The sequence below is a fragment of the Streptomyces sp. NPDC052101 genome, from assembly GCF_040680235.1.
GTDB lineage: Bacteria > Actinomycetota > Actinomycetes > Streptomycetales > Streptomycetaceae > Streptomyces.
Map to the genome: position 1 here is coordinate 77,771 of NZ_JBFAWH010000023.1, position 41,008 is coordinate 118,778.

Here is a 41,008-nt window from a genome sequence, read left to right on the forward strand (position 1 = left end):
GTGACCGCGGCGACCGCCGCCCGTTCGACCGTGACCGCAACGACCGCGGTGGCCGTTCCTTCGAGCGCCGTGACGACCGTGGCGGCTTCCGCCGGGACGAGCGCGGCGGGCACCGCGGCAGCGACCGCCCGTTCAACCGCGACCGCCGCGACGACCGTCCCGGCTTCCGCTCCGGCGGCCACGAGCGCCCCTTCGGCCGCCGTGACGACCACCGCGGCAACGGCAACGGCTCCTTCGGCCGCCGCGACGACAAGCCGCGCTGGAAGCGCAACGGCTGACGCCGAGTGACCCACTGAGAAGGGCCCGTACGACGATCGATGTCGTACGGGCCCTTTTTGGCCACTGGGTGACGCATGTCACGCCCCCCTACAGGGAATTGCTGGGGGCATGACAGATGACGCGAGAACGGGCGAGGCGCACGGACTGTCCGACGAGGAACGGCTCGCCCAGCTCGGCTACACCCAGGTCCTCGCCCGCCGGATGTCGGCGTTCTCGAACTACGCCGTCTCCTTCACGATCATCTCGGTACTGTCCGGCTGTCTCACGCTGTACCTCTTCGGCATGACCACCGGCGGGCCCGCGGTGATCACCTGGGGCTGGGTGGCGGTGGGCCTGCTGACGCTGTTCGTCGGCCTGTCGATGGCCGAGATCTGCTCGGCGTACCCGACCTCGGCCGGCCTGTACTTCTGGGCCCACCGCCTCGCCCCGCCCCGCTCGGCGGCGGCCTGGGCCTGGTTCACCGGCTGGTTCAACGTGCTGGGCCAGGTCGCGGTGACCGCCGGCATCGACTTCGGCGCGGCCTCCTTCCTGGGCGCCTGGCTGAACCTCCAGTTCGACTTCGAGGTGACTCCGGGCCGCACGGTGCTGCTGTTCGCCGCGATCCTGCTGCTCCACGGCCTCCTCAACACCTTCGGCGTGCGTATCGTCGCCTTCCTGAACAGTGTGAGCGTGTGGTGGCACGTGCTGGGCGTGGCGGTGATCGTCGGCGCGCTCGCCTTCGTCCCCGACCACCACCAGTCGACGTCCTTCGTGTTCACGAAGTTCGTGAACACGACGGGCTGGGGCAGCGGCCCGTACGTCGTCCTCCTCGGCCTTCTGATGGCCCAGTACACCTTCACCGGCTACGACGCCTCCGCCCATATGACCGAGGAGACCCACGACGCGTCCACGGCGGGCCCGAAGGGCATCGTCCGCTCGATCTGGACGTCCTGGATCGCGGGCTTCGTCCTGCTGCTGGGCTTCACGTTCGCCATCCAGTCGTACGACAAGGAACTCGCGTCCCCGACGGGCGCGCCCCCGGCCCAGATCCTCCTGGACGCGCTCGGCGCGACGAGCGGCAAGCTCCTCCTCCTGGTGGTGATCGGCGCACAGCTCTTCTGCGGTATGGCCTCGGTGACCGCCAACAGCCGTATGATCTACGCCTTTTCGCGTGACGGCGCGCTGCCCTTGTCCCGCGTCTGGCACACGGTCAGCCCGCGCACCCGTACGCCCGTGGCGGCGGTCTGGCTGGCCACGCTGGCCGCCCTGGCCCTCGGCCTCCCCTACCTGATCAACTCGACGGCGTACGCGGCGGTGACCTCGATCGCCGTCATCGGCCTCTACATCGCGTATGTCATCCCGACCTTCCTGCGGGTCCGCAAGGGCACCGCTTTCGAACGCGGGCCGTGGCACCTGGGCCGCTGGTCGGTCCCGGTCGGGGTGGTCTCGGTGGCCTGGGTCGTGCTGATCACGATCCTCTTCATGCTCCCGCAGGTCTCTCCGGTCACCTGGAAGACCTTCAACTACGCCCCGGTCGCCGTCCTCGCCGTCCTCGGCTTCGCGACGGCCTGGTGGCTGGCCTCGGCCCGCCACTGGTTCCTCGGCGGGGAGCGGACCTCGGTCCCGGAACCGGTCCAAAACTGAACATCCCGCCCGCACCTCCCCTCCCGAACTCCCCATGACGCGGCCGGGTCACCGATACCCGATCGGAGACACGGCCGCGTCCGGCTATGCTCGGACAGGCAACATCGCCTGGGCCCTTAGCTCAATTGGCAGAGCAGTGGACTTTTAATCCATTGGTTGTGGGTTCGAGTCCCACAGGGCCTACGGGTTGCAGGCGGGGGTTAACCCCTCTGGCCTGCTACGCAGCGCTCGGGTCGGCTTCGGTCGGCTCGGGCGCTGCTTCGTTTTCGGGTAGGCCGAGCCCGGTGTCCGGCCAGGGTAGGTGTTTGCCTACCCCCGAAGTAGGTCTCGGCCCATGGCGCTTGCCGGACCCCTCGCAGCAGCATGATCTCCAGGCCGCAGCGCGTGGCCGGGAAGACGAGACGGGGGGCGGATATGTGGCCGTTTCCGGTGGGCGTGACGCCCTGGCCGCAGGGTGTGATCGCGGCGTTGACCGCGGTCTGCGCCGTGCTGGCCTTCAGGGCGGAGCAGGCGCGGGACCTGCCGGCGCGTACCGCGCGACCGGTCGGGCGGATCGGCTGGCCGGTCGTGGCGGGGCTGATGGGTACGGCGGCGTACGGCAGTGTGTGGGCCCTGCTGCGCGCCCTGCACAACCCCGCCCAGACGACCGGCTACGCGGTCACCCTGCCGGATCTGGAACCCGTCGGCCTGCTCCCGGCGGCGCTGCTGATGGCGGGCCTGCTGGCCACCGCGCTGCTCACGTCGGCGCGCGTGCCCGGGCGGTGGGTACTGCCCTTGGTGGCGGCGGTGACGGGCGAACTGCTGGAATGGACGTACTGGCTCACGCATTCCGCTGCCTACGCCGGCCGGACACCGCTGAACGTTCTGGTGGGCAGTGTGAGCGTCCCGGTGCTCGCCGCCTTCGCCGGGGTGGGTCTGGTCCGGACGGCGAAGGGCAGGCCCGAGCGTCTGGCCGGTGCCGACGCGTCGAGGTCCGCACACTGGGCCCTGCTGCTGCCCTCCGTCGTGGTGATGACCGGTGACCTGCTGGGACTCGATCTGTGGCAGGTGGCGTCGCCGGGCGCCGGGATCGGACCGGCGGTGGCGGGTTACCTGGTGGGGCTGGCGCTGCTGGCGGCTGTCGTGGTCGGGCCGGCGCGGTGGCCGAGGGCGGCGGGGGACCTGGCGGTCCTGGGACTGGCGGGGATCGGGGCGTACGACGTTCTCCAGAGCGGATTCGGGCAATACCTGGTGGTGGTGCAGAAGTTCGGCTCTCCGCGCGGGCCGGCGCCGTCCCTGCGTCCCGAAGGGCTCGCTCACCACGCGTCGGTCCTCGGCGGCATCCAGGGGGCGGTGCTGCTGGCCCTCGGGCTCTGGCTGCTGCCGCGTACCGTGCTGCCGGATGCCAGGCGGCTGCTCGGGCGGGAGCCGGATCCGGCGCTGACCCGGCGGGTGCGGGAGCTGACCGAGACACGGGCCGAGGCGGTCAGCTCCGCGGCCGCGGAGCTGCGCAGGATCGAGCGGGACCTGCACGACGGCGCGCAGGGACGGCTGGTCGCCATCGGGATGAACCTCAGGACCGCCGAGGGGATGATCCACAGCAGTCCGCACGAGGCCGCCGCGCTGGTCGTGGAGGCCCGTGTCGCCTCGGCGGCGGCGCTGGACGAACTGCGCGGCCTGGTCCGGGGGATGTACCCGCCGATGCTGGCCGACCGGGGTCTGGGGGAGGCGGTGCGGGCGCTGGCACTGGACCTGCCCCTGCCCTGTGAGACCGAGATCGATCTGCCCGGGCGGCTCGACGCTCCGCTGGAGTTGGCCTGCTACTTCGCCGTCGCCGAGGTGGTCACCAACGCCGTCCGGCACGCCTCGGCGCGTGGCCTCCAGATCCGGATGGCCCGGACGGGCGGGCTGCTGCGCGTCGAGGTGGTCGACGACGGGGTGGGCGGCGCGGATCCCGCCCGGGGCACCGGGCTGGCCGGGGTGGAACGACGGCTCGCGGCCTTCGACGGCGTCCTGGCGGTCAGCAGCCCGCCCGGGGGGCCGACGATCGTGGCCATGGAGGTGCCGTGCGCGTAGTCGTCGCGGAGGATCTCTTCCTGCTCCGGGAGGGGCTGGTCCGGCTCCTCAAGGCGCGCGGGTTCGAGATCGTGGCGGCCACCGACAGCGCGCCGGGCCTGCTCGGCGCACTGCTGGAGTTCCGGCCGGACCTCGCGATCGTGGACATCAGGCTGCCGCCCACGCACACCGATGACGGGCTCCGTGCGGCACTCGCCGCCCGGGAGCGGATCCCCGGGCTGCCGATCCTGCTGCTCTCGCAGTACGTCGAGCAGATCTACGCGCAGGAGCTGCTCGCCGACCAGGCCGGAGGGGTCGGCTATCTGCTCAAGGAGCGGGTGTTCAGCGACGACCAGTTCGTCGACGTGATCCGTACGGTCGCCGCGGGCGGCACGGTCATGGACCCCGAAGTGGTCACCAAGCTGCTCGGCCGCCGCAGCCGTGGCGCCCGCGAACCCCTCTTGAGGCTCACGGAGCGGGAACGCCAGGTGCTTGAGCTGATGGCCGAGGGACGCTCCAACAGCGCGATCGCGCACCGGCTCTTCATCAGTGAGAAGGCCGTGTCCAAGCACAGCACCAGCATCTTCACCAAGCTGGAGCTGGCCCCCTCCGACGACGACAACCGCCGCGTGCTGGCTGTGCTCGCCTACCTCATGTCCGTACAGAACCCCGGGGAGAGTCCGTGACAACCACGCCGTTCACCAGCCGCAAGGCAATGACGCGCCGTCGCATGCTGGGGGCCGCGCTGGCGGCCGGGGCCGCCGTGCCGCTCGCAGCCCCGCGCCCCGCGTGGGCGTCGGCTGCCCCGGCCCCGGGCCCGGCGCGGCTCGCCCTGCCGCTGCCCACCGGACCGCATCCGGTGGGCACGGTGTCGCTGCACCTCGTCGACGGTTCACGTCCGGATCCCGTGGCGGGCCCCGGGCATCACCGCGAGCTGATGGCCGCCGTCTGGTACCCCGCCCGGGACGTCGAGTGGTATCCGCGGGCGCCCTGGATGCCCTCCGCCGCTCTGCGGGCACTCCTCACGTCCGCCGGGTTCCCGGCCGACGCCGCGGCGGCGCCGCTCACGGCCGGCCACGAAGGCGCCCCGGTGCGGCGAACGGGCCGGCGGCTGCCCGTCGTCGTGTACTCGCACGGCGCGCACAGCCACCGCGGCGACCACACCATCGTGGTTCAGGAACTCGCCAGCCACGGATACGTGGTGCTCACGGTGGACCACACGTACGACGCTTTCACCGAGTTCCCCGACGGCCGGGTCCTCGCCCCGCTCATGGACCCGGAGCACCCGATGGGGCCGGCGGCCTTCGCCGCGGACATCCGGTTCGTCCTCGACCTTGTCGAGGAACTCGCCGCCGGGCGCAACCCCGACGCCGACCGCCGGCCGCTGCCGACCGGCCTGCTCGGCTCCCTCGACCTGGACCGCATCGGCATGTTCGGCTGGTCGAAAGGAGGAACGGCGACCGCCCGCCTCATGCCGGCGGACCAGCGCGTGCGGGCCGGGCTGAGCCTCGACGGCCCGATGCAGCCGACGATCACCACCGACCTGGACCGGCCGTTCATGATGATGACCGCCCAGTTCACCCGCGCCCAGGATCCCGATGCCGCCGAGTTCTGGTCGCACCTGCGGGGATGGCGGCTCGACATCCAGGCCGACGGCGCGGTCCACCAGTCGTACGGTGACAACCAGACGCTGATCCCGCAGCTGGCGAAGGCGGTCGGGATGAGCGACGAGGAGCTGCGGGGCTGGATCGGCACCCTCGACCCCGCCCGTGCGGTACGGATCCAGCAGGCGTACCCGCTCGCCTTCTTCGACCTGCATCTACGGCAGCGGGGGCAGCTGCTCGACGGCCCGTGCCCGGCCTTCCCGGAGGTGAGGTTCATTCCATGAACGGCCGGTGCCACGGGATCGCGGGTGCCCGGGGCGGTCACGGGGTCGGATAGAACTGGCGGACCCAGTGCCGGTAGAGGCCGATGGCCTCGTCGCCGACGGTGAGGCGGGGGCGCGGCTCGTGACGCTTGGCGTTCCAGATCGGGATGTCGTCCCGGACCTTGCCGACCGCGAGTCGCAGCATCGTCCGCGCGAGGGCGCGGTGCAGGGGGCGGCGCAGCGAGGATCGTGCCGCGGTGCGCGCGGGGCGCATGTCCGCGCAGGCGGCGGCGAGGTGCAGACGGGTCCGCGCGGGCGCGGTGGGGGTGTGCAGAGCCCACAGATAGACGACGACACCGAGGAGCGGCAGGGGCTGCTCGATGCGCAGACAGCCCAGCCCCGCCATGAGGAACGAGTGGTCGACCTGGAACCTCGTCAGCGGGCCGGGCCCGGCGGGCCCGAGTCTGAGCCGGGTGCGCAGGTAGGGGCCCTCGGCCTGGGGCGGGTCGAGTTCCTTGAGCGTCACCTGGTGCACCACCGGAAGGTGCCGGTAGTCGAGGGAGTTCTCGGCGAGTTCCTGCGCGGGTGCGTGGATCTCAGTGCCCCAGGAGGCTGTCGCGCGGACCTCCGGGGGAGCGGTCTCGGGGGCGTCCCATGCGGGCGGCTTGCCGTCGGGCGCGTACCAGCCGAAGACGAAGCCGTTGCGTTCACGGATCGTGTGGTGCTCCACGTGCGCTCGCGGGGGCCGGCCGTCGGGCGTGCTGACGCAGGTGCCGTCGGGGGCGAAGGCGAAGTGGTGGAAGGGGCACACCAGGTTCTGGCCCTCGACGGTGCCTCCGGCGCCGAAGTGGGCGCCGAGGTGCGGGCAGTAGGGACGTACCGCGTAGGGGCGGCCGTCGGCGGTGCGGTAGAGGACCACGTCCTCGTCCGCCAGCCGTCGGGTCAGCACCCGGCCGGGAGTCAGCTCACGGGCGAGCGCCAGGAAGAACCAGCCGCTCGGATACGGCGGTTGCCGCTCCGGATCGCCGCCCGGGCGGTGCCGGTCGCGCGCCTGAGGCAGATCGTTCCCCACAGCCATGGGTGGAGCCAACCATGGGGAAAAGGGCTGATGCACCCTTTGTTGGGAAAGATCACTCATCCGAGTTGTGATCCCGTTGTCGCTCTTGCTGCGGTATAGCTGAATCGCCACCCTCGGTGAGGCAGCCGAGGAGGGCGATGCAAGTGACCAACGATGCCGTCGGCCGTGGGCACGACACGACGACGGACGTCCTCGTCATCGGGGCCGGCCTGTCCGGTGTGGCCGCCGTGATCGCCCTGCGCCGCGCGGGCATCGACGACGTCGTCGTACTGGAGAAGTCGGCGGACACGGGCGGCACGTGGCGCGACAACACCTACCCCGGCTGCGGCTGCGACGTCCCCGCCATGCTCTACGAGTACTCGTTCGCCCCCCACACCTGGGGCCGGTGCTTCGCCTCCGGGGCGGAGATCCTGGACTATCTGCGCACCACGGCCTCGGCCCACGGGGTCGACAAGCTGGTCGACCACGGTGTGGAGGTGCTGGGCGCGCGGTGGGACCCGGATGCGCACCGCTGGACCCTGCGGACCAGCTCGGGCATCCGCACCGCCCGGGTCGTCGTCATGGCCACCGGTGCCTGGCACCGCCCCCGCTACCCGGACCTCCCCGGCCTGGACGCCTTCCCTGGTCCCGTCTTCCACTCCGCCCGCTGGGACCACGACGCCGAACTGACCGGCCGCCGCGTCGCCGTGGTGGGCGCCGGTGCCTCCACCGTGCAGTTCCTGCCCGAAATCCAGCGCAGGGCCGCCCGCATCGATGTCTTCCAGGGCACCGCGCAGTGGGTCATGCCCAAGCCCGACTACGCCCTGCCCCCGGCCCTCCACCGCTTCCTGGGCCGTCACCCGGCGGCGCGCCGCGCTCTGCGCGGCCAGCACCACTGGACCCAGGAGGCCATCGGCCTCGTCCTGCGCCACCCCCGGCTGCTGCCGGCCCTGGAGGCCGTGGCCCGGCTCCACCTGCGCACGTCCGTTCCCGATCCCGAGCTGCGGCGGGCCCTGACGCCCCGCTACCGCTTCGGGGGCCGGCGGATCATCACCTCCAGCACCTACTACCCGGCCCTCACCCGGCCCAACGTCCAGCTGCACCCCACCCGCGCCGCCGCGGTGGAGGGCCGGCACATCGTCGGCGCCGACGGCACCCGCGTGCAGGCCGACGTCGTCGTCCTCGCCACGGGATTCCATGTCGGCGATCCGCCGTTCGCCCACCACCTGCACGGCGTCGACGGTACGGCCCTGGCCCGGACCTGGGCGCACGACCGTCCCGCCTACCTCGGCACCAGCGTCAGCGGCTACCCCAACCTCTTCCTGCTCACCGGGCCGAACCTGTTCTCCGGCACCACCGCGGTCCCCACCGTCGTGGAAGCCCAACTCCAGTACATCACCAGCGCTTTGACGCACCTCCGCGCCTCCGGCCACACGGCGTTCGACGTCCGGCCCGAGGCCCAGGAGGCCCACCACACCGCCGTACAGGCGGCGTTGCGCGACACGGCCTACAACGCCGCGGGCCCCTCCGGCTACTACTTCGGGCTCCCCGGCGTGAACACCTTCTGCTGGCCCTGGTCCACCGACCGGCTCGTCAAGCGCCTCCACGCCTTCACGCCCGAGTCCTACACATGGTCGACGGTGCCCCGGGTCCCGGGGCAGCGCAGCGTGGACGCAAGGCCGTCGTCCCTGCCGAACTGAAGGTCTTCAGCACCCATGGGTCTGTGAACAGATCGACGAGGACAGCGGGTTGGCCGCTGTCCTCGTCGAGGTGGACGGCACCGGGGCCCGTCCGTGTGACGGACGGGGACAGGCCGCGGCCTCCACGACCGACGGCCTGTCCTCGTTCAAGAAGATGTCACCAGCAGAGCGTGCTAATCGTGTGGGTATCGCACACGTAGCCGGGGCCCTCCCCGGCGGAAGCGGCGGGGGCCGCAAACGCTGTGAGCATCGCGGCGATGAAGAGAGCGGAGATGTATCGCATGGTGAACGGTCCTTTCTGGGGGGCCTCCAGCAAGACGCGCGTCTTGCTGGAATGCGTCCAGGCTTGCGTAGACGTTCACGGTCCGCATGTCGAGCAACGCGGTCGGTAGTCGAGACATGGCCGCCGAGGCCCTTCCGCACCCCGTCTGAGCTGGTGACATGGGCGTTCGGGGTAGTTCGATCTCCAGGGCCGGACATGCTCCGACAAGGTGGTTCCGGGCGCCGGAGCGGGGCCCGGAACCATGCCGTACGTCCCGACGGCGAACGCAGGCCCTACGTCTTGGAGTTCCGCCGCGTGTGCGCGGCATGCCGGGGCTTTGCCACCTTGGACGAGACCTGGCCGACGATCTCCCAGAAACACACCAGGGCGGTGATCGGCGGAATTCCGAAGATGATCAGTGAAAGCAGTGAATGTGATGAATGGCTGACGCACAGGGCGACCGCCATGGCGGAGGCGCCCAGCACCACACCCCAGGAGCGTCGTGCGCTGCGATTCTGGACGGTGGCCCGAAGAATGGACAGGGCCGCCACAAGCCACGGCCCGTACACCGTCAGCGGCCACCACTGGGCCAGTCTCGCCGGCAGCACGGAGGACGCGGTGGCGCGGAGCTGGGCATAGGAGTAAGAGAAGGACCAGCCCAACATGCAGACCGCGCACACCGAGATGGTCGCGATCAGGATCGTGACGTGAGTGCCCCGGCTGTTGTCGTGCGAGCGGGATTCCGCACGGAGTCGCTGTCGGGTTCTCCGGTGGCTGGACCGCTCGTGTGCCGGCGGACTCGGCTCGGGTTCCGCGGCGGATGCCGCGGACAGCATCTGGGCCAGCTCTTCGACCGGATCCCACTGCATCTCGATCGTGCTGAACTCAGTGTCACTGAAGATGTCTTCGTTGTGAGTCCTGTCCATCGGGTAAGTCCTATAGCCCCACCATCGCCTGCAGGTACTCGCTTTCCAGCTGGGTCATTCTTCTCAGGAAGTCGTCGAGAAGATCTGAACATCCGTCAATGAACACCTCACCCTCATCGCATTCTGCCTTAAATGTGATGGTCGAGCGAAGCTTCCCGGTGGTGAGTACCTCAGTCCGTGTCACGACCGCCTAACGAGTCCCTCCGGGGGATCGGATGTCGGGCATTCGGGTGTTTTCGTTGCCCGAAAGCAGTATCCGGAGGGGCCGATCGCAGCAATCGGCGAAAATGCGAATAGGCATGAAATTGCATTCCGTGAATATAGAGGAAATGCAGAGGTCAGTCGGCCCTCGCGGGGCCGGGCGGCAGATGGACCGTCATGATCAGATGACAGGTCCCGGTGCCCGCGCCGCGGTAGGCGTGCGGGGCATCGCCGTCGAACGTGGCGGTCTGGCCGGCCTCCAGCGGGTGCTCGGCGCCGTCGACGACCAGGGTCATCCGGCCGGCGGTGACACTGACGGTCTCCACCACCCCGGCCTGGTGGGGGTGGCTCGGGTATTCCTCGTCCGGCTCCAGGCGCCAGCGCCAGACCTCGACCGGCGCCGGGCCCGAGGTCGTCAGCATGAGCCGGGCCTCGCTGCCCCGCTCTCCGGTCCACAGGGGTGCCACGGTGTCGGCGGCCACCACGCGGACGCGGCCTTCGGACGGGCCCTGCATCAGGGCGGACACCGAGATGCCGAGGGTGTCGGCCAACCGGACGAGCGTGGCCAGGTTGGGATTGCCCTGGGCCTTCTCCAGCCCCACCAGGGCACCCTTGCTGACCTGGGCGCGCCGGCTGAGTTCGTCCAGCGACAGGCCCGCGCGGATCCGGGCCGCCCGGACGTTGTGCGCGACCGTCCGCAGGGTGGCGGCTGTCTCGGCCACCTGATCACCATCCTCGCGTCTTGATCAATGGAATGTACTGCCCGGTCGTTTGGTTGACACGTGACGGTCGTTCCGTTGTACGGTGTGGTCGTTCTGCTAATCGTAAGGGAAATGCCGTGATCGCTCTGCTGCTGGCCCTGGGCAGCTCGCTCGCGTACGGGTGCGCCGACTTCCTCGGCGGTCTCGGCGCCCGCAAGGCCCATGTGCTGCGGACCGTGCTGGTCGCGGCCCCGGCCAGTCTCGCGGTCGAGCTGCTGCTGTGGCCGCTGCTCGGTGCCTCGTTCGACGCCGGCGCGCTCGCCTGGGGCGCCGCCTCCGGAGTCGCCTCGGCCGCCGCGTTCGCCCTGCTCTACCGCACCCTGGCGATCGGCCCGATGAACGTGCTGTCGCCCGTGACCGCGCTGGTCTCCGCCGCGCTGCCGGTCGCGGTCGGGCTGCTGCAGGGCGAGCACCTGACCGCCGCCGGGCTGGCCGGGCTGCCGCTCGCGCTGGCGGCGGTGGTGCTGGTCAGCGCCGGACACGGCGCGGGCTCGGCCCGCCCGTCCCGTACGGCGCTGCTGCTGGCCTTCGGCGCGGGCGGCGCCATCGCCCTTCAGCTGGTCTTCCTGCACCAGGCGCCGGCCGGCAGCGGAGTTGCCCCGCTGATCGTCGGCCGGGCCGTCTCCTCGGCCGTGACCCTGGCCGCGGCCGGGCTGATGCGCCGCGGGCTGGGCTCCGAACGGCCCGCGTACGCGATGTCGGCGGCCGCCGGCGTCCTGGACTCCGTGGCGAACCTGCTGTTCCTGCTCGCGGCCCGCGGTGGGGACCTCACCGTCGTCGCCGTGATCACCGCGCTCTATCCGGCCGGCACGGTGCTGCTCGCCCGCGGCGTGCTCGCCGAGCGCATCCACCGCAGCCAGCTCGTCGGCCTGGGCACCGCCGCCGTAGCCGTCAGCCTGCTGGCCCTGACCTGAGGAAACGGATACCCGCCCCATGCTCGCCTTCCGGCTCGCCCCCGCCGTCGCCGACGCCTTCCCCGACACCCTCATCGCCCTGGTCACCGCCGACGGCCTGCGCGGTCGGGAATCCTGGCCGGACACGGCCACCGCCCTGGAGGAACTGGAGCGGCGGCTCGCGGACGGCACCTGGCGGCCCGCCGACGAGACCGACCCCCGCATCGAGGCCTGGCACACCGCCTACCGCTCCTTCGGCACCAACCCCCGCCGCGTCCGCCCGAGCGTCGACGCGCTCGGCCGCCGCCTCGCCAAGAAGGGCACCCTGCCGCGCATCAACCCGGCCGTCGACTCCTACAACGCCGTCTCCGTCCGGCACGGCCTGCCCGCCGGCGCCTTCGACCTGGACCGGGTCGACGGCGACGTCGACATCCGGTACGCGGACGGCACCGAGTCCTTCACCCCGCTCGGCGCACCCGACACCGTCGAGACCCCCGGGCCCGGCGAGATCATCTACGCCGATGCCACCGGCGTCCTGACCCGCCACTGGAACCACCGCGACGCCCACCGCACCCGCGTCACCGAGGGCTCCACCCGCGTCGCTTCGTCCTCGAAACCCTCCACGCCACCCGGGACGGCGATCTCCTCAAGGCCGCGGCCGAGGAGCTGCGGGGCCTCCTCGCCCCGCACGCCGAACGCACCGCCGTGCACCGCCTCGGCCCGGAACAGCCCCGGGCGGCGGTCTGATCCGACCACCGCGCCGCGCGCACCGTCTCCCGGTCACGCCCCCTTCACGCCCCTTCACGCCCTTTCACTCCTCTTCGTTGAACAAAACGTACGATCGGTCGTATATCGTCCGGCCGGTATGGCACGATGGCCGGGATGGAAAGCGAACGACGTGGTCCGGAGCGCGGCGCGGGGCGAGGGGTCCTGGGTGCGGAGGGGCCCGAGGTGACCGATCTGCGGCTGGTGCGCGGTGCACGCGCCCGGCAGCGGGTCGCCCGGCACGCCGTGGACATCGCCTCGCTGGAAGGGCTCGACGGGCTCAGCATCGGCCGGCTGGCAGCTGACCTCGGGCTGAGCAAGAGCGGTGTCCAGACGCTGTTCGGGACCAAGGAGAATCTGCAGCTGGCCGCCGCCGAGTGCGCGCACCGGGAGTTCGAGCAGGCCGTCGTGCGGCCCGCGCGGTCCCTGCCCGCGGGCTCCGCCCGGCTGCGGGCGCTGACCGAGCACTGGATCTCGTACGCGCAGACGCCCCTGTTCGCCGGCGGCTGCTTCTGGGCCGCCAACCTTCCCGCCTACGACAGCCGTCCCGGCGCGGTCCGCGACGCCCTGCTTGCCCATCGCGAGGCATGGCTGGAACTGATCGCCGAACAGCTGCGGCGGGCCGTCGGCGCCGATGATCTCGCCGCGCTGGACGTGGAGTTGGCCGCGTTCCAGCTGGACGCCGTCTGCACCGCGGCCAACATCGCCATGCGGCTCGGTGAGGACGGCGCCGCCAGGAAGGTGCGCCGGGTGGTGGAGGGGTTCCTGCGGGGAGCGCGGTGATCCGTGCCGCGCGCGGGGCCACCGGGTTCCGCGAAGCGCGGGGCGTGCCGCTGCCGCAGACCGAACTCGCGTCCTTCCGCCGGGCCCGCCACACGGCGGCGCGTGGCCGGGTCCGGGGTCCGGGCGCTGGCCACCGGCCCGCACGCCACCTTCGACGCCGTCGGCATGGCTGGTACGGCCGTCCTGGCCCACCGCCGTCTGCCGGTCGTCGCCTTCGGCGGCGCCGCACCCCGACCTGGCGCTCCCGTAAGGGAGTTCGTCCCCCGCTACTGGCGACCGCGGACCCTGGGCGAGCTGATGTTCAACTGGTGGGACTGACGCGGCCGGTGGCACCGGGGTCCGCACGGCCGTAGGCCCGCAGGAACGCCGCGACGCCGCCCCTGATCAGCCGGTCCGTCTCCGCCGGTGGGAGGGGATGGACGCCGTAGTTGGTGAACTGGACGATCGTGTGGCTGGTCAGGGCCATGAAATGGGCGGCGGCCATCGCCGCGTCACCGTGCACGTCGAGCAGACCGGCGTCCGCGAGGCCGGTCATGGCCTCGGCGACGGCCCGGCCGACAGGTCCCGGACCGGCCTCGTACCAGGCCTTGAGCACCTCCGGCGGCACATGGTCGGCCTCGGCGTGGATGTGCCGGACGAGGGCGAAGTGGTTCGGGTAGTCGGCCATGAGGCCGACGAACGCGCGGGCCAGGGCGACCAGATCGCGTTCCAGGTCCTCGGGGCGCGGCGGCCGCTCCGGGTCCAGCACGGCGCGCAGCCGGGCCAGTTGGGCATCACGGACCTCGGTGGACGTCCAGTTCACCACCGTCTGGAAGAGCTGTGCCTTGCCGCCGGGGAAGTGGTTGTAGAGCGTGCGCGTGGAGACGCCTGCCTCGGCGGCCAGGGCGTCGACCGAGGCGCGCGCATAGCCCTCGCGGCCGAAGAGCGTGCAGGACGCGCTCGCGATCGCCATCTGCTTCGCCAGCTTGCGCGGTGAGACCTCGCGTTGCGCCTGTGCCCGCCGGGACTCGTTCGTTTCGCCCACACCTGCCTCCTCGTGGCCAGTCACTCTACCCGACCTACAACGGGCGTTGTATTTTTTACAACGACCGTTGTACCTTGCTGTGCGGAAGGCCGCGACGGGCGGCCGACCGCCATGAGAAGGGGGACACCCGTGTCTGTCACCAGCAACGAAGCCGTGCCCGCGGCCGGAGACGAAGCGCCGCTGCGCGTCGCCGTCCTCGTCGGCAGCGTCCGGGAGGGCCGCCAGGGCCGGGCCGTCACCGACTGGTTCTTCGGCGCGGCCGCCGGCGAGACCGGCCTCGCTCTCGACGTCATCGACCTCGCCGAGATCGACCTCCCGCTGGTGCTGCCCGGCTTCGGCGGTACGGCGAGCCCCGCGGCTGTCGCCGCGCTGCGGGACGTCTCGCCGCGGCTCGCCGCCGCCGACGCGTTCGTCGTCGTCACGCCCGAGTACAACCACAGCTTCCCGGCGCCCCTGAAGAACTTCATCGACTGGCACCACGCCCAGTGGCAGGCCAAGCCGGTCGGCTTCGTCTCCTACGGCGGCCTCGGCGGCGGCCTGCGCGCGGTGGAGCAGCTCCGGCTGGTCTTCGCCGAACTGCACGCCACGACCGTGCGCGACTCGGTCAGCCTGCACGGCCCCTGGTCCGGCCTCGGCGAGGACGGCACCCCGCGGGACGCGGCCGTGTGCGCCGGCGCCGTCAAGGGCATGCTCGGTCAACTCACCTGGTGGGGAAGGGCGTTGCGATCCGCCCGGGCCGAGCGCCCGTACGCGGGCTGAGGGCGGGTGGGGGGAGATGCGTACGCCCGCGTCCGCCGCGGCACCGGCCCGGCCGGGACCGAACCCGGCGAAGCAGTCCACGGCCCTGCACCGCACCTTGGCCGTGACCGTCATCGGCTCCGTGATGGCGGTGCTCGACATGACGATCGTCAACGTCGCGATGCGCCGGCTCTCGCAGTCCTTCGGCGCCTCGCTGGAGACCATCCAGTGGACCGCCACCGCGTACACGCTCGCGCTGGCCGCCGTCATCCCGACCGCCGCCTGGGCCATGGCCCGGCTCGGCGCCAAGCGCACCTATCTGACCGCGCTCGTCCTGTTCACCCTCGGCTCGCTGCTCGCCGCGTGCGCCTGGGACGCGGGCAGCCTCATCGCCTTCCGGGCGGTGCAGGGGCTCGGCGGCGGGCTGCTGCAGCCGGTCGGCATGACGATGGTGATGGGCGCCGCCGACCGCAGCCGGCTCGGCCGCGCGATGGCCGTGGGCGGGCTGCCCATCCTGATCGGGCCGGTGGCCGGGCCGGTGCTCGGCGGCTGGCTGGTCGACGCCGCGTCCTGGCACTGGATCTTCCTGGTCAACGTGCCCGTCGGCGCCCTGGCCCTGACGCTCGGACTGCGGCTGCTGCCGCCGGACGCGCAGAAGGCCGGGACCGGGCGGAGTGCCGCCCGCCTGGACCTGCCCGGCCTGCTGATGCTCTCGCCCGGCCTCGCCCTGCTCCTGTACGGCCTGGCCCGCGGCGGCGAGCGCGGGGACTTCACCGCACCCGGCGCCCTCCTGCCGACGCTCGCCGGCGCGGCCCTCGCGGCGGCCTTCGTACGCCGGGCGCTCACCGCGTCCGCGCCCCTGCTGGACCTGCGGCTGCTGCGCGACCGCACCTTTGCCGCCGGCGCCGGCACGCTCGCCCTGTTCACCTGCGGCTATTTCGGCGCGATGCTGCTCGGCCCGCTGTACTGGCAGCAGGAGCGCGGACTGAGCGCCACGGCGACCGGGCTGCTGGGTGCGCCGACCGGTCTGGTCGCCGGTACGGCCATGCAGATCGCGGCGCGCCGGATCGACAAGGTGGCACCGCGCCGGCTGATCCCGGCCGGGATCGTGCTGGCCGCCCTCGGGATGGCGCTGCTGGCCTGGCAGACCGGGGTGCCCGGGGTCGCGCCCTGGCGGATGGTCGCGTCGGCGATGGTGATGGGCATCGGCACCGCCATGGTGCTGATGCCGACGATGACCACCGCGAGCCGGGGACTGCCCGCCGACCGGCTGGCCGCGGCGAGCACCGCGCTGAGCATCAACTCCCAGCTGGGCGCGTCCGTCGGCACGGCCGTGCTGTCGGTGGTGCTGGGTTCGGCGGGCATGGCCCCGGCCGGTTTCCGGACCGCGTACACCGTCGCGGCGGCCCTGCTGGCCCTGGCGGCACTGCCGGCCCTGCGGCTGCCGGGCCGCCGGGACCCCGGCTGACCGCCAGCCGCCGTCCCGCCGTCCCGCGGTCCGCTCCGTCAGCCCGCGTTCAGTTCCGTGAGTTCGGCCAGCGGCAGGGTGTGGCGGGTCTGCAGGACCTTCGCGCGCAGGTAGCGGACGTTGTGGGCCGTGGTGAAGACACCGGTCGGCACCCGGTCCCGTACGACGGCACCCAGCGTGCGCAACTGCTCGGCCTTGTCGGGGTTGTTGGAGAGCAGGTCCAGCTCCTCGATGCCGAGGGCGGCGAGCATCTGCGCGGCGGCCGTGTAGTCGCGGGCGTCCTCCGGCAGGCCGAGCGCGGCGTTCGCCTCGTAGGTGTCGAGGCCCTGGTCCTGGAGGGCGTACGCGTCGAGCTTGTTGTAGAGGCCGATGCCGCGGCCCTCCTGGCGGAGGTAGAGCAGAACGCCCCCGCGGTCGGCGATGCGCTCGACCGCCTCGCGCAGCTGGGGACCGCAGTCGCAGCGGGCCGAGCCGAAGACATCGCCGGTCAGGCACTCGGAGTGCAGGCGCACCAGGGGGACCGGGCCGGGGTCGCCGAGGACGACGGCGATGTGCTCCTGGCCGTCGGTCAGACCGTGGAAGGTGACGAGGTCGGCGTCGACGCTGTAGCCGTCGTGGAAGCGCAGCGGTACCCGGACGCGGGCACGCGGCGTGGCGGCGGGGGTGTCGGGCATGCGGATCCCTCCGGGAGCGGGCAGCTGTTTCAGATTTGAATCAGCGGTTCGAAGGGGACCCTACCCCATGCTTCAAACTTAAAGCAATTGTTTTCCGGGTGCGGGATGTGACCCAGGAGCGGAGAGCGTGGCTCAGGAGCAGGACGACCGGCGCCGCCAGGGCACGTCGTCCGCCGCCCCGGCCTCGGCGTCATCGCCCTGCAGCCCGCGCGCGACCCCCGTGAAGATCTCCTCCAGCTGCCGCACCTGCTCCGGGGTGAGCCGGTCGAACAACGTGGCGCGCACGGTCTCGACATGCCCGGGCGCCGTACGCTCCAGTACGGCCATCCCCTCGTCCGTCAGTACGGCGATACTGCTGCGCTTGTCCCAGCGGCAGTCCTCCCGGCGCACCAGCCCGTCGCGCTCCAGGCGGGTCACCGCATAGGTCAGCCGACTGCGCGTGATCTTCAGCGTCTCGGCGAGATCGGTCATGCGCAGCCGTCGGTCGGGCGCGTCGGAGAGGTTGGCCAGCACGGAGTAGAACAGGTGCGGCATGCCGGCGTCCTGCTGGAGCTGTCGGTCGATCGCGTCCTCCAGGAGGTGCGTCGCGGCGAGGTACGCGCGCCAGGCGCGCTGCTCCTCGGGGGTGAGCCAGCGGGTCGTCATGCTGCCAGTGTAGGTTTGTTTAAAACTTGAACCAAGAGTGACTTCTGAAACTCGCAGGGAGAGCGCGCCCATGTCGTATCCGTACGTGCTGCTGTCCGCCGCCGTCTCCCTCGACGGCCACCTGGACGACACCGGCCCCGACCGGCTGCTGCTGTCCAGCCCGGCCGACTTCGACCGGGTCGACGCGGTACGGGCCTCCGTCGACGCCATCCTGATCGGCGCCGGCACGATCCGCGCCGACAACCCGCGGCTGCTGGTCAACTCCGCCGAGCGCCGCGCGGCCCGGGTGCGGGAGGGCCGGCCGGAGTACCCGCTGAAGGTGACCGTCACCGCCACCGGCGACCTCGACCCCGGCGCCCGCTTCTGGCACACCGGCGGCGCCAAGCTCGTCTACACGACCGACCGGGGCGCCGAGCTGGCCGCCCGCCGCCTCGGCGGCGCCGCCGACATCGTCCCGCTCGGCCCCGGCCTCGACTGGCGGGCCCTGCTGTCCCACCTGCACGACGTGCGCGGCGTACGGCGGCTGATGGTCGAGGGCGGCGGCACGGTCCACACCCAGCTGCTGCAGCAGGGCCTCGCCGACGAGCTGCAGCTGGTCCTTGCCCCGCTGTTCGTCGGCGACCCGGCCGCGCCCCGCCTGTTCGGCCCGGGCACCTACCAGGCCGGCCGGCTGCGGCTGACCGAGACCCGCCGTATCGAGGACGTGGTCCTCATGCGCTACGAGCCCACGGCCCCCGGCACCGGCCCGCTCCCCACCGCCGCCGACCGGCACTGGCTGCGCACCGCCTGCGAACTCGCCGCGCTGTGCCCGCCCTCGCGGACGGCGTTCAGCGTCGGCGCGGTCGTGGTCGCCGCGGACGGCAGCGAGCTGGCGCGCGGCCACTCCCGGGAGGGCGAGGACCCCGTGGTCCACGCGGAGGAGGCGGCGCTCGCGAAGATCGACCCGGCGGATCCGCGGCTGGCCGCCGCCACCGTGTACAGCAGCCTGGAGCCGTGCGCCCGGCGGGCCTCCCGGCCGGCGCCGTGCTCCGAGCTGATCCTTGGGGCGGGGGTGCGGCGCGTGGTCACGGCGTGGCGGGAGCCGGACACGTTCGTGGACGCGGCCGACGGGACCGGGGTGCTGGCGAAGGGCGGTGTCGAGGTGGTCGTACTGCCGGAGTACGAGGAGCAGGCCAAGGCGCCGAACCGGCACCTGGTGGGTTGAGTCCACCCGGAACACGCTCAGGTCAAACACTCAGGGCCCGGAAACCATTGGTTTCCGGGCCCTGAGTCTTCAGTAGCGGGGACAGGATTTGAACCTGCGACCTCTGGGTTATGAGCCCAGCGAGCTACCGAGCTGCTCCACCCCGCGTCGTTGTGTCACCAGTGTACGTCATCCGTGGGGTGCGATGCACATCGGTTCAGAGTGGGCGGGAGTATCAAGATCATCGTTACCGGCCGTGACCGGACGAGCGCCCTCCGCATGACATCGAGTCACCATCAAAAGCGTCGACGCTCCTTAGTGGCAGTCAACTCGCCCGGTTTGCGCCACTCCTGGCCGGTAAGTCCGCGGCGGAAAACGTTAATGATCAAGACGAACGGCTTGGAAAGTGACTCTGAGGTCTATTAACGTTCGATAACGCAGCGCGGTCGTCCCAGCCGTCACAAGAGGCGGCTCCGTGCGCACGCGCCGAATCCCGCGAGGGAACCGGGGAACCACCACCTTGGGGTGAATCACGCGAATGCCGGTGTGAACTCGCAGAGTCCACGCCCGGTATACGCGCGTAGGAGACCTTCCTGCTCCGAACCCGTCAGCTAACCCGGTAGGCGGAGGAAGGAAAGGAGTGCGCCCGAGTGGCGTCCAACCATCCTGCCCCAGAAGCCCCGTTCATGCCCGCGGAGGCGGAGCCCGACACCTTCGGCTACGGCGGCTACCGCGCCGAGGAGGGCCCCTGGGAGGAGTGGAACCCCACCGAGGACTCCCTCGCCCCGGTCCGTGGCCGGCACCGCGTCGCCAAGCAGCGCGGCGGATTCGCGCGCAGCTCCACCGTCCTCGGCGTCGGTGTGATGGCCGCCGTCGGCGCGGGCGGCATGGCCAGCGCCAACACCGGCAAGCCGCCGGTCTCCATATCCCTGCCAGACTCGGTCGAGCATCTCTTCGGTACAGACTCCGCCGCCAAGCCGGAGGCCGCCACCGCGCTCAGCAGGGCCGGCATGGCCTCCGACAGCGCGGACAGCGGCAACGCCGGCGAGGCCCTGCGCAACCGGATCATGGCCCAGGCCGAGCAGCAGCAGAGCAAGGCCGAGAGCAAGGCCACCACCGCCGCGCTCGCCGCCACCGAGAAGGAGACCGCCGACGCGGCCGCCAAGGCGGAGCAGGCCGCCGCCGCCAAGGCCGCCGACGCCAAACAGCAGGCGGAGGCCGACGCCAAGAAGGCGGCCGAGGCCAAGCGACTGGCCGAGCTGGCCAAGCAGTACACACTGCCGGTCGTCTCGTACACGATCACCGGCACCTTCGGCCAGCCCGGCGCGATGTGGTCCTCCGGCTACCACACCGGCCTCGACTTCGCCGCCCCCACCGGCACCCTCATCAAGGCCGTCCACAGCGGCACGGTCACCGAGGCGGGCTGGGCCGGCGCCTACGGCTACCGCACCGTCCTGACCCTGGACGACGGCACCGAGCTGTGGTTCTGCCACCAGTCCTCGATCAACGTCTCGGTCGGCCAGAAGGTCTCCACCGGCGATGTCATCGGCCGGATCGGCGCCACCGGCAACGTCACCGGCCCGCACCTCCACCTGGAGGTCCACCCGAACGGCCAGGCCAGTGCCATCGACCCGGCGCCTTGGCTGCGGGACAAGGGCCTCACCCCCTGACCGTGACATCCGTGTGAACCCGGCGCCGGTGGCGGAACGAGATCATCCACCGCCGGCGCCGATCGTCTACGACCGATACGGGTTGTACGCGGAATACGGTGCCGTCGGATACCCGTACGCCGGCCCGGACGCCGAGGGCATCTGCGCCGCCGGATATCCGTACCCCGGCCATGCCATCGCCGCCGGCGCCGCGTACACCGGCCAAGCCGGCGCAGCCGCCCGCGCCGCGTACTCCAGGGCCGGCCGAGCCAGTTCCCTCCGCTTCCACAGCTCGTCCAGCAGCTCCCGCTCCCGTACGACGAAGTCGGCCCCGGCCTTCCCCTGGCGCCCCCGGTGCCGCAGAAACGCGAGCGAGGTGGCGTACGCCTCGTACTGCGCCACCGTCCGCGCCGCCGGCCGGCCATGGTGGTGCCGGGCGTAGTCACGGGCCGTCCGCCGCGCCCCCATCGACGCCAGCGCGAACGGCTCGGCCGGCCCCAGCCACCCGGCCAGCACATACGCCGGCAGTTCCTCCCGTACGGTCCGCAGCTCCCGCTGCCGCGTCCAGATCGCGAGCCAGGTCAGCAGGCCGAACGCGGGCACCATGAAGGCGCCGTAGACGGCGAAGAAACCGAACTCGCCGAAGGTGGAGGAGCCGTTCCAGAAGGCGTGCATGCTCATCGCGAGCAGCAGGCCGCAGACCGGCAGCAGCACCCGCCGGCCGCGCTGCCGCTCGGCGGAGAGCGCGGCGATGCCGAAGCCGAGACCGGTGAGGGTGGTGAACAGGGGGTGCGCGAACGGGGACATCACGATGCGCACGAAGAAGGTGGCGGCGGTGACGGAGGCGATGCCCCGGTCGCCGGTGAGCTGGTCGGTCCCGAAGGCCGTACCCAGATAGAGGATGTTCTCGGTGAACGCGAACCCGGTGGCGGTGATGCCCGCTATCACCACCCCGTCCACGATCCCGGTGAAGTCACGCCTGCGGAAGAGAAAGACGAGCAGGACGGAGGCGGCCTTGGCGGATTCCTCCACGACGGGCGCTATCACGGTGGCGCCGAGGGTGTTCGCGCCGGCCGGGTCGGCGGTGGCGGTGGCTATCCACTTGGTCGCGAAGCTGTTGGCGATGATGGCTATCAGCGCCGCCGCGCACGCGCCCCAGGCGAAGGCGAAGATCAGGTTCCGCCAGGGGCCCGGCTCCACCCGGTCCAGCCACCGGAAGGCGGCTATGAGCCACGGCACGGGCAGCATGGCCAGCAGGAGCCCGACGACGAACCCCTCGGTGCCGGTCTGCCGGCGCACCAGCGCAAGGATGACCAGACCGGACAGCGCCAGCAGCGTGATCAGTGCCCCGTACCGCACCCACCTGCGCTGCCACCAGTGCGGATGACGGAGAACAAGGCCGTCGGGGCCCGGGGGATACGTCGGAAACGGAGGACTGGTGGCCACGGCATCGACCCTAACGGTGACGGGACGAGGGGCTGGAGCGGTTTATCGGCCCTGGTGAGATTCGGGTGATCGGTCCTGGTGCGGTACGCGGCGGAACAGCAGATCGTTCACCACATGTCCCTTGTCCAGTCCCTGTCCCTCGAAACGGGTCAGCGGACGGAACTCGGGGCGCGGGGCGAAACAGCCGTCTTCCTGCGTGTTCTCGAAGTCGGGATGCGCGCCGAGCACCTCCAGCATCTGCTCGGCGTACGGCTCCCAGTCGGTCGCGCAGTGCACCAGCGCACCGGGCCTGAGCCGGGTCGCGGCGAGCGACAGGAACTCGGGCTGGATCAGCCGACGCTTGTGATGGCGCTTCTTGGGCCAGGGGTCCGGGAAGTACACGCGCAGCCCGTCGAGCGAGTCGGGGGTGAGCATCTCCCTGAGCAGGATGATCGCGTCGCCGTTCGCGACCCGGACGTTGGCCAGCCCGTTCTGGTCGGCAAGACCCAGCAGATTGCCCTGGCCCGGGGTGTGCACATCGACGGCGAGGACGTTGGTGTCCGGGTCGGCGGCCGCCATCTGCGCGGTGGCCTCGCCCATCCCGAACCCGATCTCCAGCACGACGGGCTTGTCGTTCCCGAACAGCTCGCCGAGGTCGATGACCCGCTGCCCGTCGATGTCGAGGCCCCACTTGGGCCACAGCCGCTGCAGGGCGTCCGCCTGCCCGGCGGTCACCCGGCTGCGCCGGGGCTGAAAACTCCGGATCCGCCGCTCGAAGTGCGACCCGGCGGGATCCGCCTTGGGCCCGTCCGGGAACCGCGGCTCCCCCTTGGCCCGGGTATGCCGGACGGACACGCCGGGGGTGTGGGGAACCGGCGAGGGGGCTTCTGGGGCGTTCAGCGAGTCAGACACAGTGCTTCCGATTTTACGGCGCCCTACGAGGACGCCCTCTCCAGCATGTCCAGCACCCGACGCCCGACCTCCCGCCCGATCGGCAGCGAAGCAGTGGCCGCCGGAGACGGTGCGTTCAGCACATGCACCGCCCGGCTCCCCTCCCGTATGAGGAAGTCGTCCACCAGCGTCCCGTCCCGCAACACCGCCTGCGCCCGCACCCCGGCGGGGGCCCGCACCAGGTCGTCCGGCTCCACCCCGGGCAGCAGCCTCCGCACGGCCTCCAGAAACGCCCCCTTCGACAGCGAGCGGTGCAGCTCCCCCACCCCGTATCTCCAGTGCCGCCGGGCGATCTCCCACGACCCCGGCCATGCCACGGTCCCGGCCAGCTCCCGGGGGCGTACGACCCCCCAGCCGTACCCCTCCCGGGCCAGCGCCGGCACCGCGTTGGGTCCGATGTGCACGCCCCCGTCGATGCCCCGGGTCAGATGGACCCCGAGGAACGGGAAGGCCGGGTCCGGCACCGGATAGACCAGACCCCGCACCAGCTCGGGCCGCGCCAGCTCGTAGTACTCGCCGCGGAACGGCACGATCCGCACCTCGGGCTCGTCCCCGGTCAGCCGCGCCACCTCGTCGCAGTACAGCCCGGCGCAGTTGACCAGCACCCGCCCCCGCACCACGTCCCCGGCCGAGGTGAGCACGGCCACACCGCGATCGGGGCGCCGGTCGATCCGTACGACCCGGGCGCCGTACCGGATCTCGGCTCCCGACGCCGCCGCGAGCTGCCGGGCGACCCCCACGAAGTCGCACACGCCGGTCGTACCGACGTGTATGGCGGCGAGGCCGCGGACCTCCGGCTCGTACTCGCCGATCTGGGTGGGGCCCAGCTCCCGCACCGGAATGCCGTTCTCCCGGCCGCGCTGCACGAGCGCGTGCAGGCGCGGCAGCTCGTCCCGCTCGGTGGCGACGATCAGCTTGCCGGTGACGGCGTGCGCGATGCCGTACTCGGCGCAGAACTTCACCATCTCGGCGGCGCCCCGCACCCCGTACCGCGCCTTGAGCGAGCCCGGCCGGTAGTAGATGCCGCTGTGGATGACCCCGCTGTTGCGCCCCGTCTGGTGCCGGGCCGGACCCGGCTCCTTCTCCAGGACGGTGACCCGCGTACCCGGCTTGGCCCGCGTGATCGCATACGCCGTGGACAGCCCGACGATCCCCCCGCCCACGACGAGCACATCACAGTCGTACGCCCCGACCGGCACCTGCACCACCTCCCACCTCGATAGTGCACTGCGCCACTGACAATGCCTTTGTGCACTGCACCACTGACAATGCCTTCAAACGCAGGTGGCGAGGGTTCTCAGGCCGGAGCCATCAGCAGCGGCCGGGCCCGCTCCCGCAGCTCCACCACCCGCGGCTCGTCGCCGTACGGCTCCAGTCGGTGCAGCAGATCCTTCACGTACTCGGTGGTCCGGGCCGAGGAGATCCGCCCGGCCACCTCCACGGCCCGTACGCCCTGCTCGCACGCGGCGTCCAGGTTGCCGGACTCCAGCTCGGCGACGGCCGACACCACCAGCCGCAGCCCGTGCGAGCGCACGAACTCCTCCGTCGGCTTCGACAGCGCCTGCTCGGTGAAGCGCCGCACCTGCCGGGGTGCCTTCAGGTCCCGGTAGCATTCGGCAGCATCGGCGGCAAACCGGTCATACCCATAAAAACCAAGCCAAGAAGGATCGTTGTCCCCCTCCCGGGATCGTTCGAGCCACCCCTCCGCGGCCTTCAGCGCCGCACCCGCCGCCTGCGCGTCCCCGGCACGCGCGTGCGCCCGCGCCTCCACCAGCCGGAAGAAACTCATCGTGCGGGCGGTCGCCAGCCCCCGGTTCCGCTCCAGCGCGGCCTGCGCCAGGTCGACCCCTTCGTCGCCGAAGCCGCGATAGGTCGCCTGGAGCGACATGGAGGCGAGCACATAGCCGCCGAGCGGCACGTCCGCCGCCGCGCGCGCGAGCCGCAGCGCCTGGATGTAGTACCGCTGCGCCGCCTCCTGCTGGCCGGTGTCGAAGGCCATCCATCCGGCGAGCCGGGTGAGTTCGGCGGACGCCCCGAACAGCGCGCGGCCCACCTCGTCGGAGTAGGAGCCGAGCAGCAGCGGCGCCGCCTCCACCCGCAGGCACTCCGGCACCATCGACGAACGCCAGTCCCCGCCGCCGTACTTGGAGTCCCAGCGCCGCGCGTCCTCGGCGGCCTCCCGCAGCTTGCGTACATCGCTGTGGCCGACTTTGATCGGTGCGCCGGAACCCTCGGTGGAGCCCGTCTCCCGCGCGACCGAGCTGTCGGCGGGGGTTATCAGCCACCGTGAGGCAGGCGTTGCGTATGCGCTCACTGCGAACGATCCGGCGAGGGACTGCCAGATGCCGCCGGAGCCGGCCCGGCGCCCGGCGAGGTCGAGACGGTACAGCTCCGTCGCCGACCGCACCGCCTGCCCGACGTCTCTGGGGAAGGCGAGGCCCACTTCGGGCGCGGGATCCGCGTCCGCCAGGCCGATCTCGTGGAGCGGCACCGGGCGGCCGAGCTTCTGGGCGATGGCGGCGGCGATGAGGTGCGGCGCCGCACCCTGCGGCACCATCCCCTTCGACACCCATCGCGCCACGGAGGTCTTGTCGTAGCGAAGAGTCAACCCGCGTTGTGCGCCAAGGTCGTTGACGCGTCGCGCGAGTCCTGCGTTGCTGATTCCCGCGAGGGCGAGAACGGCGCCGAGCTTTTCGTTCGGCCCGCGTTGCTCCCTGGACATGCGCCACCCCTCGACACAGACGGCTGCCGCGCTGGCATAACCACTCGGCATTCGTAAACCCAGCGTAGTTCGCCGCATCCCAAGCGTTAAGGGGCATTGTTCCGGATGGCGGGATTGTGGTCCGTACGGAAGTGCGGTCATGTACGCACCGTGCACGGCCTGTCGCCGCGTGCCCCCGCATGTGTGGCCGTGCGCCTGTCCGTGCGCTCTTCTCCGGCCACCGGGGGAGCGGTTCCATGGCTCTTGCGTGGGTCGGCCCGCTGTACTGGATCCAGTGGGCTGGGGGACACCGCCACCTTCATCCCCGCGGGTGGCGGACCGGTCCGGGAGGCGATGCCCGCCTCCCGGACTGTGCGCGTGTCCGCGCCGCCGCGCTCTCCGAAGGCCTGTACGGAGCGTGCTCAAATTCTGTGCCGCTTCCTATGTTTGGCCGAAAATCGACCCCGCTCGACAGGGTTGAATTTCCGCTGCGACCATGCAACTTCAGGGCGCTAAGGGCGTCTTGAGGGAGCGCACAGGGGGCGCATTCGCGTCGTACTTCTCGTGAACAGCCGACGTCCGGCAGGGCCCGCGTCCGTCGACTCCTCCTGGTCTCCCCGCACGTTCGGCTCGGGCTTGCCTCGATCGAAGCCGGTGCCGCCGCCCCTCCACAGCGCGTCTTTCATGGCAGCATGAGGATCCAGTTCTCAGGGAGCACTGTTGTCCACAGCCTGTGGAGGCGTCGATGCGGTGGTTGGTGGGTTGGAGCAGCACCGCCGCGGGCGTCGCCGGGATCGGCAGCGCGGGCGCCACCGGTTACGACGGTGAGACCCTGCACCCGGTCGGCTCCCAACTCCTGTGGGGCGACCCGGATCCGCTGTGGGCCGTCGGCGACTGGCGCCCGGACGAGGTCCGCGTGGTGAGGGCCGACGCGGACAACCGCATCGCCGTCCTCGGCATCTGCGGCGCCTCCGACGAGGAGCTGCGGCGCGGCCTGTTCACCGCGCGCGGGGGCGCGCTGCGCCATCTGACCACCTGGCCGGGCAGCTACACGGCCGTCGTCCAGGTCGGCCGCCGCATCACCGTCTGCGGCGATCTCGCCGGCGCCCGCCCGGTGTTCCACACCCCCTGGGCCGGCGGCACGGCCTACGCCACCGCAGCGCTGCCCCTCGCCGACCTCGTCGAGGCCAACCTCGACTTCGGCCACCTGGCCGCCCTGCTCGCCGCCCCCGACGTACCGGCCGCGCTGCGAGACACCACCCCGTACGAGGGCGTACGGCGCGTTCCGCCGGGGCATGCGCTCGTGCTGCGCGCCGGGGCGCGCGAGATCGCCGGGTACGAGCCGGTCGCCTCCCTCGCCGTGGCCGCGCCCCAGGCCGACAGCGACCGCGCCGTGGACGCCGTACGCGACGCCCTGGTCGAGGCAGTCCGCACCCGGCTGTCCGCCCCGCGCCACGTGCCCGACCTCGACCCCGGTCCGGTGCCCGGCATGGGCCCGGCCGAGCGGCGGGCCCGGCGCGGCATGCCCGTGCCCGGCATCGGCGCCGACCTCTCCGGCGGCCCCGCCTCCGGCACCCTCGCGCTGCTCGCCGCGGGGCTGCCCGGCAGACCCGGCACGCTGCTGGGCCACGGCACGGGCGCGGGCGAGCGGCTCCTCGCCGTCACCTTCAACGACCTGGCCGTCGGCGGCCGCGAGGCCGAGGTCGAACGCGCCGGAGCCCTCGCCGCGAACCCGCGCCTGCACCACGTCGTCGTCACCGGCGCCGAGGAGACCCTGCCGTACGCCGACCTCGACGGCCCCCTCACCGACGAACCCGGACCCTCGCTGGTCACGGCCGCCCGGCACCGCGCCCGGCTCGCCGCCGGCAGCGCCGACCACTTCACCGGCCACGGCGCCCGCCAGGTCCTGGACGCCCACCCCGCCCGCCTCGCCGACCTCCTCATGGACCGCAAACGGCGCCATCTGGTCCGCCCGGTCGCGGCCCTCGCCAAGGCCGACGGCTCGGTGATGGTCCCCGCGCGCGTGTACGGCGCCGCCCGCCGGCTCGCCCGCACGCCCTACCGGGGCGGCCTGGAGGCGCTGGCCGAGCGGCTGATGCGGCGCCGCTTCGACGAGCCCAAGGGGGCCGTCGGCGCCTCCCTCGCCGCACTGACCTGGGCCGGACCGGGGCCGGCGGCCCGCTGGCTGACCGGGGAGGCGCTGGCCGAAGTATCGGTTCTGCTCCAGTCGGAGGCGGTCCGCTCGGCAACCGGCGTGCAGCGCCCCGGCGACTACCGCGCGCGTGCCGCCCTCGCCCGCCACGCCGCCGACCTGCGCGTCCTGGAACAGGCCGCCGAGATCCGCTCCCAGCGCCTGCACGCGCCGTTCCTCGACAACCAGGTCGTCCGCGCCTGTCGTGCCCTCCCGGAGGCCCTGCGCGTCCAGCCAGGCGCTCGTTCCTCGATTCTCCGTACGGTCCTGGAGGGCGCCGGCGTCACCGACCTCCCGCCCGGCTGGGGCGCCCCCTCCCACGCCTCCTCGGCGGCAGCCGCACGTGCGGGCCTGCGCGTATCGGCGGACCCCTTGCTGGACCTCTTCTCCACCCCCCTGCTGGCCGACGCCGGCCTGGTGGAGGCCCGTGTCATCCGCGAGGCCCTGAGCGCGGCCGCCGCCGGCGACCCCGTCCCCCTGGACGGCCTCGCCGACCTCATCTCCCTCGAACTGTGGCTCCACCGCCTCCTCTCCCGCCGGGGAACCTGCTGGACGGGGACACCGGCCCGCGCCCGCGCGGTGCCCTCCGGCATCCAGCCGAGGCGGGGAGCCTTGGCCTCCGGCGCCTGAGCGGCCAGGGAACTGCCGCGCCGCCGACTGCCGGGCGCGGCCGTAGCCGCGGGACAGCGCGGGCGAGCGAAGCGGTGAAACCCCGTCGCACCACCCCGCACCCCCCGCGACAATGACCAGGTGCGGTACAGGATCCTGGGCGTGACCCAGGCGGCGGACGACCAGGGCATCCCCATACCCATCGGCGGCCCCCGCCTGCGCACACTGCTCACCGCCCTCGCCCTGCGCCCCTCCCGCACCACCACCCCCGAAACCCTGATCGACGAGATCTGGGCGGACGACCCACCCCACGACGCCCCCGCCGCTCTCCAGGCCCTCGTCGGCCGCCTCCGCCGCACCCTCGGCCGTCACACCATCGCCTTCACCGCGGGCGGCTACCGCCTGGAGGCGACCGAGGACGACGTGGACCTGTACGCCTTCGAACGTCTCGTCCGCACCGGCACCGAGGCCCTCGCCACAGCCGACCCGGCCACCGCCCACCGCACCCTCACCGAGGCCCTCGCCCTCTGGCACGGCCCCGCCCTCGCCGATCTCCCCGACCGCACCGCCGCCACCCGCCCGGAGGCCCTGCGCCTGGCGGCGACCCGCGCCCGGGCCGCCGCCGCCCTCGACCTCGGCCGCGCTCCCGACGTCGTACCGGAGCTGACGGAGCTGACGGCGGCCCACCCGTTGGACGAGCCGCTGCACGCCCTGCTCATCCGCGCCCTGCGCGACACGGGCCGCACCGCCGACGCCCTCGCCGCCTACGAGTCCGCCCGCCGCACCCTCGCCGACACCCTCGGCACCGACCCGGGCCGGGAACTCAAGGCCCTGCACAGGTCGTTGCTCACACAGCGGGAACCACACCCGCGGCCGACTCCACAGCCGAACCCGCACCCACAGCCGGATCCGGAGCCGCCGAAGCCGTCGGCGTCCGCTCAACCCCCCGAGCGCACCGGCAACATCCGCCCCCGCCTGACATCGTTCGTCGGGCGGGAACCAGAACTCGAAGCCATTCGTTCCGACTTGCACAGGGCCCGCCTCGTCACGCTCACCGGACCGGGCGGCTCCGGAAAGACCCGCCTCGCCGAGGAGGCCGCCGCAGCGCTCCCCGCGGCATGGCTGGTCGAGCTGGCCCCGCTCGACCATCCGGAGGCGGTGCCCGGCGCGGTGGTCAGCGCCCTCGGTCTGCGCGAGACCGCACTGCTGACCAACGAGCTGGCGCCCCAGCAGGACGACCCCGTCGCCCAGCTGATCGAGTACTGCGCCCCGCGCAGCCAACTCCTGGTCCTTGACAACTGCGAACATGTCATCGGCGCGGCAGCCGCCCTCGCCGAGACCCTCCTCACCCACTGCCCCGGGCTCACGATCCTCGCGACCAGCCGTGAACCCCTGGGTGTCCCCGGTGAGTCGGTGCGCCCGGTCGAGCCCCTCGTCCCGGAGCAGGCGCACCGGCTGTTCGCCGAGCGCGCGAAGGCCGTCCGTCCCGACGCCGCCGCGGTGCTCGCCGACACCGGGGCCGTGGCGGAGATCTGCCGCCGGCTGGACGGGCTGCCGCTGGCCATCGAGCTGGCCGCCGCCCGGCTCAGGCTGCTGACCCCGCGGCAGATCGCCGACCGGCTCGACGACCGCTTCCGCCTGCTCACCTCCGGAAGCCGCACGGTGCTGCCCCGCCAGCAGACCCTGCGCGCGGTCGTCGACTGGTCCTGGGACCTGCTGGACGAGCGCGAGCGCACGGTGCTGCGCGAGGTGTCGGTGTTCGCCGGCGGCTGGGACCTCGCGGCCGCCGAGGCCGTGTGCACCGGCCCGGCGGCCGACCTGATCGGCGCCCTGGTCGACAAGTCCCTGGTCATCGCCGCTCCGGACGCCTCCGGCGGCGGCATGCGCTACCGCATGCTGGAGACCATCCACGAGTACGCCACCGAGCGCGCGGCCGAGGTCCCCGGGCTGCGCGCCGCCACCGAGCGACGGCACCGCGCGTGGGTGCGGGCGCTGGTCGAGGAGGCCGAGCCGCGTCTGAGGTCGGCGGACCAGCTCCCCTGGATCTCCCGTCTGGAGAGCGAGCTGGACAACATCCGGGCGGCCCTGGACCGGGCCGTGCGCGCCGGCGACGAGCCGGAGGCGGGGGCGATCGTCCTGGCCATCGGCTGGTTCTGGTGGCTGCGCAACCACCGTCAGGAGGCGGTGTCCCGGGTCCGGCTCGTCCTGCGCCTGAGCGCGGCCCTCGACACCCTGGCGACCTCGGACGCACCGCAGGACCCCGCAGCCGGCGGGAGGGCGACGGGGCTGATGGAGCTGGTGGAGTCGGCCGACCCGGTGGGCGCCCTCCTCGCCGCGCCCGACGGCGAGGCCGGGCATCCGCTGCGGGATCTGCGGATGGATCTGCGGATGCTCCACCTGTTCCTGACCTCCGAGACCGGCACCGGGCATCTCGCGGCCGACCCGCGCGCCCCGGAGTACATCGCGCGCGTCCGGGCCGCCTTCGAGCACGGCGGTCCCCGGTCCGCCCGGCTCCCGGGCATCGTCTGGCCGTTGACCTCCTACTACCTGAGCGGCTCCATCGACGTCGGCCCCGACATGGCCGCGGCCGTCGCCAACTGCCGTGCGTACGGCGGCGACTGGGAGATCGGCGTCTCCCTGATGTACCGCACCCACATGACCGTCGACTCCCCGGGCAACCTGCGGGGCGTGGACGAGGATCTCGCCGAGCTGCGGACGCTCAGCCGGCGCGTCGGGGACCGCTGGATGCGCGCCCAGGTGTGCAGCGCGGCCGGCGAGGCAGCCATGGCACGCGGCAGGTTCGGCGAGGCCCGCGGTGAGTACGAGGAGGCGCTCCGCCTCGCCTACGAGGTGGGTGCCTACGCCGAGTCGCCGTTCCTGATGGCCCGGCTCGCCGAGATCGCCTACCGCTCCGGCGACCCGAAGACCGCGCTGGCAGCCCTGGACGAGGCGGCAGCGGCCGCCGACCGGTACGCCGTGCCGGAATCGCGTGACTTCGTGCTGCTGATGCGCGCCCACATCGCCCTGCACGACGGGGACACCGCAGCCGCCCGCGAGCTGTACGAGGCGTCGCGCGTGGTGACGCACCGCGGCACCCCGCCACCGCAGTTCATGGCGGCCCTGCGCACCGTCGAGGCGCTGCTGGCCGCCGCCGAGTCGGGCCCCGCGCACGGTCTGCCGATCGTCGCCGAGGCGCTCCGCGAGGCCGTGGCCCAGCGCTGCGCGGAGTCGATCACGGCGGGACTGGTGGACATCGCGGCCGGTCTGCGCGCCCGGGGCGGCGACCTGGCCGGTGCGGTACGGCTGTTCGCCGCCGCGGACCACTGGCGTGACGGCAATCTCCGTCCCGAGCCGGAGCACAGCGAGGCCACCCAGGCGCAGGCCGAGGCCCGCGCTGCCCTGCCGGCCGAGCGGTACGCGGCCGAGCGCGCCCGGGGCGCGACCCTCGACGCGGCCGATGTACTGCGGGACCTGGGCGCCACGGAGACGACCACCGAGCCCGGCTAGCCACGGCGGCCCCGACCAGCCACGGCGTCCGTGGCTTCACCAGTCTCCCGGCTGCGCCAGCCTCCCGGCTCTACCGGCAGGTGAACCGGGACTCCGCCCAGTCCGCGAGGGCCGCCCGGTCGAGGAAGTTGCTGTGCGGCTGCACGACGAGCCGTACGGTCCTGCGCCCGGACAGGTCCACATGGACGGGCACGACCTGGTCACGTCCCTTGACCATGCCGGACTGCCACAGCCGGACCCCGTCGGCGTAGACGGAGAAGGACACCTTGCCGAGGCCGAGCGTCATGTCGTCCACGCCCGCCAGCGCGTCGTAGGCGGTGCACTGCCGGTTGAGCGCGACGGTCACGGAGGACTCGCCGTGCACGGTCACCCCGCGCGCGTACTGCTTGCCGCCGATCGACATGCCGTAGCGCTGCCACACCCAGCTGCTCTCGCCGAGCTGGATCACGGGCCGGGTGCCGTCGCCGTCGACGTCGTAGCTGAGGTCGCTCACCTCGTAGACGGTGGGCGTCGGCGGCGGAGTGGGCGCCGGGGTCGGTGGCGGCGTCGGTGCGGGGGGCGGCGGCGTGGGGGTGGGGGTGGGAGTCGGCCGGGGCCTGGGCGTCGGCTTGGGCGAAGGTTTCGGCGTGGGCGTCGGTGCCGGGGTGGGGGCCCGCTCCGGGGCGAGCACCACCGGCGCCGGTGAGGGCTTCTTCCGCGACGGGGTCGGCTTCGGCGCCGGGGGCTGCACGACCGGCGCGGACGGCGCGGGCTTCGCCACCTCCTTCGCCGGCGGATGGCTGTCGTTCACCAGCGCCAGGGCCACCGCGGCGGCGGCCACCGCGACCACACCGGCCGCGATCCCCGCCTTCACCGGCGCCCCGAGCCCCTCCGAGGCCGCGGCCCCGCCCGCGCCACCGGCCCCGCCGGACGACCCGGTGGCCGCGGCAGCCGCACCCGCCGCCCCGACCCCGGCGCTGCCGGCGACGATCCCGAGCGCCTTGGCGTACCCGGCGGCCCCGAACCAGCCGATGACCGCGACCGGGACGACACCGGGGATACCGCCGGCGACCTCTTCGATCTGCGCGGCCGCCAGCCGGCACCTGCCGCATTCCTCCAGGTGCTTGCGCAGGCCCCGCTCGGCGCGGACGCGCAGTTTGCGGCGGGCGTAGCCGCCGAGCTGGTCGGCGTAGCGGGCGCACTCCTCGTCACCGGAGAGCGAGGCGCTGACGTGGGCCTGGAGATAGGCCTGCTTCAGGCCCTCGCGCGCGCGGCTGGCGAGGACCCGGGTGCCGTTGGCGTCCAGTCCGAACAGCACGGCCACATCGCTCGGGGACTCGTCCTCGATCTCGGTGTGCCACAGCACGGCCTGCCAGCGTTCGGGCAGCGAGCGGAAGGCCCGCATGGCCATGGACTGCTCGGCCTCGTGCATCGCGCGCACATCGGCGCCGAGGCCCAGTGTGTCGTCGGCGGCGGCCTCCGAGCCCCGGGCGGCCTGCTGGGCGAAGGTGGCGAAGTCGTCGACGAGCTGCTCACGCCGGGCGGACCTGGTCCAGTGCGCGGCGACGCGCCGCACGGACGTCAGCAGATAGGCGCGGACGGCGTGCCGGGGACCGGATCCCCCGCGCACCGCCTGCAGCATCCGGGCGAACACCTCGGCGGTGAGGTCGTCGGCGGTGTGCCCGTCCCGGCAGCAGGTGCGGGCGTACCGCCGTACGGCGTCCGCATGCCGCCGGTACAGCTCCTCGTACGCGGAGTCGTCACCGCCGCGCATCCGCTCGATCAGCTTGCCGTCGTCGGGCGGCCCCTCCCGGGGCGGCGGCAGCGCACTGCCCTCGCGCTGGGCCGGTACGCTCTCGTGGCTCCGCCCGCCGGAGGAAGCCGGACGGCCGCCCTGATGGGGCACCTGACGCGGTACCTGGGGCGAGGTCGGCCCGGTGGCGGACTCCGCGCCCGCGTCGTCACCGCGTGACTCGTCCCACCCGTCAACGCTCATCGCGGAAAGCCCCCGACGCCGGCCCAGCCCAACCCGTCACCGGCTCAGAGTGCCACATTGCCTTTTGTTCAAGGACCCCCTGTTCACCGCATCCACTCATCCGAGGGCCCTGGCCAGCACAGACCTACGACCACTACCCGAACGGGTGAGCCGCAAGACGGGTGAGCTGCGAGACGGAATGCCTCAGACACGGGGACGCCTCTGGCGCAGGCGGCGCGGCAGCTTCCCCGGGGGCGCGGGGAACTGCGCGACCAGCCCCCACGCACCCGCAGTCCGACGACCACATGCACCGCCCACTCCGAACCGACCCCGGCCCCTACATCGGCCGAGACCGAAGCCCCTCCAGCAGAATGTCCAGCAGCCGCGCACTCGCAGCGGCCTGCTGCGTCGGATCCGGCAGGGACGGCGCCGCCGTGGCGATCACCAGCAGCACATCGGACACGGACACATCCGCCCGCAGTTCCCCGGCCGCCCGAGCCCGCTCCACCAGCTGCCCGACCACTTCGAGCAACGCCCTGACCCCGCTGTCATCGGCAGCACCGGAGGCTTCTCCGGGCACCAGCCGAAGCTCACCCGCCCCCGGCTGCACCCGCTGCTGAGGCACCCGGGCCTCTTCAGCGGCGCCCGCCGAAGCACCCGACCCGGCCGAACCCGTGGAGCCGACGAGCACCTGGGGCGGCAGCAACCGCCCCGCCCCCGACGCCACCGAGGTCCGCAGGAACCGCGACAGCGCCGACCACGGCTCGTCCTCCTGCCCGAGCGCGGTCCGCGCCTGCTCGGTCAGCCGTGCCGTCTCCTCCTCGGCTATCCGCCGGACCAGCACGTCCTTGCTGGGAAAGCGCCGGTACACCGTGCCGACCCCGACCCGCGCGCGCCGCGCCACGTCCTCCATCGGCGCGCCGTAGCCCAGCTCGCCGAAGACCTCACGCGCCGCACGCAGCACGTGCTCCAGATTGCGCTGTGCGTCGACCCGCAGCGGCGCCGTACGCGACCCGTCCCCGCGTCCGTTGCCCGCCGCCGGGCTCACCGCCCCGCCTGCGGACGCGATGGCGGCTGCGGATGACCAATGTGTGTCCTGAACATGCATGTGTTCCCCCGGTAATGACGTCTCCCCCCGGAGACTCTCCCCGTCACTGAATCGGGAGTGCGTGGAACTGACCTCGGTCTCGACCGGGTCCGCCCGTCGCGATACCCGTTCGACCACATTCCCTACACCCCGTCGACACACGAACATAGTTGAGAGGAAGTCAATTCAGAAGGGGCAGGTTCCGCACAGTGCGCCCCCCGATCGGAGTACGGGTCTCGTACGTCCCCTTTCCTCACCTTCGCGCCCCATCGCCCGCCCCCGCTGACCTGCCCCCTTTCGTCCCGTCCCGACACCGGCGCCGACCGCGGGCACACCCGGCCGCCAGTCACACAAATTGCCGGGGCTGTGGACAAACAACTGCGCCGGGTGCGTCATGGGATGGTGAAGGAACGTGCGCGCATTCTGGTTGTCGGCGGCGGCTACGTCGGGATGTACACGGCCCTGCGTCTCCAGCGGAAGCTGAAGAGCGAGCTGAAGCGGGGTGAGGTCGAGATCACGGTCGTCACCCCCGACCCCTACATGACGTACCAGCCGTTCCTTCCCGAAGCGGCCGCGGGTTCGATTTCCCCTCGTCATGTCGTCGTACCGCTGCGCCGCCTCCTGGACCAGTGCCACGTCGTCATCGGAGAGGTCACCGCCATCGACCACGCGGTGCGCACCGCCGCCGTCTCCACGCTCGCCACCGCCGAGGAGGGCAGAGCGGCCGAACTCCTCGGCTACGACGAACTGGTGCTCGCCCCCGGCTCGATCTCCCGCACGCTGCCCATCCCGGGCCTCGCCGAGTACGCCATCGGCTTCAAGACCGTCGAAGAGGCCATCGGCCTGCGCAACCACGTCATCGAGCAGATGGACATCGCCTCCTCCACCCGCGACCCCGCGATCCGCGACGCCGCCCTCACCTTCGTCTTCGTGGGCGGCGGCTACGCGGGCGTGGAGGCACTCGCGGAACTGGAGGACATGGCCCGCTACACCGCGCGCTACTACCACAATGTCCGCCCCGAGGACATGAAATGGATCCTGGTGGAGGCCTCCGACCGCATCCTGCCCGAGGTCGGCGAGGAGATGGGCCGCTACACCGTCACCGAGCTGCGCCGCCGCAACATCCAGGTCCTCCTCGGCACCCGCCTGGACTCCTGCGCCGGCCGTGTCGCCGTCCTCAGCGACGGCCAGCGCTTCCCGACCCGTACGGTCGTGTGGACCGCCGGCGTCAAACCGCACCCGCTGCTCGCCGCCACCGATCTGCCGCTCACCGACCGCGGCCGGCTCAAATGCACCGCCCAGCTGACCGTCGACGGCACGGAACACGCCTGGGGGGCCGGAGACGCGGCGGCCGTACCCGACGTCACCGCCGCCGAGCCGGGCACCGAGACCGCCCCCAACGCCCAGCACGCCGTACGCCAGGCCCGCACCCTCGGCGACAACATCGCCCACGCGCTGCGCGGCGAACCCCTGCAGACGTACGCCCACAAGTACGTCGGCTCGGTCGCCTCCCTCGGCCTGCACAAGGGCGTCGCCCAGGTCTACGGCCGCAAGCTGAAGGGCTACCCTGCCTGGTTCATGCACCGCGTCTACCACCTCAGCAGGGTGCCCACCGTCAACCGGAAAGCCCGGGTCCTGGCGGAATGGACCCTTGCCGGACTCTTCAAGAGGGAGATCGTCTCGCTCGGTTCACTCGAACATCCGCGAGCGGAGTTCGAACTCGCGGCCGGTGGAAAGCCTCCTCACAGCCCCTCGGACGACCCGAAGGGGTCGTCCTGACCGGACCCAGGAACTCCCCGGCTCGCCCAGGCGTCTGACGGATGTCGCCGCGGCGCGCCCCCTGCCAGACTGCCCCACGTCCGCGGACGGACCACCCACCCGTCCTGAGCACCCACGAGGCTTCTTCCCAAGTGAACTTCACGCGCTGGAGCGCCCGGCTCCCCGGAACGCAGCGCCGCGCCGCCGCGCGGACCGAGACCCCGGTCTCCCCGGACCGGCGGGGGGAAGGCTCCGTGCCCGCGGCCCGCGCCGAACAGCCGGCCGGCGAGACACCCCCGGTGCCCGCCGTCGACGAGCTGCCCGCGCGCGACGTCCTGGACCGCGTCCCCGCCCTGGTCGCGCTCGTGTACGGCCCGGACCACCGCATCGCCTATGTCAACGACGCCTACACGACGGCCTTCGGCGCCCGCCCCACCGGCTCCCCCGCCCGCGAGGCGCTGCCCGAACTCTCCGAACTGGGCCTGCTCCCGCTCCTCGACCAGGTGCTGCGCAGCGGCAAGCCCCGCACCCTGAAGTCCCGCAAGGCCGTCGACGGCCGCTCCTACACCTTCACCTGCACCCCTGTCGCCGAGGACGGCGACCGCGACGGCGGCGTCCTCGTCTTCGCCACCGACGTCACCGACCACGCCGAGGCCGCCGAACGGCTGCGCGCCAGCGAGCGCCGCCAGCGCGAGACAGCGGTCACCCTCCAGCACTCCCTCCTGCCCCAGGAACTGGAACAACCCGACGACCTGCGCATCGCCGCCACCTACCATCCGGGCGGCACGGAAGCGGCCGTCGGCGGCGACTGGTACGACGTCATCACCCTGGGCGGCGGCCGTACGGCGCTGGTCATCGGCGACGTGATGGGCCGGGGCGTCCGCGCGGCCGCGGTCATGGGCCAGCTCCGCACGGCCGTCCGCGCCTACGCCCGCCTCGACCTGCCCCCGCACGAGGTGCTCCAGCTCCTCGACGGCCTCGCCACCGAGATCGACGCCAACCAGATCGCCACCTGTGTCTACGCCGTCCACGACCCCAACGAGGGCCGACTGGTGTACGCCTCCGCCGGGCACCTGCCGATCCTGGTCCGCGACGAGAACGGCACGGTCTCCCGCGCCGACGAACCCACCGGCCCACCACTCGGCACCGGCGGCTGGATGCACGCGTCGGGTTCGATCGCGCTGGGCCCCGGGTCGACCGCGGTCCTCTACACGGACGGCCTGGTCGAACGCCGCGACGAGGACCTGGACGAGGGAATCGCCTCCCTGGAACACGCCCTGGCCGGCGCGACCGGCACCCCGCAGGTCGTCTGCGACCGCCTGGTCCGCTCGGCCGGCGTCACCGCCGACCACGACGACGACGTCGCCGTCCTCGTCCTCCAGCACCCGGCGCGTACGGGCCCCGACGGTGACCTCTTCCGCAACGCGGCGCTGGAACTCCTCGGCGGCATCGAAGCGGCTCCCCGCGCCCGTGCGTTCGCCTCCGGCGTGCTGACGAGCTGGCGCTTCCCGGTCGAGTTGCACGACCTCGGCGTCCTCGCCGCGAGCGAGCTGGTCGCCAACTCCCTCCAACACGGCACCCCACCCATGCGGCTCCGGCTCCGCCGCACCGACCGCCGCCTGATCATCGAGGTCACGGACGGCGACGACCACCTGCCGCGCCGCCGCCGCGCAGAGCCGGGCGACGAGTCGGGCCGCGGCATCGCCATCGTCGCGACGATCGCATCCCACTGGGGCTGCCGCAGAACGCCTGGCGGCGGCAAGGCCGTGTGGTGCGAGTTCGTACTGCCGAAGGGCTAGGCGCCGTGAGGGTGCGGGGCCGCCGTGTTCGGGGCGCAGCGGCACCTCACAGCGAGCAGCGCCCCGGACGTGCCCCGCACCAGCACCGGGTGCCTTACGCCTCCGCGGTCACCGGCTCGGCAGGCGCACCGCCGCGCGTGACCACCCGAGTCCCGCGCGCCAGCCAAGGCCGGTCCTGCACATCCGTAAGCCGCCGCCCCAGCCGCAGCGCCAGCACCGTGATCCCCAGCGAGAACAGCAGGAACGTCACGATGTACGGCGCGTGCAGCGAGGCCCCCAGCGGCCCGCCCACGGCCGGCCCAACGGCCAACGCCAGCTGCTTGACCAGCGCAAACGCCGAGTTGTACTGACCGGCCATCCCCTCCGGCGCCAGATCGGCCACCAGCGGAGCAACCGTCGGCGACAGCATCGCCTCACCCAGCCCGAACAGCGCGTACGTCGACACGAACGCGGCCGTCGCCATCTCCTGGCTGCCGTGGCCCAGCCCCGCGTACCCCGCGGCCAGCCAGGCGACGGCCCAGATCAGCCCGACACCGGCGATCACCCGGGACCGCCGATGCCGCTCCACGAACCTCAGCACGGCGAACTGGGCCACCACGATCATCAGCGTGTTCGCGGCCAGGGCCGTCCCCAGCGCGGACGTGGATATCCCGGCGGCCTCGACGCCGTACGCGCTCAGCCCGGACTCGAACTGGCCGTAGCAGGCGAAGAACAGCACGAAGCCCAGCACACACAGCTGCACCATCGCCCGGTTCCCGAGCAGCCGCTTCCAGCTGCCCTTCGCCGACTGCGCCGGCGCGTCCTCCAGCTTCGGCGAGTGCGGCATCCGCACGGTCGCCATCACCACGACCAGCAGCAGGAACATCGCCGCCTCGATCGCGAACAGCAGCGTGAACGACGACACGCGCGTGGTGTCGACGAGGTGACCGCCAATGAGCCCACCGACACCGAGCCCCAGGTTCTGCAGGAAGAACTGCATCGCGAACGCCCGCGACCGCGTGTCGGCCGACGAGCAGTCCACGATCATCGTCGCCAGCGCCGGCTGCATCACGGCCTGCCCGGCACCGAGCGCCGAGGCCGACAGCAGTACGGCGGCGGCGCTGCCCGCGAGGCCCAGGCTCAGCGCGCCGAGCGCGGCGGTGACCAGGGCGGCGAGCAGGACCGGCAGAGGGCCGCGCCGCACGATCGCCCGGCCGGCGAACGGCAGCACGATCAGCGCGGCCACGGCGAAGACGGCGAGCACGAGTCCCGCCGTCATGGCGCCCAGACCCCGCACCTGCGCCACATAGACGTACAGGTACGGGACCGTGAAGCCGAGCCCGAAGGCGCTGAGTGCGTTGCCCACGTGGATCCGGCGCATCGCTGCGCCCATCGCCCTGGTCACGTTCACCTCTCTCACTAGTTAGATCTGAAGACTTCAAAGCTAAAGTTCGAAGCTAAAGACTACACAGTGAAGGACTTCAAGGCAAAGGGGCTGCGTGCCATACTGCGCCCATGGCCGACACCGCCCCCGACGTCACAGAGCCGACCCTCGAAGAGCAGATCGCCGCCTACCAGCGCGAGTTCCAGGCGCTGGACCCCCAGGTGGAGAAGATCGTGTCGGCGCTGTCCCGGCTCAACCGCCGGATGAACGTCGCCTACGGCCGCCAGACCTCTGCCCTCGGCATCAGCAACGCCGAGTGGGAGGTCCTCAAGGCGCTGGTCCTCTCCGGTGCCCCCTACCGCTTGGGCCCCAGCGACCTCGCCAAGCGCCTCGGCCTCACACCGGCCGCGATGACCCACCGGATCGACCGCATGGTCACCGAGGGGCTCGTCACCCGGGAGCGTGACGAGTCCAACCGCGTTCGGGTGATTGTCGAGCTGACCCCCGAGGGCCGTGAGAAGTGGCTGGAGGCGATGCGCCTGGCGACCGTCTTCGAGGAGGACCTCCTCCAGGACCTCACCCCGGCGGAGCGCGCGGTGCTCGGAGAGGTCCTGACCAGGCTCCTGCGCAGGGTCGAGCACGCCCAGCCGGACGCCGGCGGTCGCCTCAGCGACCTCGACTGAGGTTGTTGGAAAAGATCTTGACGGGAGAGGGTTGACGCGCTCCTGCCCGTTCCGTAAAGTTCTCCGGGTTGCCACGGGGCCGTAACGGTTCTTCGGCAGCACCTCCGCCGCCTCGAGCGGCACTCCTCAGATCATCAGCACGATCTCCCGTACGGGTTGATTTCGGCGTGCCCGAATTCAATTCGAATGGAAGCCCGGCGGCCCGATTGGGAATCGCCGAGCGGATCCGCTAAGGTTTGAGACGTCGGAACGGCCCAACGGCCGGGAAGACAAGCCCCCCTGACTGGGAGTCAGACGCCGAAAGGATCTGATAGAGTCGGAACCGCCGGAAAGGGAAACGCCGAGCGAAAGCTAAGCGAGAACCTGGAAAGCACCGAGGAAATCGGATCGAGAAAAGATCTGATAGAGTCGGAAACGCAAGAACGAAGGGAAGCCCGGAGGAAAGCCC

Annotated in this window: 30 protein-coding genes, 2 tRNA genes, 2 pseudogenes and 1 riboswitch; of the genes and pseudogenes, 20 read left to right on the forward strand and 14 right to left on the reverse strand. The window is 72.3% G+C overall.

Going from position 1 to position 41,008, the window contains the following annotated elements; all coding sequences use genetic code 11:
• The 6 genes and pseudogenes from AB0L75_RS32070 to AB0L75_RS32095 form a co-directional block, all read left to right on the forward strand.
• Positions 1-278, forward strand: a pseudogene (locus AB0L75_RS32070) (RNA helicase); the annotation flags it as partial.
• A gap of 109 nt (positions 279-387) precedes the next feature.
• Complete coding sequence (locus tag AB0L75_RS32075) at positions 388-1,902, forward strand: amino acid permease (protein WP_365188021.1); 1,515 nt, start codon at positions 388-390, stop codon at positions 1,900-1,902.
• 110 nt (positions 1,903-2,012) lie between these two features.
• Positions 2,013-2,085, forward strand: a tRNA-Lys gene (locus AB0L75_RS32080).
• A gap of 252 nt (positions 2,086-2,337) precedes the next feature.
• On the forward strand, positions 2,338-3,957 hold the full coding sequence (locus tag AB0L75_RS32085) for a histidine kinase (RefSeq protein ID WP_365188023.1): 1,620 nt from the start codon (positions 2,338-2,340) through the stop codon (positions 3,955-3,957).
• The gene (locus AB0L75_RS32090) at positions 3,948-4,622 is read left to right on the forward strand and encodes a response regulator transcription factor (RefSeq protein WP_365188026.1); all 675 of its coding nucleotides are present in this window, start codon (positions 3,948-3,950) and stop codon (positions 4,620-4,622) included. Before AB0L75_RS32085 ends, AB0L75_RS32090 begins: the two co-directional genes overlap by 10 nt.
• Positions 4,619-5,824 (forward strand): acetylhydrolase, encoded by a 1,206-nt coding sequence (locus tag AB0L75_RS32095; protein ID WP_365188028.1) that lies wholly within the window; start codon positions 4,619-4,621, stop codon positions 5,822-5,824. Before AB0L75_RS32090 ends, AB0L75_RS32095 begins: the two co-directional genes overlap by 4 nt.
• A 37-nt stretch (positions 5,825-5,861) precedes the next feature.
• On the opposite strand, the gene AB0L75_RS32100 is transcribed toward AB0L75_RS32095, so the two are convergent.
• On the reverse strand, positions 5,862-6,881 hold the full coding sequence (locus AB0L75_RS32100) for a Rieske 2Fe-2S domain-containing protein (protein ID WP_365188031.1): 1,020 nt from the start codon (positions 6,879-6,881) through the stop codon (positions 5,862-5,864).
• Positions 6,882-7,024: 143 nt separating this feature from the next.
• Between AB0L75_RS32100 and AB0L75_RS32105 the strand changes: the two genes are divergently transcribed.
• Positions 7,025-8,560: an NAD(P)/FAD-dependent oxidoreductase gene (locus AB0L75_RS32105; RefSeq protein WP_365188033.1), complete on the forward strand. Its 1,536-nt coding sequence runs from the start codon at positions 7,025-7,027 to the stop codon at positions 8,558-8,560.
• A gap of 555 nt (positions 8,561-9,115) precedes the next feature.
• On the opposite strand, the gene AB0L75_RS32110 is transcribed toward AB0L75_RS32105, so the two are convergent.
• Positions 9,116-9,748, reverse strand: a complete 633-nt coding sequence (locus AB0L75_RS32110) for a DUF2637 domain-containing protein (RefSeq protein WP_365188035.1) — start codon at positions 9,746-9,748, stop codon at positions 9,116-9,118.
• A gap of 338 nt (positions 9,749-10,086) precedes the next feature.
• Positions 10,087-10,671 (reverse strand): XRE family transcriptional regulator, encoded by a 585-nt coding sequence (locus AB0L75_RS32115; protein ID WP_365188037.1) that lies wholly within the window; start codon positions 10,669-10,671, stop codon positions 10,087-10,089.
• 116 nt (positions 10,672-10,787) lie between these two features.
• Here AB0L75_RS32115 and AB0L75_RS32120 point away from each other — a divergent pair, with 116 nt between their 5' ends.
• The 4 genes and pseudogenes from AB0L75_RS32120 (at position 10,788) to AB0L75_RS32135 (ending at position 13,469) form a co-directional block, all read left to right on the forward strand.
• Positions 10,788-11,624 (forward strand): EamA family transporter, encoded by an 837-nt coding sequence (locus AB0L75_RS32120; RefSeq protein ID WP_365188038.1) that lies wholly within the window; start codon positions 10,788-10,790, stop codon positions 11,622-11,624.
• A 19-nt stretch (positions 11,625-11,643) separates the two neighbouring features.
• Positions 11,644-12,350, forward strand: a pseudogene (locus AB0L75_RS32125) (phenylalanine--tRNA ligase beta subunit-related protein).
• A 204-nt stretch (positions 12,351-12,554) separates the two neighbouring features.
• On the forward strand, positions 12,555-13,151 hold the full coding sequence (locus AB0L75_RS32130; protein WP_365188103.1) for a TetR/AcrR family transcriptional regulator: 597 nt from the start codon (positions 12,555-12,557) through the stop codon (positions 13,149-13,151).
• 102 nt (positions 13,152-13,253) lie between these two features.
• The gene (locus AB0L75_RS32135; RefSeq protein ID WP_365188041.1) at positions 13,254-13,469 is read left to right on the forward strand and encodes a hypothetical protein; all 216 of its coding nucleotides are present in this window, start codon (positions 13,254-13,256) and stop codon (positions 13,467-13,469) included.
• On the opposite strand, the gene AB0L75_RS32140 is transcribed toward AB0L75_RS32135, so the two are convergent.
• Positions 13,453-14,175 (reverse strand): TetR/AcrR family transcriptional regulator, encoded by a 723-nt coding sequence (locus AB0L75_RS32140; protein WP_365188043.1) that lies wholly within the window; start codon positions 14,173-14,175, stop codon positions 13,453-13,455. The two genes, AB0L75_RS32135 and AB0L75_RS32140, sit on opposite strands and share 17 nt — an antisense overlap.
• Before the next feature lie 129 nt (positions 14,176-14,304).
• Here AB0L75_RS32140 and AB0L75_RS32145 point away from each other — a divergent pair, with 129 nt between their 5' ends.
• Positions 14,305-14,934: an NAD(P)H-dependent oxidoreductase gene (locus tag AB0L75_RS32145; RefSeq protein WP_365188046.1), complete on the forward strand. Its 630-nt coding sequence runs from the start codon at positions 14,305-14,307 to the stop codon at positions 14,932-14,934.
• A 16-nt stretch (positions 14,935-14,950) separates the two neighbouring features.
• Positions 14,951-16,381 carry a DHA2 family efflux MFS transporter permease subunit gene (locus AB0L75_RS32150; protein ID WP_365188049.1) on the forward strand — a complete coding sequence of 477 codons (1,431 nt, stop codon included), beginning with the start codon at positions 14,951-14,953 and terminating at the stop codon, positions 16,379-16,381.
• A gap of 38 nt (positions 16,382-16,419) precedes the next feature.
• On the opposite strand, the gene ribA is transcribed toward AB0L75_RS32150, so the two are convergent.
• Both ribA and AB0L75_RS32160 read right to left on the reverse strand, forming a co-directional pair.
• Entirely contained in the window at positions 16,420-17,055 is a 636-nt protein-coding gene (gene ribA / locus AB0L75_RS32155) for a GTP cyclohydrolase II (protein ID WP_365188050.1), read from the reverse strand.
• 132 nt (positions 17,056-17,187) lie between these two features.
• Positions 17,188-17,700, reverse strand: coding sequence for a MarR family transcriptional regulator (locus AB0L75_RS32160; protein WP_365188053.1), 513 nt, complete (start codon positions 17,698-17,700; stop codon positions 17,188-17,190).
• Between the two features lie 70 nt (positions 17,701-17,770).
• On the opposite strand from AB0L75_RS32160, the gene AB0L75_RS32165 reads away from it, so the two are divergent.
• Positions 17,771-18,904 carry a dihydrofolate reductase family protein gene (locus AB0L75_RS32165; RefSeq protein ID WP_365188056.1) on the forward strand — a complete coding sequence of 378 codons (1,134 nt, stop codon included), beginning with the start codon at positions 17,771-17,773 and terminating at the stop codon, positions 18,902-18,904.
• Between the two features lie 73 nt (positions 18,905-18,977).
• Here the strand turns inward: AB0L75_RS32165 and AB0L75_RS32170 are convergent.
• A tRNA-Met gene (locus AB0L75_RS32170) sits at positions 18,978-19,051 on the reverse strand.
• A 306-nt stretch (positions 19,052-19,357) separates the two neighbouring features.
• Positions 19,358-19,526: riboswitch (cyclic di-AMP (ydaO/yuaA leader) on the forward strand.
• A 7-nt stretch (positions 19,527-19,533) separates the two neighbouring features.
• On the opposite strand from AB0L75_RS32170, the gene AB0L75_RS32175 reads away from it, so the two are divergent.
• Positions 19,534-20,553: a M23 family metallopeptidase gene (locus AB0L75_RS32175; RefSeq protein ID WP_365188059.1), complete on the forward strand. Its 1,020-nt coding sequence runs from the start codon at positions 19,534-19,536 to the stop codon at positions 20,551-20,553.
• Between the two features lie 66 nt (positions 20,554-20,619).
• Here the strand turns inward: AB0L75_RS32175 and AB0L75_RS32180 are convergent, their stop codons facing one another.
• From AB0L75_RS32180 to AB0L75_RS32195, 4 genes are all read right to left on the reverse strand, one after another.
• Positions 20,620-21,978: a PrsW family intramembrane metalloprotease gene (locus AB0L75_RS32180; protein ID WP_365188062.1), complete on the reverse strand. Its 1,359-nt coding sequence runs from the start codon at positions 21,976-21,978 to the stop codon at positions 20,620-20,622.
• 42 nt (positions 21,979-22,020) lie between these two features.
• Positions 22,021-22,869 carry a tRNA (guanosine(46)-N7)-methyltransferase TrmB gene (trmB, locus tag AB0L75_RS32185; protein WP_365188065.1) on the reverse strand — a complete coding sequence of 283 codons (849 nt, stop codon included), beginning with the start codon at positions 22,867-22,869 and terminating at the stop codon, positions 22,021-22,023.
• Between the two features lie 23 nt (positions 22,870-22,892).
• The gene (gene lhgO / locus AB0L75_RS32190; protein ID WP_365188067.1) at positions 22,893-24,116 is read right to left on the reverse strand and encodes an L-2-hydroxyglutarate oxidase; all 1,224 of its coding nucleotides are present in this window, start codon (positions 24,114-24,116) and stop codon (positions 22,893-22,895) included.
• Positions 24,117-24,205: 89 nt separating this feature from the next.
• A complete protein-coding gene (locus AB0L75_RS32195; protein WP_365188070.1) occupies positions 24,206-25,630 on the reverse strand; it encodes an MFS transporter in 1,425 nt (474 codons plus the stop codon).
• 724 nt (positions 25,631-26,354) lie between these two features.
• Between AB0L75_RS32195 and AB0L75_RS32200 the strand changes: the two genes are divergently transcribed.
• Both AB0L75_RS32200 and AB0L75_RS32205 read left to right on the forward strand, forming a co-directional pair.
• Positions 26,355-28,430, forward strand: coding sequence for an asparagine synthase-related protein (locus tag AB0L75_RS32200; RefSeq protein ID WP_365188072.1), 2,076 nt, complete (start codon positions 26,355-26,357; stop codon positions 28,428-28,430).
• Positions 28,431-28,550: 120 nt separating this feature from the next.
• Positions 28,551-31,916, forward strand: coding sequence for a BTAD domain-containing putative transcriptional regulator (locus AB0L75_RS32205; protein ID WP_365188075.1), 3,366 nt, complete (start codon positions 28,551-28,553; stop codon positions 31,914-31,916).
• 70 nt (positions 31,917-31,986) lie between these two features.
• Here the strand turns inward: AB0L75_RS32205 and AB0L75_RS32210 are convergent, their stop codons facing one another.
• Both AB0L75_RS32210 and AB0L75_RS32215 read right to left on the reverse strand, forming a co-directional pair.
• Positions 31,987-33,891: a sigma-70 family RNA polymerase sigma factor gene (locus AB0L75_RS32210; protein WP_365188078.1), complete on the reverse strand. Its 1,905-nt coding sequence runs from the start codon at positions 33,889-33,891 to the stop codon at positions 31,987-31,989.
• Positions 33,892-34,207: 316 nt separating this feature from the next.
• The gene (locus AB0L75_RS32215; RefSeq protein WP_365188081.1) at positions 34,208-34,978 is read right to left on the reverse strand and encodes a helix-turn-helix domain-containing protein; all 771 of its coding nucleotides are present in this window, start codon (positions 34,976-34,978) and stop codon (positions 34,208-34,210) included.
• A 378-nt stretch (positions 34,979-35,356) separates the two neighbouring features.
• Between AB0L75_RS32215 and AB0L75_RS32220 the strand changes: the two genes are divergently transcribed.
• On the forward strand, positions 35,357-36,736 hold the full coding sequence (locus tag AB0L75_RS32220) for an NAD(P)/FAD-dependent oxidoreductase (protein WP_365188083.1): 1,380 nt from the start codon (positions 35,357-35,359) through the stop codon (positions 36,734-36,736).
• Between the two features lie 131 nt (positions 36,737-36,867).
• Positions 36,868-38,514 carry a SpoIIE family protein phosphatase gene (locus AB0L75_RS32225; RefSeq protein WP_365188086.1) on the forward strand — a complete coding sequence of 549 codons (1,647 nt, stop codon included), beginning with the start codon at positions 36,868-36,870 and terminating at the stop codon, positions 38,512-38,514.
• Positions 38,515-38,608: 94 nt separating this feature from the next.
• On the opposite strand, the gene AB0L75_RS32230 is transcribed toward AB0L75_RS32225, so the two are convergent.
• Entirely contained in the window at positions 38,609-39,898 is a 1,290-nt protein-coding gene (locus AB0L75_RS32230) for an MFS transporter (RefSeq protein WP_365188089.1), read from the reverse strand.
• Positions 39,899-40,008: 110 nt separating this feature from the next.
• Between AB0L75_RS32230 and AB0L75_RS32235 the strand changes: the two genes are divergently transcribed.
• A complete protein-coding gene (locus AB0L75_RS32235) occupies positions 40,009-40,560 on the forward strand; it encodes a MarR family transcriptional regulator (RefSeq protein WP_365188092.1) in 552 nt (183 codons plus the stop codon).
• Positions 40,561-41,008 lie beyond the last annotated feature (448 nt).

Excerpts from the sequence above, each read along its gene's own strand:
- AB0L75_RS32075 (WP_365188021.1), top strand. The coding sequence starts at position 388 with ATGACAGATGACGCGAGAACGGGCGAGGCGCACGGACTGTCCGACGAG.
- AB0L75_RS32100 (WP_365188031.1), bottom strand. The coding sequence starts at position 6,881 with ATGGCTGTGGGGAACGATCTGCCTCAGGCGCGCGACCGGCACCGCCCG.
- AB0L75_RS32165 (WP_365188056.1), top strand. The coding sequence starts at position 17,771 with ATGTCGTATCCGTACGTGCTGCTGTCCGCCGCCGTCTCCCTCGACGGC.
- ribA (WP_365188050.1), bottom strand. The coding sequence starts at position 17,055 with ATGCCCGACACCCCCGCCGCCACGCCGCGTGCCCGCGTCCGGGTACCG.
- AB0L75_RS32200 (WP_365188072.1), top strand. The coding sequence starts at position 26,355 with ATGCGGTGGTTGGTGGGTTGGAGCAGCACCGCCGCGGGCGTCGCCGGG.
- AB0L75_RS32210 (WP_365188078.1), bottom strand. The coding sequence starts at position 33,891 with ATGAGCGTTGACGGGTGGGACGAGTCACGCGGTGACGACGCGGGCGCG.
- AB0L75_RS32220 (WP_365188083.1), top strand. The coding sequence starts at position 35,357 with ATGGTGAAGGAACGTGCGCGCATTCTGGTTGTCGGCGGCGGCTACGTC.
- AB0L75_RS32150 (WP_365188049.1), top strand. The coding sequence starts at position 14,951 with ATGCGTACGCCCGCGTCCGCCGCGGCACCGGCCCGGCCGGGACCGAAC.
- AB0L75_RS32110 (WP_365188035.1), bottom strand. The coding sequence starts at position 9,748 with ATGGACAGGACTCACAACGAAGACATCTTCAGTGACACTGAGTTCAGC.
- AB0L75_RS32160 (WP_365188053.1), bottom strand. The coding sequence starts at position 17,700 with ATGACGACCCGCTGGCTCACCCCCGAGGAGCAGCGCGCCTGGCGCGCG.
- AB0L75_RS32215 (WP_365188081.1), bottom strand. The coding sequence starts at position 34,978 with ATGCATGTTCAGGACACACATTGGTCATCCGCAGCCGCCATCGCGTCC.
- AB0L75_RS32195 (WP_365188070.1), bottom strand. The coding sequence starts at position 25,630 with ATGTCCAGGGAGCAACGCGGGCCGAACGAAAAGCTCGGCGCCGTTCTC.
- AB0L75_RS32235 (WP_365188092.1), top strand. The coding sequence starts at position 40,009 with ATGGCCGACACCGCCCCCGACGTCACAGAGCCGACCCTCGAAGAGCAG.